We start from the raw sequence: 57,671 nt of genomic DNA on the forward strand, positions 1-57,671 counted from the left end.
AAGTGTGAGCGACATTGCAGCCGGTTTCCACCAGTCACTGGTATCTGACCGGGCCGGTACCGAAACAGCGACAGCGATCGTCTGGGGAGCAACGTAGATATCTTTATCGCCGACTTTGAATGCGCGAGCTTCTTTAGAAACGTTCCAGAAAGTGGTATCTACCGCTGGAGCACGATAATCCCAGCTTAGTCTGACGTTAGACGTCACGGGTGGTGAGAAGTAATTATTGAATGAATTTAAGGTAACACCTACATCCCTGGTGCCGAAATCTGAACTTCCATCGGTAATACCCACACTGCCGGTCGTAATGGTACATTTTGATGCACCAGCAGCAATGGCGCATGAGGTTCCGGAGCCGACAGAAGCGACCATATCATAGTCACGCGGTTCGACGGTGATATCAATATTCGAGAGCGTTTCATTTTTAATGTATGAAGTCAGCGATAGACCGGTAGAGCCGTTGCTCATTGAACCTTTTATAGTTGAAATCACAGGCGCGACTGGGGCAACAGTCTTGAAGATGTACTCCCCTTCCCTGACGATGACTTTTTCTCTTTCTGTCCCCGAGTAGTAGGCGATTTGCCAGGGCAGTTTGATATCACCAGCTATCGCAGGAATACCTTTTAGAGAAAATCCATTGGCAACCGGCATACCTGAGTTATTAGGCAACCATTCAAACACACATTTAAGGCTACCAGTGGTACTTTTCACATTGGGATCAGAAGAAACGTCGCAACCATCCGAAACCGGAATGGCAGTCACCGTGCTTTGTTTTACGAATGCAGTATTTACAGCTGGGCTGGTCGAAAATTTGACATCAGGTAATGACGTTTCCAGTGTTCCAGAAACCATTATCGATTCTGCGTTTGAAAAAGCACTGAACACAGAACAGAACATCAGCAAAGAGATTTTGTTAATTTTAGTCATGGAACGCTCTGAACGTAGTTATGCCATAGTTGCACCTACTGTATCCTATGAACACAGTGTATTTTCCCAATTAAGAGAAGTGTTTTTTTTGAAATTTCGTGAAAACTGAAAGGGGGACCCGAAAAAGTTACTTTTGAAATTGCGCGTTGGCATTAAGACGCATACACGTTAAAAGCGTGTCAGAAGGAACACCAGGATTTCGTGCCAGTATGACGGACAGGAGGAAAAGACCTAACCGAAGGCATGCGGCCGGTGCAATGCTAATTTTATGTATAAAGTTTGCATCTCGTTCATCCCTGTTAATGGCTACGACTCCAGCCTCAAGCACTGCAGTGGGCTTGCCATCAAAAGTAACTTTTACGTTTTTGTACACCTGCTTGTTCAGGTGCTTTGTTTTCTTATCTTTAAGGACAGCGTCATGAGTAAGGCGAAGGAATGCCATGCACAAGGTGATCACTTCATCGTCACTCAACTTTGTTGAAAAGACCTTTTGACCCGTCCAGTCAAATGCACCCGGCTTGGATTGTAGTGGTCCAGCCAGGATTAGATTGACAGCATCATTGGACTCAGAAAAATTCAGCTCAAGCGCTGATTTACCAGAATTAAAAACCTTTTCATTTCTGAACTTTTTTTGCGGAGAGTCATAAGGAGTTAGAGTTTCCACCAGATATTTCCCTCACCTTCGTTAATTAAATCCTTAACCAGGCCAATGTAGGTGTTTCCCCCAGATTGCTTCATCGCGATGATATAAGCGCTGGTCTCAAGCATTAGATAATTTCCCGAAGGCGCTCCGGGAGGAACCTCATTAGCACTAAGGTTTTTATTGTACTTTTTTTTAACGACCGAAGGGATGTTGTTAATCATTATTGTTTTTTCGTCAACAACCTGAAAATTCAAACTGGTTTCAGCACCTGCCAGACTTACGGCATGAACCGAATCTTGCTTGAAACTCACCAGGTCCGGTTTATTCATAGTTACTAAATAAATACCTAGAAGAGTAATGCATGGAATTATGAATAAACTAACTATTTTAATACTCACCTTCTTCATCTTCATCATATCCCCCGTGGGTCTGGCAAGCAGTAATGTAAAGAATCCTAAGCTGATGTAGAAAATTCTCTGCTGTTGCTCCACCTACAAATGTTATCATTCTGTTGATTCTGGTACCGGCATCCTCAAGCTCAAACTCAGCGACTCCACAATCTGACATAATAGTCATAGTGTTTTCGTCTGGGTCATCATCAAGCGAAGGGGGGATAATAATAGATAGGATAACAGTATCTACTGGTGCTATTTCCCAGTCGTGACCTTCACGTGCCATAGGAATTATCTGAATAAAATACCCATCCAGAATCAATGAAAGTGGATTTCGCGTGCTATCAGCAAAACCAAATGTATTGGCAGCTTCTTCGAAGTTTAAGCCAGAACGCTCAATAATCTTGAGAAGTTCCTGCTTTCGTACCCCATGGTAAATCATGCCATCTGTCATCTGTAGTTACTCATGTGCTTTGATGGATAGTGTGTTGCTAAAAATCATATCAAAAACAGACTGCTCCTACCTTAACCAGAGCGAGTAAAAAAATTTAACCTTCGCACTGACTCTATAGGTTTATCTAATCTTAGCTTAACATGTAAGCAACCATCCCTCGAAGTTTTTAAACTCAAAAGCTCAACGTAAACGAGCTGAAACCAGCAAATGGCACGTATTATTCACTTGTTCAACAAAATCATCAATCCAAAGACACATTTTTAAATGCAACAAAAGTCACTTTTTTCAGAACTGGCCTAATTTAACCCGTATTAGAAACTGGGACTGGGATTGAATAGCGAGACCTTAAACTGAAGCATTCAGGAAATGCATCGCTTTGATTTTGATGTACCGCCTTGTAAAACAACACGTTAAACTTACATGACGATACAAAACGTTATGCTTTCTCTTCGGTTCTTTATCGTTTGATGTGCCAGTAAGAGAGCGATTAAACCCTGACGGAGAATGAAGGCAACGCACAAGGGGTCTGACCTCTGATAACTTTTTAGCCACGCCTGTTTTCACTCTACTTAGTAAGGATTCTCATAAATAGCTAAAAAAGTCACTTTTACAGAAATCTGACTATGTCATGAAAAAAAATAGTAAAAAAAGAGCATTTTGGCTCGCTGGCGACCTCATCTCCGCACGCATAAAGGTATGATCTAGCAGAGGTGATAAATGACTATTCTTTCAAATCTAAGTATTGACCTGAATGATTTCACTGGACGGATTCTAATCGTCAGTGACCTTTTTGGTCACTTTGAATTATTAATCAAAGGGCTTTCAAAACTGACACGGCCCGGCGATGAAGTGGTTATTATAACAACCGGTAATTTATTTGACTGGGGCCCGTCTGCCCCCCAACTGCTTGAAGCGGTTGTTTATAAAAAATTTGGTGACAGAAAAGTACACTTTTTCACGGTGGTAGGTTTTCATGAAATGCTTATGACTGATGCTATCACTCAAAAGAACCTGAAAAGCTTCCGGTACTTTCCAGATACGCATACTCGTAAACACTGGAGAAGTTTAGGTGGTAGCTGGCATGACTCATACGATCAAATTTTGCTTGAGCGTGATATTTACAAAATCGACTACCCACTGTTCATCAATCTCAAAACAAGGCTTGGTAATTACATAATCGGCTCCTCCGATATCCCTCAGGATGGCCGGGACTGGAGCGATATCATAGCTACCTTAAACAAAATGGATAATCAGAGTCTTCGAATTATGGCGAGCAACATCACCAGAAGCCGGTATTTCCTTGAATCAGGAAATTCAATAGAAGGCATATCACTTGTCGTTTTAGGTGCGCATCAACCCGATCACATAGGACAGATTTTCAAAGGTGAGGCTGCATTAGCTAAATCCACTGTTTGTCTTTTCCCTAACAACTGGGATGGGTTATCAGCTGCACCACTGGACTTCAAAATTCGATTTATTGACATTACCGAAACAGAATCCGGGAGTTGCTATGAATTTTAGAGCTTTAGCATGTCTTTTCTTGTTGCTACCCACCGCAGGTAATGTTATGGCCGATTCTCAGCTTCAGCTCAGTTCGGATGTTATTGTTGACCAGCACCAGGAAACCGTAAAAGGCAAAACGAGTTATTTTAAGAATAAAGTCGACGATGCGAAATACATCCGGATTAGCAATCAGGCGGCATCGTTCCCATTAATCCTTTCGCTACCAGAAGTTAATTATTCTGTCATTGTTAAGAATGGACACGCAACGTTGGCATCTGAAGGCAAAGATCTGATTTGGGTAGAACCAGGCAGCTACGTTATACTGCACATTAAAGAAGGCGCGAAATTCTATGATTTCATTCCCGTGGTCTACATCATTGGGAAAGACACCCCCAAAGCTCTTACCGTTATACCAGGTAAAGAAATAAGCGCTGCAAAATTGACAGAAATAATTGATTATAAAAATTCTCCAGTGCAAAAAACACTGACCAGCAAAGACAAAGTAACTGGCTTATCGGATTTTAAAAACATAAAGAAACTTAAAACAGGATTTTATAAAATACAAGTCAATCAATTTACATCCGTGAATTTTGATAAGGAAATCTACATAATTTCACGAAACAATATGCTGGCAGGTTCGCAATACTTCACTAGAAAACTGATTGCCTATCCACGCGAACAAATAATTATAAGCATTTCCGGAGAGACTCATGTTAAAAAATAGCCTGATGCTTCTGGCCGCGTTATTTCTTACCGCATGTCAACAGTCACCGGGCTGGCATAAAACGCTTCCTGCAATAAGCTATAGCCCTGTTAAAACTATTGATATGCCCGGAAAAGTCTCAGGCAATTATACTGTCCGCGTAGTTAATGCTGGAATAGAAGTCTATGTTCTAATTGAAAATGGTTATAATGAGTTTATGACTGTCAACAAACTGTCATTATACGGTAATCGATGCGGGTATGAGTCTCAAGAGGAGTTACTCATTCCTCCCGCCTCAGTCAGTACCTATATGGTTCCTAACATTGCATTATTAGGTCTGTGCTATACAGATGATATCAAGATGATTTTCGTAAACAATAAATTCAATGGGTTATCCAGGAATAAAAAGGATACACCTGTCCCTCTCGAAGTGTTGATGCAGTTTAAACTTACTTCTGCAAAAGAAAATGAGGAATATAATGACGTTATTTATAGCTCGTGGAATTAAGAAAATAAGCGTAGCTGCATTCGCTTTAGCAATGACAACTGTCCCAACCTGGGCCTTTACCTACACCATTGATTCCAATCCACAGGGTGCAGCGGTCATTAATGTGATTACAAAGGAAAGAGTCGGTGTGACTCCCGTTAAAGTGGAGATACCAGATACGCAGGAAGGAAAGACTTTCGGTATCCTGTATAAAGACTACCGAAATGTAGCCCTCATGATTTACAAACCAGCGCCAACAGCAGAGAGAGCCTTTACGAACAGTCCGCCGGTTGTGGTCACAAGCGCTCTTCCGGGAGAGTATCCGTTAGGTGTAAATATCGATGAAGCTCGGGATAAAGTAGTTGTTGATTTGCGGCCAGTAATGTCACAACCAGTAATCCTGCAATAAAAAAGGGGCCTTAGCGCCCCTTTTCTTTTTAAGCTACCTGCCGTGTTTTCACACCTAACTGAATCAGTTCTTCTTCGTAAACCCTGTCAATTGCTTCCGCATATGTATATCCGTCACTAATAAGGTCCCAGATTTTGCGACGGTCTGCCGGGTCAGTTGTAAAACAAAGTTCCATCTTACGGTCAACATAAAGACGTACGATTTGCTGTACATTCTCAAAACGGATCATAATCTCCGAAAAAACAAACTTTTCAGTCCTGATCAACTTCATTCTTTCGTACTCTGCTGAGGATGCTGAAATGTATTTGTTCTTCTCCATGGAATCAATCGCCTCTGGTGACTGCTTCATGATAAATTTCCATGGCGAGTTGTTGGCAATTGCGATACCAATTGGAGACTTGTAGAAATCTTCGAAGCTCTGTGTAATACAGATACCAGCACAGTTTGTTTTACGGAAACGACGCCATGCTGCTTCAAGGAATTTCGTAAAGAAATTCACAGCAGCGTCATCACCGTTACTTTCACCGATATATTCCCACGCTTCATCAAGAATGAATAACCGCCGACGTCCATCCTTCTTAATAAACATAGCATGTTGAGCAGCCTGAATAATCGACATCAGCACAACCCACTGTAAATGAGGGGTAGGTTTAAGCTCTTCCAGCTCAAGTACAATAAACCGGCTATCAAAATCAATTGGTGGCAATGATGTGGTGAACCTGCGCCCATAAATACCGTCCTCGCACCACGGCCCCAACTGCACACCAATATCTTTAATCTCTTGTTTCGAGTGGTTTTTACACTTTATGGCAAACCCGGTGACAGATGGTAAATAATTATCCTCAGGTGATTTAGCCTCTTCTATAATTAGGCGAAGCATTTCAGCTTCCTGGTAATCTGTAATATTACCACTACTGGATGCCATCAATTTAATCTGATTAAGAACCATAATAGTTTGTGAAATCAGATCCGATTCCTTGTTTGTGTCATCTTCCCCTTTCGCGATTCCATCCAGATTTTCATCACCAGTGTATTTCTTAACCATAAAAGCGAATGGGTTAAGAGAAAAAGTAGCATCAACGCCAAAATCGATAAACTGGGAATCTTCAAACTGTTCAGCAAGACCCTGATATGAGCGACCTATATCGACGACAAACACCTGAGCGCCATCTGGTGACGCATTAAATTTGCCATTCAGATCCAGCGGTGGAGCGAACTTGTCGGAAGTAAGTATTTGACGCACATCATCAAAATGGTAGAGCGGGTTTATATGCTCACCAGAACACAGATAGTTAAGAATAATGTTGTTTGCTGCAAATGATTTACCTGCCCCGGATGTTGCGCCTACGCATACGTTGTAACTAGCAGATGTTTCAAAAATATCAATCATGACCAGCTGCCCTTCGCGTGTTACAAAGGGTATAACCGGATTCGCAGAGTTTCCTTTCCACGGCCCGAAAATAGGAGCTAAGTGAGCAGCGCCCGTGTTCGTCATGACATCTCCACGATCCATATCTCTGAATGTAGATGGGTCATTACATAACGGTAAAGCTGACATTACGCCTGAGAAGCAAATATAACTGTCATCTGCTACAATTATTTTTTTCTCACTGTAGTAGCTCATCAGACTTTTTGCAGCCGTTTTCACTTTTTCCAGAGTGTTGTCCATGACAATAAATGTCATGTACGTCTGTAGTAATTTTGCTTTATCTTCCAGCTCTCTTGTCAAAGCCGAGTAATCTTTATCCATATCGGCGAGACGAGGTAGATATTTTAGGACAATTGGAATTTTTGACTGGTTATCTGTAATTGCCTTATAACGCAGATATTCTTTCTGTATTTTCTTTTGATATGGAAACTGGACGCAGTAATTGATAATGAATGGTGAAAAAATGGTTTTACTTCCAGTCATCCAGTCAACCACGAGCTCATAAATGGCCCCAAAATTGACATATTCAGGAAATTTAGTCATAGACAGGTGCTTGAAATAACGCTGAGCCGTTTCATCACCATCAGAGGTCAATGAGGAAAAATAATCTTCCCCTACCTCATACTTCCGGCCTGGAATGTTGACCTGTTTGTTAAGTGGCATTAATGAACTGGATTCAAGACCGCCATATTTCCATCTGGAGTCTTTGCCTGGGTTCAATATTTTATCAACGCTGTATAACCACATATCAGCGTCACCTATAATTGGAGAAAGGGTTAACCCTTTCAGTTTTGCCAGAAGGTCTTTAAACAGTGCATCGAGTCGCATTGCTTCGGATTCGCTTGGCGAGAAACCCTTAATAGGTATCCGCACGGTTACCCATAATTCGAAATTCCTGAGCTTTAACTCATCGGCCTGAGTGATTTTTATACCATCAGCAACCTTCAACGGATCATATTGGCTTTTCGTCAGATAGTCGAGTGAGTATACAGTCAGCAGGTCAGCTTTTTCGTTATCCCGCCCCCCCATTCTGTTACCGCGTCGGCGTAACCATCGGGACAATGAAGTATTGACATCAGGTAACGCTGTCAATGTCATTTGCATAATGGACTCAGCAGGGAAATCCATTTTAAACAGATCCGTCATCAGGTTTTGTTGGTTATCATATAATCCAGGTGACGGGTTGCAGACAAAAAAGAAGCCTACTGCATTATCTTCCAGCAAAAAATAAGGCGCATCCACCATTCTGTCGACCACCGGAATGAAGTGACCTAAGTTATATCTTTCCAGTTCTTTTGCGAGACGTGAGTTGTTCATACTTTTTCCTTACATTCCGTGGAACTCTATATACATTCATTGGATCGGCTAGAAAGAACTACCGGTGACTCCGTTCGCCGTTACGCCTTTAGTGCTGCGTTGCTGCTGCTGCATGTTGTTACGAGCGCTATCCTGAACTTCCAGCGGCACAATTCGGGCCGGGTTTTTCAATGCTGAATCACCAGCAACCCACGTTTGAGGTTTGACGTTGACATATACATAACCAGGGAGGTTAAGTGCGTCGTTATCGTCAGTGTAAGGTGCAATAAGAACACGCATGACCTTCCCTTGCCTTAACACGGCCAGAGGTTCCGGAGCGATAACAGCCTGTCGGGTCCCCTGTACCTGATACTGACGCTCCTGATATGAGCTCAGCGTTGGGTTTACAGGCTTACCGTCAAACTCTGAATACAGGCCTTTACCTGCTGGTACCTGCTGTTGCGACACATAACTTGCCGTTGTCAGTGGTTTCACCGGCTGGGGTGTTCCGGAGAACAACGGTTTAGGGCCAGTGCTAACCACTGGTTTTTGTGGGTACTGAACGCCTGGCGGTGGAGTTAAGGATGTTGGATACTTACTATCCGCAATATCCTGCTTTCCCCCATCACCTTCCTTTTTTAAATACTTTAGATCGTCGTGATTGTTAGTGGCTTCCATAATTGCCCGGGGGCCCATACACAGAACGCCTTTTTCAATACCCGGGCATGAGCTCTCAGATTGACCGATGCAACCAGATAAAGTAGTCACCGCAGCAACAGACATGAGTAATTTCGTGATGTTATTCATATGTACGCCTTATTTATCAAAAGGGTTTTTAAGCAACGGTTGTAAATTCAATTTCAACCATCCCTTATAATCAGTCGGTAAGCCATTGCCCAAAAGTCCGTCTTCACGGATCACAGAAGGCATCCCCTGAACGTTATAGACAGAGGCCAGATATAAACCAGTTACGATTGGTTCTACTGAACAATCTTTCAGGCTTTCATGAGGGATAAGACGGCTATTTATATCCTGTGATTTACCTAATAACGACTGAAGAATATCGTAATTAGATACCTTCCCCGCTTTTACAGAACACCACATTTGCTTAACACGTTTAGCCGCTTCGCCGGGACTCGGTAGGATGACAATATCAAAACGCACTGCTTGCCTGTCTTCATTCATCTTTTTCAGGAAATTAATACAATCAGCACAATCAAGAGTAATGAAGATAACCGCCTGACGTTTAAGGGCAGGATTACCGAACTGGATAGTAAAGGCATCCTCAGGCTTAAACGGTGCTTCGCTCAACGGCAGAAAGTAACTTTCCCGGATATCAGCTATCGACTGTACCTGTTTTTTTCGGAGCACATCGTAAGCCTTACCTTCTGAAAAAGAGTAACGGCCCGTAGTGGTAACTAGTGTGAGACCACTACGTTGATCCTCAAACAAGAAAATCCCACCAGTCGGTAAGTAGATTGCATCAGTTGGTTTGTAAGAACCAAGCTGGCTGACTAATCCGCGTTGTGACTGATTTAAAGCCAGTCCGTTGTCAGCAGCTGCACGGGTTAACGCGGCCGCGTCAGCATCATATTTATCAGAGGCAATAGAATGAGCTGAATTGAGCAGTGCAATAAACGCAAGTGATTTGAAAAGTAACTTTTTCATGATTACTGCTTACCCTCAAAATACTTAGGGTCTATGCCAAATTCAGTCAGCTCACTTTCAAGTTCGGACTCATTTATGTAAGCAACTTCACTTACTGTTGATGGCCGCGTAATGACGTAACTCATATCCAGAACAAGGAAATCACGCGCCCTGTACAGCGCCATAAGCTTGCGGATATAAGGAAGGTAGCCTTCATTATTTCCGTTATGTGCCTTTAAATACTGTTCGTTTAATGCCGAAGGGTTAAGAACAGCAATTTTCACACTGTCATTAAACAGGCTGGTCCCCTTATTAAGGTGCTTACCGATAAACAGCCCAATGCATGTCAGGACAGCGGCAACTATGATGACTTTGACTGTCTTTTCGATGAATGAATATGAGACAGAAAATGTCATCTTTTTCTGTTCACTTTCAACTTCACTTTTTTCAAAATCAGCGTCATTTGTGTCATCATCTTTTCTTGGTTCAGTCATGTTTATTTCGCCGCTAAATTGGTTGGAATGGATGCACCGTTAAGGACGACAAAAGTCGCATTAATACCCGGAGAAAGCTCTACAACCGGCCACTGCTGATCAATTATGTGGGTATACCAGTCTGTCAGCTTGTTTAATCCTCCCGAGACCATACCACTTGCGCTCACAGCGCCAAGAGCACCAATGTTAGGTCCCTGGAATTGTGCTTGTGAGTTAGGATCGATATTCAGCTGACTAACTTTGCTTGGGCTCAGTCCCTGCGCCAGCGCGCTAAGGCCACCGGCTAAGGCACTACCCATAATAGCGTTACCGTTTCGGGAGATAAGCGTACCTTTGATACCGGCTTTTCCGTCGATTTCACTAACTGCGTATGCCTCCAGTTTGATATCAAAGCTTTTCCCTTTGGAATTTACACAGCTCAGACTTGTTGTGCGGATATAGACTCGTTCAGAGGCCATATCTCCACGAGCGGTACCCAGGAGGTTACAATCACGAAGATCCATTCTGTAGTTATTGGGTAAGAAAACATCGCGTTTAACCCTGAACGTTACTCCCAACGGTTCCTCCTGAGACGATAATGATGTCGGCGCTTCCACACCTGTCACCAGAACTGCATAAAGTTGGGAAGTAGCAGGCAAATACTGGTCTTCAGAGCGTTTTGAGTGACGTGCATTGCTATCTATTGGCTTAGTGCCATCACCTGCCACGGCAGGCGCTCCGGCTTTAACAACTCGCTTTTGGTTAGCGTTCGTAATGTTCTTTTCAACAATTGGTGTCACTTCAAGGACACCGTTATTGGCAGTGGTAATGCTGTTACTGGTAATTGTGCGCACCAGCTGGGTACGTTGAGGTGAGATACCGCCTGCGACTGGTATTTCCTGATTGCGATTTGCCACCGCATCACCATTAAGCTGATAGGCTGGATTTTGCTGCTGATTGTCATTGGCCTGCTGGCCTACGCGGTTATCGAGGCTACGATTACTTGCCGGGCCCTTACCATTCTGCATATCTGAAATTTGTTGGTTCAGCTGCTTAAGTTGCGCTTTTAGCTCACTTATCTCACTGGAATTTTCAGACTTATATTTCTCCATCTGCTTAACCTGATCCAACATGGATTGTTGGTCTTTACGGTTTTCCTGTTGAACAGTTTGCAGAAAACGCTTCTGTCCCTCTTCATCCATATTGTGGATAGAAGAAGTATCCAGAAGGTTAGTAACTGGCTTAATTTTTTTTGATTTCTGGTTTGAATCATCTCCCCCCATAAGCGTGAGAGTCGCCATCACAAGAGCCCCAAATGCTACGATGAGTAGAAAAGCCATTCGAATGGCTTTATTTTCTGCCCACAATTCCTTCAGCTTCAAAGTTTTCATTATGTTGACCTTTATTACCTGGAGGTAAATATCTCTTTACCCTCAATGACCTGATCTTTTCATCTATTTGCGGTACAGAGTAAGGAGGCTCAGCCCGTAAATTTTTGAACACGTTATTTTCAAGATGCTCATAGAACTGACTCTCACTCTCCAGTTCAATTTGAGGGTTCTCTCTTGCTTGTTCATGAGTCCTGGACCCATCCGGCTCAGTTAGAGTGATGATTTTTTCATCGGATTTTTTACCCTTGCTTAAGTCAATATTTTTCTCACGAGCTATAACTTCGTCAGAAAGCAATATGTCCGAGTCATAAACCTTAAAATCATCAAATTCAGGGAGTTCGGTTTCTTGCACTGTATATTCCGTGGGCAAAATCTGAACCAGCTCAGATCGTTCCTTTTGGACATTTCCGATAAAAAAACCAACGCCTAAACCAACACTGAACAAAATGACCCAAGCGAATACTGAAAAGTTACTTTTCTTTCTCATTCATTAATCAGACTTGGCCGTTTAGTTACACGTGACTCTCGCTCCTGGTAGAGTTTGTCACGAAGAATATACAGCTCTGTTTTTTCACCAGGTTGCAAGAATGCTTTATCAAAAATCGCAGTGGCAATAACACCTGGCGTAATGCATTTTTGGTCATCAACAACCGCTGGATAAGTCAGGTTATTTTGAACAAGAACGACATCTACAAGTTCACGAGCACCGATAAGGCGTTGACCAAGCTTCGCATAAAAGTTAAATCGGCAAGGTGATTTTTCGTTATTAGGGATAACCGAGAGTTTATCCAACTGAAGTGCAAAACCGGTTGGTACTTCACCATTAGCAACCGGATAAAGGATATCGATGATCCTCTGCTTACGATCATCCTGAGCAATCGCTTTTTCGTCAAGCTCACCAGATTGTGCTTGCTCCAGCAGCACTTTATTCGTGTTGGAAGCTATATGGCGATCACGTTCAATAGCCATGTTTTGCGTTAACTGAGTTTGAACACGAATCATGGCTCCGGGCACATCTATAGGAATCAGCGTCAGGTTATAAGTTGATTCTGGCACCCCTTCTTCGGCCAGCATAATGCCTACAGGGGCATCTTTTACTGTCGTAATGAAGACACTGCCACCTTCAACATAGATAGTTGTATCTTCTGAAGGTGCGGTTGTTGAAACACTTACGTTCTTAAATGAAGTCTGGATGCGGTTTTGTAAACCTAATGAAACAGGAAGAACAATATTTCCCCCTGGAGGTACAGTAACGTTTTGCATTGGTTGATAACGCTTCTTAGCCTCATTGACTGCCTTTTGACCAGGTCCTTCCGAGGGTGCATTGTTCATTAACGAATCGGTCATTGAACGAACAGCAGCAGAAGAAGCGCTAGTCTGGGATAGCCCTGGAGCAGCAGGAATAGCAGTAGTCGGGCGATTTGGATTAATCGGTGGCTGGTTACTGTTTATAGGAGGTTGGGTAACTGCCAAGGCTCCTGGCACTTGTTTAACGGCATTGGTCACAATATCCATTGCTTTGGCCGAGTCAGGCGGCTCATCAAAGGCTTGGGTATTTACTGCTGACGCAGGAATACTGAACGGTTCATCAGCATGAACAACTGGAGCCAGCACGTTTAATGTGATTAGTAGTCCTAAAAGTTTTCTTTTCATATTATTGGGCTTCTGCTTCGTTCTGTTGCTGGATCATGTCGGTATTTTCAGTAAACTCTTTTTCCAATACCTTCCCGTTAACTGTTACTTTTTTGATATTTGGGGTACCTGAATACTGGTTCAGGTAAAGGATTCGAGGCCGTCCGCTTTTGACGCTCAAAACCATCTCAAAGGTCCAACGCTCAGATTGTTCTTTATCAGAAACGTTAAGGAATTTCGTTTTACGGGTTCCCCAGACATAAAGAACGTTATCACCCGGAAGAAAGCTCACATCCTCTGCAACAAAGGTCTGATCAACTTTCCTCGCCAGCATTAAATCAGAGGCTTTTTTGAGCTCAGCTTCTAAAGCTGACTGCTTAGATGCTGGAAACATTTTTAAAATATAACCAGTAACGAAATTCACGTTCTTGGGGTTTATGTTGCCCAATGTGGTTGCTATAAATAGGCCCCATTGCGTCTTATATGACTCACTAGCTTTACTGCCAGCAACGGATACTTCCTCAGTCATATCTGGAGGTATAGCAATGATCTCTGTGGTTGAAAAAAAAACAACTTTGATAACCAAGAGACCAGCAATCACGGTCAAAAGTCCGTTGTTAAAAATTAACTTTTTGTCCCGTTGAATTAACTGGCTATAGGTCAGTTCAGCACCCGTTTTTTTCCCTATTTTGGGAGTTTCGAGCTCTTTTGATAAATTCAGGATCGACTTAGGACGCTGCATTTTGTCAGTGCTATAACTTTCTGCCTTTTCAACCTGGACATCATCAGCCTCATCATCCTTTGATTTATCAGCTACCTTCTTCTTAGGCACAAACCTGAAGAAGTTCATGACGTTTTCTAAAAGTGACTTTTTCTCGCTCATTACTTCTCCGGGATTAATTTAGCTGTACAGCACTCGCATAAAAGGGTCAGAAAAATATCGACTCTGGAAAACAGTTCTTCCCGGCAGAAAACCATTCCACCAAAGTTTGTGTTTCAGTCTTCCCCGCACCGCGCTTTCCTTTGCTTTGTTGTATGCAATCCAGTAAACAACTGCGGTAACTGATGCAATGGACATACATTCAAAAATATTCCCGAACGCAAGAAGGCCCATAACTACGCCGATCTGCTTGGCATCAAAAAACAATATCAGCAAAGGTAGATTAATCCGGTATGGAAATCGGTATGTGTAATTGTTATCCATTTACTTAGCACCATTTCTGAACATGGTCTCTATTGTACAGGTAATAAAAAGGGGACTTTCGTCCCCTAATTGTTGTTTTGCGTTTTTAGCAAAATTTATTTTTACAGCGCAACACCTGCATCCAGGAAACCGGAGATGATTTTTTCGCCATTCGCAAGGATCATCATCATGAGGAAGGAAACCAGCGCCAGGCCTGGGTTCGGACGACCGATAGAGAAATAAAACGCAGAGAACAGCATACACGCGGCCAGTGCTTTACCTGGCGCACCGCTTAATGCTTCAGACAGCTGGGTCCAGATTTCACCCAGAGCGCCATCGTCACCGCCCGCTAGGGCAATAGAGGAAAACAACGCAGCGCACAGCAGAGCTACAAATACCTGGAACACTTTATTGCTGACCATATTACGCAGGTTGTCAGACAGGGTGAAGGCAGCAGTACCGTTCATAGCCATAGATTTCTGGATCATTGTGAAACTCCTGAATGCAAAAATTGGTTTAGGTTTTCTGGCGCTAACCAGCAATTTGAGAATACCCAGGGTTAATTTTTAATTTCGAATCTATAGAACATTTTTTTTATAAAAAAACGGGGAAATGGCAGGACCCATTAAAGTCACTTTTTCGCAAAGCTTAAAAAGTCATCCTATGGGTGAAATAAATCCTTTCTATATGGGCATAGGTAACCACACAACCAAAGATAACCACATGATTTTATTGTGATTAATTTTCAACACCGACATCTGTTCAATTTTGCATCCAAAATCACCTTTTCGGTATTATGTTTCAAAAGGCACTTTCTGAAATGGAAAAATGCATTTTTCGCGTTCAAAAAAGTCACTTTCGTGTTGTTACAACCCAATCGAATTGAGAAAAGTCACTTTTAACTCACCTTTGGTCGGGGGCTTAAACCCAACTTCTGTAATTGCCTCAGTCAGGACAGCAACAAAAGTCACTTTTGTGGCTAACAAACATAGACGTCAGATATCAGGTTTACTACCGGGATACTATAATTGGTAGTTTTCATGTATTTTGGTCCGGTTTTCTCTGAAAAATGCTCAAAAAATTAAGAAAATGGAGAAAATTTGAAGATTCTGTGTTCAATATAACTTATTGAATTTTGGTGTTTTCATATCACAATCAGAGTAATTATCTTAAAGCAAGCGGTTGCATCTACCTTATCGGGATATAATCTGCTATATATGCCAAAAAATGCAACCTTTCCCTCTTCACAACCTTCATTTCAAAATGTAAATTTAGGAATACTCTGAAGTGTGTCGTGAATGGAATATCATGAAAATCAAGCTTATTTCGGTTTTGGGTTTAGACCTTAAAATTTCCTTAAATAACAATATCTTAACCATGAGCTGTAATCTTGACGGTCTTAGTATTTTCGTAACCCGTCGTATTATTCGCAACTCAAAACTGACCGAATCAGAAATTTTCGCAAAAATCGATTCGGATTGGGTCAGTAAAATTTTTGCTATAAATATCAGGCAGATAAAGAACGTCCTAGAATCAAACGTTTCCGTAATACCGGTACAGAGTCAACCTAAACAGGTTAGCGTATTGGTTGACGAACACGTTCCAGCATTCAAAAATTTTTGATTAATAGTCTTCAAATCTACAGGGTTAATCGGAATTATTTCCAATTCCAGCCAGCAATGTCGTTTTCTAATGTCAAAAAAATACCCCCTTACCTGGCGATCTTTTCCTGATAGGATATGGAATATCTGAGGGGAGATATATATGTGGATAACGACCAACAACGAAATCATTTGTGACACTGAGCCGAATTCTGCCGGATTTATTGAAATCCAGCGGCCCTGTCCGGACTGTCTAGGTTCTGGTATTAATTGCAATCATTGCTCTGGCACCGGCGTACTCCCTGCTGTATTGGAAAAAGTTATTCCTGTGTATGAGTGGGCTGCCAAAAATTCGCTAAAATTTCCATTTATATCACCTGAGCAGACCCTAATTAGAAAGTGGCTGGAAATCAGATTATCGACTTCCAATCAGGGTAAAAATCATTTCCATTCTTCACTGGTCCAGGTTTTGGATAAAAGTAACTTTCCTACCAAATTGCAATATAGGTGTCTGCGGCCAACTCAACAAGAACATAAAACGGTTGCCAGCCTGACGGTCAGACCTTATAACGCAAAAATCGGGGCCTGTTTAAATCTCGATCTCACCGTTAGAAAAATTGAGGTGCTAACTCGTAAGTTTTCTATCGAGAGCTTTTCCTCATTACTGTTGGAAACCACTGACCACCGGCATTTTATTGCCTATGATTCGAATCCATCCCGACATAGTCCCGGGGATATTCTACGTTGCAACATTCAGGTAGTTAAACGACTCTGGATCAATAATATGAGTATATTGCAGGTTAAAATTGTCAATACTTCACCTGGAGATTTATAAGTGGCTGACAACAGAAATCCGGCTTTGTTGAATAAATCGAACTTTTGCTGAGTTGAAGGATCAGATCACGCATCTTCCCGACAACGCAGACCGTTCCGTGGCAAAGCAAAAGTTCAAAATAACCAACTGGCCCACCTACAATAAAGCCCTCATCAACCGTGGCTCCATAACTTTCTGGCTGGATGATGAAGCTATTCAGGCCTGGTATGAGTCGGCAACGCCTTCATCACGGGGAAGACCTCAGCGCTATTCTGATCTCGCCATCACCACCGTTCTGGTCATTAAACGCGTATTCAGGCTGACCCTGCGCGCTGCGCAGGGCTTTATTGATTCCATTTTTACACTGATGAATGTTCCGTTGCGCTGCCCGGATTACACCAGTGTCAGCAAGCGCGCAAAGTCGGTTAATGTCAGTTTCAAAACGTTCACCCGGGGTGAAATCGCGCATCTGGTGATTGATTCCACCGGGCTGAAGGTCTTCGGTGAAGGCGAGTGGAAAGTCAAAAAACATGGCCAGGAACGCCGTCGTATATGGCGAAAGTTGCATCTGGCAGTTGACAGTAAAACACATGAAATCATCTGTGCAGACCTGTCGCTGAACAATGTGACGGACTCAGAAGCCTTCCCGGGTCTTATCCGGCAGACTCACAGAAAAATCAGGGCAGCATCGGCAGACGGCGCTTACGACACCCGGCTCTGTCACGATGAACTGCGGCGTAAGAAAATCAGCGCGCTTATCCCTCCCCGAAAAGGTGCGGGTTACTGGCCCGGTGAATATGCAGACCGTAACCGTGCAGTGGCTAATCAGCGAATGACCGGGAGTAATGCGCGGTGGAAATGGACAACAGATTACAACCGTCGCTCGATAGCGGAAACGGCGATGTACCGGGTAAAACAGCTGTTCGGGGGTTCACTGACGCTGCGTGACTACGATGGTCAGGTTGCGGAGGCTATGGCCCTGGTACGAGCGCTGAACAAAATGACGAAAGCAGGTATGCCTGAAAGCGTGCGTATTGCCTGAAAACACAACCCGCTACGGGGGAGACTTACCCGAAATCTGATTTATTCAACAAAGCCCAGAAATCCCTCAAGCTTTACAGAGGTACTTGTTACTCTTTATGCTTCGAAATAATAAATTGCCAGAGATTCAGCTATTGCAGGATTTCTTTAGAAAAAACCACAAGTTATCCTTAACCTGTGACCAGACTAAAGTTGATTTCACTTCAAGTGAAATCACTCCCCTGCTCTCTAAAGATAAAAGTAACTTTTCTCAGGATAAGGTCTTTTTGACAGGGCCGATTATGCATGGCCGATATCAACCTTTGTGGTTTGCCATTTTGCTGGACTTGAACGCAAGACAACCAACCGAACAAGGCCTTCAATTCTGTTTTTCTCTTGGCGAACTGATAGAAAAAACAGACAGAGTTTCAGAGGCTATAGGTCTGCGTAAAATTTGTTATACCCCGGGTGAGGTTTTGTTCTTTTTGTTGATGATGATTGAGTTCAGGATAGAGATACAAACAGATAATATTCGTCAGACCTGCGCTGTATTTTCAGAAATCAGTCACAATGTTGATTGTGATGCGGTCAACCGGGTTAGTTTTACTGTTAATCCCAGGATTGTCACGACTCTGTTGGGACTGACTAATGCAGTATCAGTTTTTCTGACAACGCTTTTTTTTGCCAAACGGCCCGAGGTTTTTGACCTTCACCAAAAGTTACTTTCGGAAAAAGAAGTCAAATCCCTTTCCGAAATCGCTCCAGCAACATTTAAACACGTACAGTTACTAGGTCGATTTGGATTTATCACTTACACAAAGAAAAGAAAATTGTTTGATATTCATAGTATTAGCGTTTTTGTTGAGGGTGTTAGTCCATTGTGATTTTCAAAAAAAAGTAACTTTCGAAAAAAATCGCTCACTAGCAGTTTTAACCACCTAGCGAGAAGTTTTTACAGAAAATTACTGTAGAGTCTAATTTCTGGGTTGAATTGCTCAAAGGTCATAAAATGAAGATAAATAGAGAAGCTGATTTTTTTATCTCCACAGTACGGAGCGGTCGGACTGTCAAAAATTTGCGTGAATTTAGTGACGCAAACCCCGACATTTGCCATAAAGCAGTTAATGGTCAGCCATTTCTGATTGATCCCCGGGCATTAGGATTAGTGCCAAACTGGAACTGCCGTGAGATGGGCCTGGGAGAGGCTTACTACCAACTACCTAAACCTTCTCAACATATACAGAATCTGAAAGCCGCATTTTTAAGCGGGGCCGATATTGATCCTATTACAGTTGTGATTGTAGAAGGTCGGCCCTTAGTCCGTCAGGGGAACTGTCGTACACGAGCAGCCCTGCTAGCGCTAAAGGAATCTGGTCTGCCGATTCTAATTAGATTGAGGGAATTTCAGGGAGACGAGATCGAGCAGGAATGGCATTCATTGGATGGGGCGAAATCATTGCAGCTTTGTCCTGTTGGACGTGGAGTTGCCTATAGCAGACTAGTTAATGACGCCGGGATGTCGGTAGACATGGTAGCGCAGCGTGAGAATATTTCCGAAATGGCCGTGAGGCAACTTATTTCTCTTGCGACTATCGATGATGAGCTGAAAATTTTAATTACTCAGGAAGTTATTTCTTACACACTCTGTCTGGAATTAATTCGTGACCTGGGCGAAAAGGAAGCGCTGGAGAAAATCCGGGGAGAATTAAACGCAAAGCTCCAGGTCATAGCTAATTCAAAAGAGGGTGACTCACTTCCTCTGAATGTTTCTGAAGTAATGACTGCACCAAACTCTCGTAAATCTGTCAGGATCACTAAAAAATCATTGGGTTTTCAACCCATCCCTCGTAAATTAGCCCAGAATCTTGCGGCCAGTTCTAAAGAGGTTTCAAAAAGGTTACGGGCCTCGCTTCCGGCTGAGTTTGATCTTGAACAATTTGGTCCGAACGAAAAAATACCAATTGAGCTCGACAAGCATTTAATTGAGCTGATTTTACAGTCAGAAGCCTCAGTTCTAGATCACGAGGTGAAACTTCAAAGGAAAACGACTAAGGGCAAACTTTCACATTCGACTCAGGCAGCTGATGTTGAGAACAATACAATACCTGCTTCTGATGAAGCAACAAATGAACCCTTGAACGATCAACCTTCAAGCAATCAGAATAAAGAATTTTCATTGCTAAATTTGCATTCTGCTGTATGAAATGTGTTTACTGGGTATCACTAAATGCTGGAGGATCTAACTATGTCTGATTTTAAATGCGCTGAAATGGATGGCATTCCCCCGTTTCCTGAAAATGGCGAGCCTGTAGCTGTTACGGTCCCTCCTGTCATCATGAATAATTTTCCTCTTGCTGATCCAGAAGAGGATTGAGGTCTGCCGTAATTTTTTCCCTTCATAACTGCAGGGGTGATGCAATCACCCCAAAATTCAATACATATCAATAATCTAGCAATCCTTCATTTAATAAACACTGGATAAATATTATATTTTTAAATTTTCTGAATGTTTATGACTAATACTAAAAATATAACCCCACCCTTCTCTCTCATGTTTTAAAAATAGGGTCTATACAAGGCGTTTTTATTTGATTTAATGGTGTCATCTACAAACGCTAGGGGGGGGATTCAATGAAACATTCAAATGAGCAATGGTTTTCTGTTGACGGTCAGTTAATTGATGAAAAATTTGTTTTCAATATTCATGAGTTCAATGGCTCCGCCCGGTATGAAAAAAGTTATTCATGTTCATATTGTAAAGGGTCCGGCCGTCATCGTTTGAGCTATGCAAACTCTACTGGTGCATGTACTTCCTGTAAAGGTACTGGTAAACAAGGCACCTTAATTAAAGAATGTTATACCCTGAAAGAGCTTTTCAAAAAGAATTATTCAGCAGCTCAAAAAGTTGTAACTTCAACCACCTGGCGGCGGCAAAGGATGGATAATTTAACTCCACTGGAGCATAAAATCATATCAGCAACTGATAAAAATCCATTCCTTAAGATTCTTACACTTACCATTCAAAGCGGTCGTCAACTTTCTGCTAAACAAATTGCAGTCGCTGAGCGAATCCTTTCAGAAATCCACTAACCCTCAAATGCACAATGTCACTGTCAAAAGATGGTGACATTTTTTTATTTACTCCCCTTATCGGGAAAACCCAAAAATTTTGCATGATATTATTCTCATATAGACCTATGAGTGTCTTTGAAAAGTTACTTTCGCGGCCTCCCTCATAAAAAGGTTCATTATGAATTTACCACTATTCTTAAATCGTACTGCTATAGCTGTAGGCCTTACGTTGGCTTCCGGTGTGTTATCCGTTGCGCACTCACGTGTATACGAGTACACCTTTACCGATATTAACGGGGTCCATAAAAGTGTCTCAGAAAGCGCCCCATATCTTAACCCCCAGGGCAATTTTAACGCCCTTCTCATTGGAGGGTTAGATCAACAAATCCGTATCTCCGTTTCTCGCGATGAAGATAACAGCTCCATTTATAGCACTACAACCGGCATCATTACTGTTGATGACCGAATCTCGTCTTCAAGCGGCAATAGTTTCTACGGTAAATCTGTCACGATCCCCCCTCTTAGTGATGGCCGCTACACCATCAAATCCGAAATTTTAGACTCAAAATCAGCTGTGGTATCAACAACAACTCACCCTGTTTTTATTGATACCGTGGGGCCTACGTCTGATAACTTTTCGGTTCCATGGGTACCAGGTTATGACATGGTGGTATCAGGTTCTCGATGGGAACTTGGACGTGGTCAGGAATCTATAATTTACCTCGCTGTCAAAAACATCAATGATTTGTCAGGTTTTGATAAAGCGGTAGTTCAGATCATTAAACCCGGTGGCTCCGTATACTCAAGTTATACAATGTCTTACGATGAAGGCTCTAAAGGTGCAACAGCCCCTATTACTAAAAGTGGCATGAATAAAGCTGACTGGATGCCTGTTTCAGACGCTGATACTGACTTTAAATTTCGCGGCTTACTCTATGATAAAGCTGGCAACGTCTCTCAGGTTCCAGACCAGACCTTTGTATTCGACTCATCGCCGGGAGAAAGTGAATTATTTGCAGTAGAAGATCCAACTGCTACAACAAGCGTCATACCTGGTTTCGAAAAAGGATATGTTAAATACACTGCTGGTATGACTGTAGATACAAACCCAGTTACTCTTATTTATAGATTACCAAGGACAAATTATCGTGCAAATAATAAAGCGGGATTATCTTTTGGTTCCCTATTAACTGAATCTAATGGTTACGTTTATATCAAGCAGACTATTCCTGTTGGAACATCATTTGTTATTCATAACGGATATCAATATGGCGGAGGAAATTCTTCATATAACGTTAAACTGGGAGAGAACGCTCCAAAATCACCAGTAATCAGATCAAGACTAATGACTTTCTCAACAGTAGGCAGTTTTGACTATGGTCAGAAGCTTTTTAAAAATGAAGAACTGCCTGGTGAATATCAAACTGCATCTATAACTGTTGACGCAAGGGATTATGTACAATCTTTTTACAATGCAACACAAGCAAGGGAAGTCTGCTCAATACCCGTTGGAGAAACAACATGCACTGGAACTTTTTCCTACAAAATTAATAAAGGAAATGGTTACATTGCGCATTATTTCTTAGTGCGCAGTCCTGATAAGAAATTAACTTCCGACCAATTTGAAATTAGAAGTATTTGGAATACAGATTTAATTCCAAAAATTACAGGATTTGATTATAGAGAAGCTAATAAATCTATTCTGGTCTATGTTACTCAACCTGGTAATGGTAACTGGAGAGAAGTATTGAGGTTAGCTAGTGTCGAACTTTTTGACACATTATCTGGAACGTCACTTTTAGCCGGTTCAAAAGTGGCAATGTCAGGTGATGATTATACCTATGCCCTTGATTTATCGAAGTTACCAGAAGGGAAGTATGATCTTGCATTCAGAGCAAAAGATACATTTAATAATACTTCCCAACTTCCTTTTAAGTCTATTGTTGTGGATAAAACGCCCCCTTCTCTCTCTATCTCTTATGATGGCGCACCTCTAATATCTGAAAGTACGGTGTACGGATTAGAAAACATATCAGTATCTGTAACTGATTCATTGAGCGAATCGAAGATTTACCAAATGGTTCTTCAAGGCGGACCTACATCTGATGATGTTGAATTAGGTTTTACTAAAAATACGGATGGAACCTATACCCCACTCTATCCAAGATTATTTCCGTCTCTCGATGAAACAACAGATAAATACACCCTTTTAGTTAAAGCTATAGATGATGCAGGTAACATGTCATCTAAATCTATCCGCTTTGCCTACTACCCTAAGAACCTTATTGTTCTTGATAAACTAAATACCCTGGCAGTCAATAAGGCGATAAAATTATCTTCTGGTGAGCCATTAGCCGTTCTTAAAGCAAGCCAGTTGCGTCGTAATGATGGTTCGCTTGCAAAAGGCGTCCAAACAGCACTAATTACTGTAAGGGGTGATTCAGCATTCCCAATTAGTGTTATTGGCAATGTTGTAGCCCCTGGAGAAACAAAGGAAATTCAAATAGATTTAGGTGCTGTTGGAAACGATGTAGTGATCCCAATATTCCCTGGTATTAATGGTGTTGTTGGTTCATCTGGATTTATAGTTGAATTTCCGCAACTCAAATAAACTTATATTCACTCATAAAAACCAGTTCATGTGACTGGTTTTTTTTATTTTTATTAACAGTTTTATTTCAATCCCTACCCTTTAATCGCTTTATGATAACCGCTCAGGCCCTCCCCCTGTTCGCAGTCCTGCTTCGGGAGGCCGGGCGGCTTTCTGATACCCCGGCAGGACAAAACAACCCCCTTGTTCGCAGTTCTGCTCCGGGTGGCCCAGCGGCTTTCTGATACCCCGGCAGGACAAAACAACCCCCTTGTTCGCAGTTCTGCTTCGGGAGACCCTGCGGCTTTCTGATGCCCCGGCAGGACAAAACAACCCCCTTGTTCGCAGTTCTGCTTCGGGAGGCCCAGCGGCTTTCTGATACCCCGGCAGGACAAAACAACCCCCTTGTTCGCAGTTCTGCTTCGGGAGGCCCTGCGGCTTTCTGATGCCCAGTAGGTCAACCCGACATCTTTGTTAACTGCTTTGCTTCAAGTAGCCCTGTAGCTTTGTGATCGCCCGGTGTGACAAAACAACCCCCTTGTTCGCAGTCCTGCTCCGGGAGCCCCAGCAGCTTCCTGATAGCCAGTCACATTAAAACAACCCCCTTGTTCGCAGTCCGGCTCCGGGTGGCCCAGCGGCTTTCTGATACCCCGGCTGGACAAAACAACCCCCTTGTTCGCAGTTCTGCTCCGGGGGGCCCTGCGGCTTTCTGATCCCCCGGCAGGACAAAACAACCCCCTTGTTCGCAGTCCTGCTCCGGGAGGCCCTGCGGCTTTCTGATGCCCAGTAGGTCAACCCGACATCTTTGTTAACTGCTTTGCTTCAAGTAGCCCTGTAGCTTTGTGATCGCCCGGTGTGACAAAACAACCCCCTTGTTCGCAGTCCTGCTCCGGGAGCCCCAGCAGCTTCCTGATAGCCAGTCACATTAAAACAACCCCCTTGTTCGCAGTCCGGCTCCGGGTGGCCCAGCGGCTTTCTGATACCCCGGCAGGACAAAACAACCCCCTTGTTCGCAATGCTGCTTCGGGTGGCCCAGCGGCTTTCTGATACCCCGGCAGGACAAAACAACCCCCTTGTTCGCAGTTCTGCTTCGGGAGGCCCTGCGGCTTTCTGATGCCCAGTAGGTCAACCCGACATCTTTGTTAACTGCTTTGCTTCAAGTAGCCCTGTAGCTTTGTGATCGCCCGGTGTGACAAAACAACCCCCTTGTTCGCAGTCCTGCTCCGGGAGCCCCAGCAGCTTCCTGATAGCCAGTCACATTAAAACAACCCCCTTGTTCGCAGTCCGGCTCCGGGTGGCCCAGCGGCTTTCTGATACCCCGGCAGGACAAAACAACCCCCTTGTTCGCAATGCTGCTTCGGGTGGCCCAGCGGCTTTCTGATACCCCGGCAGGACAAAACACCCCCCTTGTTCGCAGTTCTGCTTCGGGAGGCCCTGCGGCTTTCTGATGCCCAGTAGGTCAACCCGACATCTTTGTTAACTGCTTTGCTTCAAGTAGCCCTGTAGCTTTGTGATCGCCCGGTGTGACAAAACAACCCCCTTGTTCGCAGTCCTGCTCCGGGAGCCCCAGCAGCTTCCTGATAGCCAGTCACATTAAAACAACCCCCTTGTTCGCAGTCCGGCTCCGGGTGGCCCAGCGGCTTTCTGATACCCCGGCAGGACAAAACAACCCCCTTGTTCGCAATGCTGCTTCGGGTGGCCCAGCTGCTTTCTGATACCCCGGCAGGACAAAACAACCCCCTTGTTCGCAGTTCTGCTCCGGGTGGCCCTGCGGCTTTCTGATGCCCAGTAGGTCAACCCGACATCTTTGTTAACTTCTTTGCTTCAAGTAGCCCTGTAGCTTTGTGATCGCCCGGTGTGACAAAACAACCCCCTTGTTCGCAGTCCGGCTCCGGGTGGCCCAGCGGCTTTCTGATACCCCGGCAGGACAAAACAACCCCCTTGTTCGCAATGCTGCTTCGGGTGGCCCAGCTGCTTTCTGATACCCCGGCAGGACAAAACAACCCCCTTGTTCGCAGTTCTGCTCCGGGTGGCCCTGCGGCTTCATGACAACCCCACAGGGTAAAACAACCCCCTTGTTCGCAGTCCTGCTCCGCGTGGCCCAGCGGCTTTCTGATACCCCGGCAGGATAAAACAACCCCCTTGTTCGCAGTCCGGCTCCGGGTGGACCAGCAGCTTTCTGATTGCCCGGCAGGACAAAACAACCCCCTTGTTCGCATTGCTGCTTCGGGTGGCCCAGCGGCTTTCTGATACCCCGGCAGGACAAAACAACCCCCCTGTTCGCAGTCATGCTCCGGGTGGCCCAGCGGCTTTCTGATACCCCGGCAGAGCAAAACAACCCCCTTGTTCGCAGTCCTGCTCCGGGTGGCACAGCGTATTCCTGACAGACTGGCATGACAAAACAACCCCCTTGTTCGCAGTCCGGCTCCGGGAGGCCAGGCGGATTTCTGATATCCCGACAGAGTAAAACAACCCCCTTGTTCGCAGATCTGCTCCGGGTGGCCGAGCGGCTTCATGACAGCCAGACAAGACAAAACAACCCCCTTGTTCGCAGTTCTGCTCCGGGTAGCCCAGCGGCTTCATGACAACCCGACAGGGTGAAACAACCCCCTTGTTCGCAGTCCGGCTTCGGGTGGCCCAGCGGCTTTCTGATACCCTGACAAGACAAAACAACCCCCTTGTTCGCAGTGCTGCTACGAGTGGCCCAGCGGATTCCTGATACCCCGGCATGACAAAACAACCCCCTTGTTCGCAGCCCGGCTTCGGGTGGACCAGCGGCTTTCTGATACCCCGGCAGGGTAAAACAACCCCCTTGTTCGCAGTCATGCTCCGGGTGGCCCAGCGGCTTTCTGATACCCCGGCAGGGTAAAACAACCCCCTTGTTCGCAGTCATGCTCCGGGTGGCCCAGCGGCTTTCTGATACCCCGGCAGAGCAAAACAACCCCCTTGTTCGCAGTCCTGCTCCGGGGAAACTCTGCGGCTTTCTGATGCCCAGTAGGTCGCCACCCTGTGTCTTGTACACAGTCAATATCAGGAATGGACGATGAGGGTTTGGGAGGGTAGGGGAGGGAGGGGGAGAAATCGTGATCATTGGACATGAAAAAAAGATGCGTAATTTTAAATGTTAGGTATAAGACCTAGCATGAAAGCTGTAGAATTTACCAAATCGGAATATTTTTACAGTTATTGATTATTTTCCTTTTATATCAATATTTTGAATTTAGGTTGTACACAAGACGAACAAATTGAATTGTGCGCGAAAAGTTATTTTGAGCGCTAAATGCGTTAAATGTGCATTACAATGCACTTTTAACTTGTAATGCGCTCAAGCCTCATTAATAATGTGAAAACTAACCTAAGGAGATACCATGAGCATACTAGATGATATTCGTACGATCGGCCTGAAAATGAAAAATGAACAAGCAAGCCTTAAGGAAATTATCCTTGAGTCAAGCCGGGTAGATGTTTCTGATGAACAGGTCGATGGATTAGACCGTCTTATCTATAACCACTGTTTAAATAAAAAAACTCTCTCTGATTTCTTTGGTAAATCAAGAAATACATTTAGTAGAATTCTTTCCGAACTACATGAGAAACAGGTAATTGGGGAACCCATTTTCCAGAACAAGAGTCACCTGTATACCCGGTGGGATGTGCAAAAAATAATTGATGCAATGGGCACAATTCAATATCGCGAAATGTATTTACCGCGAGTCATCGTGATTGAGAACCACAAAGGTGGAACCGGTAAAAGTACAACAACAGTAACACTCGCTACCGCAGCTGCTTTGGATCTTAATCTAAATGCAAGAATCCTTGTAATTGACCTGGACCCGCAAGGTTCATTGGGTAATAACCTTATTCATACCACTAGCGATGATAGTGTTTATCTGACTATTACCGACGTTTTGCTTAGTGAAATTGAAGATAATGATTTCACTCAGTATATAAATCAAGGTTACACGGAAGAACAAATAATTGGGGCGATGGCCTTTTCTACACATTTACCTAACATGGATGTAATAACAGCTTTCCCGACTGATGACAGATTTACTGACAAATACTGGAGTCTGGATAAGGAAGCAAGACTCAAGCTACTAACTCGGTTTCGCGATGTAGTTATCCCTGTATTGAAAGAAAAGTACGATCTCATTTTTATTGATACACCACCGCAAGATTCTCCAATCATTTGGTCAACAAATGAGGCGGCTGACGCAATTCTTGTTCCGATTACACCCCGTGAATATGATTTTGCTTCTACCACAAACTATATGATTACTATTTCAGACCGTCTGGCACAATTGCCCTCCAAAGGCGAAAACATTAAATGGCTAAATGTATTGGCTGTGAATGTAGATGACAGAAGCCAGCATGAGATTCGTACTTTAAATAAACTTGTAAGAACTGTACGTGACCGTTTCATGACAACAAATATTAAACATTCAGAAGCTTTCGTTGCAGCAGCTGAAAAAGGTCGCACTGTACTCGATATTAAAAAATCAGAAGAGCTCTGTTCTTCAAAGCAGTATGATATTGCGGAAATGTCTGTTCAGTCTGTATATCAACAACTTATCAATGAGATTAAAAGCTTTTCAGTTAGGGAGGACAGTGAATAATGAGTGATGTTGAACGCGGTACGAGCAAAGACAAGTACTTGACCGGAAACGCAAAGCGTACATTTGTTGATCAAAAAAGCGGGCTTCCGCCTCTAAAAGCTCCTTCTGTACAAAAACGCCTATTTACTCTGTCAAATGGTCGTAAAGTAGAAGCTCGCTACGTAGTCGTTCCTGGTTCAGAAGTGGCAGAGAAGACGCTAGTTCATGAGCTAAACCCTCGAAATCAAGAGGCAATTGACGACCTTTCAACAAGGGAAATACTCCCCCTTATAAAAGAAAATGGGGTTACTACTGAAGCTATTGCTGTATACCGCGACGGTAAATATTACCTGATTGAGGGTAGTCGGCGTCGTTATTGCTGCATCAAATGTTTGGCAGACCTGCCGTTATGGGCATTTGATGAAGAGGTAAGTCGTGAAGATGTCGATTGTATTGTAAATGCTGCACAAACAGCGAAAAGGTTCTCATATCGTGAAGTGGGTATTAAGTACCTTCAAATCATGAAAAATGAAGAGTTCAAAACCAATGAGGAACTTGCTTCTTATTTTAACATTAGCGTTGAGTCGGTAAGAAAGAGAATCCAGGCGGCTAAAGTTAACGAAGAACTAATTAGAATTTTCCCTGATAGTGAAGGGATACCTAATACTTACTATGGTAAATTGGCTAAAATTGAAAAAGTTGCTATTGCCCATAAAATCCCTTTGTCAGAGCTAACATCTGAAGTCGGGACAGAAGACAATAAGATCATTAACGTTAATGATATTGAGGAAGTCCAGAAATCCATTTTAGATGGTTTGCATTCAGTACTTACCATTCTCTGTAATGATGCAAATAAACCGCCTAAATGGACTGTGTCAGATATTATAGATTTCGAAGATAAGGATACTTACGCACGTGTCAGGAAGAGCCAAGACGGTCAAAAAGTAAGTTTTGAGTTCAAGCGTATAAGCCAGTCAACCATTAATGAAATAGAACGTTTAATTAAAGTTAGTATTGGCAAATCAAAATAATCATAAAATGGTATGGTCATGGCCCTTAGGGGTCATGACTTTATAATCCATTAAAAGCAAAGCAACCCCCTTGTTCGCAGTCCGGCTCCTTGAGATCCAACGGCTTCATGTTAACCCGACATGACAAAACAACCCCCTTGTTCGCAGTCCGGCCCCTTGACGCCCAGCGGCTTCATGGAAGCCCGGCAGGGCAAAACAACCCCCTTGTTCGCAGTCCAGCCCCTTGACGCCCAGCGGTTTCATGACAACCCGGCAGGGCAAAACAACCCCCTTGTTCGCAGTCCGGCCCCTTGACGCCCATCGGCTTCATGACAACCCAACAGGGCAAAACAACCCCCTTGTTCGCAGTCCGGCCACTTGGCGTCCATCGGCGTCCTGATACCCCGGCAGGGTAAAACAACCCCCTTGTTCGCAGTCCGGCCACTTGGCGTCCATCGGCGTCCTGATACCCCGGCAGGGTAAAACAACCCCCTTGTTCGCAGACCAGCCCCTTGACGCCCAGCGGTTTCATGACAACCCGGCAGGACAAAACAACCCCCTTGTTCGCAGTCCGGCCCCTTGACGCCCATCGGCTTCATGACAACCCGGCAGGGCAAAACAACCCCCTTGTTCGCAGTAACGCTATGACCGGTCTGTGACACCTGATGAATGGTTTTTGATTTACGCCCATATAAATTAGGTTGTTAGTAGAGAAAAAAATTTATTCATGCTGATAAGATTGGGAAAGGTGGCAGATCTGGATTGAGTAATTTTTTATTCGTAAATCAACTGAACAGGTAGGATATGGGAGAATTATATTTGCTGTTTGCTAAAGACAAAAATGGCATGTTATATGACACCTATCATGCCCGGCTAACATCTGACATTGATTACTATTGCACTCAATGCGGACGTCGCATTGATTATCAAAAAGAAGTTGAAATTGGAGACTTCAAACAACAGCATTTTTTTAAACACAGCGTGGCTGATGATAAAACTATAGAGATATGTGAAGAAAGCTATCTTAATGAAGCTATTAAAGATATCGCACATAGTATCCTAGCCACTGACGGCTTCATTCATGTGAGCCCAATGTTTAATAAAGGCCAGATTCAAGCACCGAGTAAAATTTTCGCACCTCATAACGTCATGATTTCACATGATGACCTCATAGGTTCCCAGCGAGTTGATTTCAAATGGACAAGTTCAAAAGGGAAATGCATGGGGTTAGTTTTCGTTGACCACAATGAAGTCATTGAAAACAAGGTGTATGACGTGACCGATTCAAAAGCCTTCATTGCCGAAATTAACCTTGCAATACTTAAAAGTCATCTACGTTCGATGATTAAATCAAAACATGGGATGGATACTGGATTAATCAACGCCATAAAGGGATTATTAACCAATAAAAATATATATAGCCGCTGGATCAGTTGGGACGGTAAAAAAACGAATTTTAGAATGTCTCCAGCTTACTTTCGTACCTTCAACAACTACGGATATGACAGTTACAAAAACATAGTTTCGCTGGATGGTTTTTTTCATCATGAAAATGATTACATTGACCAAAATACAAAGTCCGTTTTGAAGATGACAGGAAGGAAGTTTGATTTTCAAGTTAAAGAAATGACGTATAAGTTCAGCCTGGAACGAGGAAGTTACTCCGATACGTTCTATGTCGTCATCTATGAGAAAGAATGCGTTTTACTTGATTATGTACTCAATTCTGTTCCAGCTAATGACAATACATACAATCAGATTAAAGCTTTGTGTATAAAGCTCATTCGTATGTATGAATCTGCCATGCGTGGTTTAAGCCTTGCTGGTTAGGGCTGCGCCCGGCCTACTCACGAATAATCAGGGCCGTTTTCCGTCCAAAAAAAGCCTCCACCCCCTTTAAACTGGGGGAGGGGAGTAATAAACAGCAAAAACGGATCTGATCATGTCGAAAACGACGTTGATCATTTCTGGAAACCTCCCAGCAAAGCTGGTATCTATCGTCCTGAAGTGACGATTAACGAATCTAGAAAGTTACTTTCTTTGGTGGGGTAGGTCGGTGGTAGGAAAACGATGGTGACTCCAGGGCTAAGGCCCTAATCAGGTGTTAACCTAATCAGGGCTTACTTAGTGATAACTTAATTACTGAATTTGCGGAAATTCGATAATGAAGTTGCTTTCGCCGGTAGAGCCGTTTTCCGCTGTAAAAATTGGGACGGTTGAGTTTTCCCCGTTCCCAAGGTCTATCTGAATTTCTTTCGTCTCCCCAGGCTGGATCACGTTCCCCAGAATGTTAATCGCATAATCGGCATCCTTCCTGACCGTGATATTTGCTGTTTGTACGCCCTGCGCCAGTGAGCCATCGTTACGACGCAGCTGGCCCGTACGCATGACGGCCAGCGGTGTGTTATCGCTGGTTTTGAGCGCTTTCACCACGCCTAAAGTTTTCAGCTTCTCAAGGGTCACGAGATTTTTAGGGTAATAGGCAAACTGAATGCTTTTTTGTGTCGTGTTGCCTTTGGCATCGGTAGCAAAAGCGGTCAGTGTATATTTGTCCGTATCTGAATCCAGGCTGGGGAAGAGGCGAGGGTAGTCTGGGGTATAACTACCGTCCGAGTTCTGGTTAAAACCTAAGACAACGCTGTCAGACGCCGGTCCCCCTTTGAGCTCAAGCCGGACAAGGCTGGGGGCGGTTAACGCATCATTTAACGTTATGCTGATGTTCTCAAGCCCGTAAACGGTGGCTCCAGAGGACAGAGACGCATTTTCATAGTTGAAATTCACCACAGGAGGCGTCTTGTCGTTAATCAGGTTTATGAATGGTGACGATGTTTCATTGCTAAAGGTGTCCTTTGCCAGAAAGCTCAGGTTATATTTCCCTTCGGCCAGTTTGCTCAGGTCAAAACTGTATGTGTAATCCTCGCCAGAAAGGGCGGTCTGGGCACCAGATAACAACTGTCCACCAGTATCAGAATCTATCAGGGTAGCCGATTTTAGTTGCAGCAGATCGCGGAATTTACCGCGTCCAGGTTGCGTTACAAATAAAAGAACCTTTTTGTTTTCTTCCTGGTAACTGTATCCAGTAATTCTGGGTAGCAGGTCAGTATTCCAGTGGTGCCTTTTTTCAATAGATACTGATGAAAACGTTTTATCGAAATCAGTCAATCTGAAGGAGTAGGTCGTAATACCGTTCCCCGTTTTTGGGATGGACCAGGATACCGCACCGATACACTCAGTTTCGCCAGCTGGTACCTGACAAATCTCAGTATTACCACTCATCGCACGCTGAACGTAATTCCGTGGTGATGCCGTTATCCTTACAGAGCTGAATTTAACGGGCAGATCTTTGGTATTCCAAAGGTAGCTGCCTGCATTCGTTTCGCCTTTTTTGTCTGATGTTAACCAGGCCTCAGGTGCTGCCGGACTGACCGGAGCCTCACTCCCCAAATTGATATCATAGGAGAGTGAACCGCCGCCCCATTGATAGCCATTATGGATAGTGTAAGTGACTTTATAGGCGGTCTTCGCTGATACATAGCTGTACCCATTAGCCTCGGAAATTATCGTTCCAAACTTCAAACCAGCTTTATTGTATTCCCTGCGGTTATTCGATGGCACCCGATACACGAGTGTCAAAGGGTTCTGGTTTACAGTCATTCCCGGCTTATAAGCTATGTAACCTTCACTAAAGCCTGGAACCACGCTCGTTTTAGACGTGGGGTCATATACGGCAAACAGTGTGTATTCACCAAGATCCGAGTCAAATACAAACCTCTGGTCTGGCAATGCTTTACGGTTTCCCGCTTTATCATAGAGCGTTACACGAAAGCGGTATTCGACATCAGCGTTTGATACAGGCATCCAGGCGGAACGACTAAAATTACCTTTTGTCCACGGCACAGATAGCGATGCTGAACCACTGTCGTAAACCATATCAGTGATGGAATACACCGTATCGTCAGGCTTGATCACCTGGATAGTCGCTTTATCAAAACCGGTTGCAGCTTTGACATTATTCACATTCAGGTAGAGTTTTGCTTCAGCCCCCTGGCCCAGTTCCCAGCGATCACCAGTTAACACCATGTCGTATCCGGGTTTTTGGTCCACGCTCAGGTTATCGGATGAGGGGCCAGCAGTATCAATAATAAAATTGTGAGTCGTGCTGTCGATAACCGCGTTTTGTGTATTCAGGATATCCGAGGTTATGACATAACTCCCGTCACTCAAAGGCGGCAGTGTCACCGTTTTTCCGTAAAACTCTTCACCTGTAGAGGCCTTTATACGGTCATTGACCGTCACGCTATCTGTAGTAAAGCTATATACACCAACATTGTCTTTCTTTACCGTTACCTGAATTTTGCGATCGAGACCTGATATCAGCTTTACCTGAATTTTTTCGTTCGTATTCAGAACACCAGAATCCGCGCTGACTGATTTATCCGTTCCGTAGATATCCGTGATCGCATACTCATAGACACGAGCATATGAGGGGAGAGAAAGGGCGGTCAGTATTAGCGTAGTCAGTAATTTTATTTTCAATTTCATATCAAATTATTCCAGAAGAATATTGAAGGTTATGCCATGGCGATAATGATTTTCTTTTTCTGATTGCATGCATTTAACAGAGCCATGAGGCAAGAAAAGCCACCAGCCCCACGTAACAGAGGCGGTGGCCGTCGATAGTTAGTTAAGTTGCGGGAACTCGATGATGAAGTTACTTTGGCCTGTAGAGCCGTTAGCAGCCGGAAAAATCGGTACAGTGGAATTTGCGCCGGTTCCGAGGTCGAGCTGAATTTCTTTTGTTTCCCCAGGTTGGATCACCGTACCGAGAATGTTGATGGCGTACTCAGCATCACTTCGGACCGTGATATTGGCTGTCTGGATGCCTTGGGCAAGTGAACCATCATTACGTCGCAGCTGACCGGTTCGCATGACGGCCAGCGGTGTGTTGTCGCTTGTTTTCAGCGCCTTCACCACACCCAGCGTTTTGAGTTTTTCCAGGGTCACGAGATTTTTCGGATAGTAGGCAAACTGAATACTTTTCTGGGACGTGTTCCCTTTAGCATCTGTAGCATAGGCCGTGAGAGTGTATTTATCCGTCGACGCATCCAGAGTCGGGAACAGACGTGGGTAATCTGGTGTGTAGCTCCCGTCAGCATTCTGGTTAAAGCCGAGGACAACACTGTCAGATGCCGGTCCCCCTTTGAGCTCCAGACGGTCAAGAACTGGTTTGGTCAACGCATCGTTAAGGTTAACGGCGATATTCTCCAGTCCATAGACGGTCGTTCCGGAGGGGAGCGGGGCATTCTCGTAGTTAAAGCTGATTTCCGGAGGCGTCATGTCATGCACCAGCGTGATGAATGGCGACGTTGCCTCGTTTTCGAAAGTGTCTTTTGCCAGGAAGCCTAAATTGTATCGTCCTTCCGCCAGCTTACTCAGATCAAACGTATAGGTGTAATCTTCACCCGAAAGCGCAATTTTGGTTCCATTAAGTACCTGCACGCCGGTATCGGCATTAATCAGTTCAGCAGACTTGAGCTGGAGCTGGTCCCTGAAGTTGCCGTTACCGGGCTGCGTAACAAATAACAGCACTTTTTTCTTATCTTCCTGATAGTCATAGCCGGTGATTTTAGGAAGAAGATTGGTGTTCCAGTGGTTACGCCTTTCCGCATTTATTGAGGCTAGTGTTTTGTCCTCGTTATACATTCTAAAAGAATAGGTCACGCTACCATTACCACTTTGGGCAATAGTCCATGGTACCGGCCCGCTGCACTCAGTCTCGCCTGGCGGGATCTGACAAATTTCCAGGTTCCCTGTAAACGCTCTCTGGAGATAGTTTCTCGCAGAGGTACGAACTCTCGCTGAAATGAATTTCACCGGCAGATCGCTTGTCTTCCACAAGTAGTTAAAGGAATTGATTTCACCCTTTTTGTCCGTAGTGAGCCAGACGGTGGAAGGCGTTTCCGGACTTTCAGGGGTATCCGGCCCGAGTTTCAGATTGTAAGTCGCAGCAGCGCCACCCCACTGGTACCCGTTATGGATATCGTATCTGATGTTATACGGCGTTGTTGCGGCCACATAGACGTAGCCGTTGGCTTCGGAGATGATGGTGCCAAAACTTAAACCCGCTTTGTTGTATTTCCGGACGTTATTCGTCGGTAGCCGGTAGACGAGGGTAATCGGATTTTGATTAACCGTCATACCTGCTTTATACGCTACGTATCCCGAGGTGATCCCCGGCACCACGCTTGTCTGTGATTCGGGATCGCGTATTGCAAATAGGGTAAATTCACCAAGCTGGTTGTCGAAAACAAATTTCTGGTCAGGTAACACTTTACGTGAGCCTGCCTTGTCATAAAGCGTCACCCTGAAACGAAATTCAACGTCTGCATCCGATGTCGGCATCCAGGAAGCCTTTTTCCTTTCACCTAATGTCCAGGGAGCCGAAAGGGAAGAGGACCCACCATCATAATCCATGTCCGTGATTGAATAGACGCTGTTGTCCGGGTTGATGACCTGTAGCGTTGCTTTATCAAAACCGGTCGCGGCCTTAACGTTATTCACGTTCACATATAATTTTTGTTCAGCACCGAGGCCGAGCTCCCAGCGGTCTCCCTGTGTGACCATTTCATAGCCTGGTTTCTGAATAATGCTCAGATTGTCTGAGGTTGGCCCAACACTATCGATGGTGAAATCCTGAGTGGTTGAGTCGACCTGAATATCCTGTGTGTTAAGTATTTCAGAGATGACCTGATAGGGACCATCACTCAGGGGAGGAAGCGTGATGATTTTCCCGTAGAACTCTTCGCCCGTTGAGGCCTTAATTCGATCACTTACCTTAATGCTATCGGTGGTCGTGCCGTAGACCTCTGTACCGTCTTTCCTGACAGATACGTGTACTTTGCGATCGAGGCCGGAAATCAGGCTTAGCTGAATTTTTTCGTTAGTGTTAAGAATACCGGTTTCCGCACTGACTGATTTCTCAGCGCCATAGATATCCTTAATGGTGTACTCGTAGACCCGCGAATACGATGAAAAGGGGAGGGTCGCGAGGATTAACGTTGTCAGCAGTTTTATTTTGGTATTCATATCAAATCATTCCCAGCAGGCTTGAAATCAGAGTGAAGAAAGTTACTTTTCTCTCTCCCCGGCCGTCATATCCGCCGTGTCGTGTTTATCCAGAAATTACCGGCCACCAGCAGGGACCGGTAATCGTGAGCCGCTATTTAATTTGCGGAAACTCAATGATGAAATCGCTTTGCCCGGTAGCGCCGTTTGTCGCCGGGAAAATTGGGACCGTGGCGTTTACACCAGCGCCGAGGTCTATCTGGATTTCTTTGGTTTCGCCTGGCTGAATGACAGTACCCAGTATGTTGATCGCATAATCAGCGTCAGTCCTGAGCGTGATGTTGGCCGTTTGTACGCCCTGAACCAGGGAGCCATCGTTACGCCTCAGCTGCCCGGTACGCATGACGGCCAGCGGTGTGTTGTCGCTGGTTTTCAGCGCCTTCACCACACCCAGCGTTTTGAGTTTTTCCAGGGTCACGAGATTTTTCGGATAGTAGGCGAACTGAATGCTTTTCTGCGTGGCGTTCCCTTTGGTATCCGTTGCATAAGCCGTCAGCGTGTATTTATCGGTATTTTCGTCAAGGGTAGGGAACAGACGGGGATAATCTGGCGTATAGGAGCCATCGGCATTCTGGTTGAAGCCAAGGATCACACTATCAGATGCGGGGCCACCTTTGAGCTCAAGACGTTCCAGTACAGGCTTTGTCAGCGCATCATTCAGGCTGATCGCGATGTTCTCCAGCCCGTACACGGTAGAACCGGAAGCGAGCGGGGCATTTTCATAATTAAATATGACGTCCGGGGGAGTCATGTCGTTCACCAGCGTAATGAACGGGGATGACGATTCATTATCGAAGGTGTCTTTGGCAAGGAAAGAAAGGTTATATTTGCCTTCCGGGAGAGCTCCCAGATCAAACGTATAGGTGTAATCATCACCAGCAATCGCTGTATTGGTACCGGTTAACACCTGCACATTTGAATCTGCATTAATCAGAACAGCAGACTTAAGCTGCAATTTGTACCGTAAACTGCCGTTCCCCGGCAGATTCACAAATAGCAGAACCTTTTTCTTGTCTTCCTGGTAATCATAGCCAGTAATTCTGGGTAACTGGTCAGCATTCCAGTATTGCCGCCTTTCAGCATATTGTGAGAAAAGGGAGCCATCGGCATTGGTCATCTTGAAGAAAAACCCCATATGGCCGTTACCACTTTTTTGAATATTCCCTACAATTTTCCCTTCACACTCCAGTTCGCCGACAGGAATGTCACATAAGAAATCGCCGGTATTAGACATAGCCTTTTGGATGTAATTTCGTGCCGACGCTTTCACGCGGGCAGTAAGAAATGTCACCGGGAGATCGGATGTTTTCCAGAGGTAATCATATGAGCTTACCGCGCTTTTCTTGTCCGAGGTAATCCACACGTCAGGAGTAGTTGGGCTTACCGGCGCATCTGCACCCATTTTAATATTGTAGGTAACACTGGCTCCCCCCCACTGATAACCGTTATGGATAACAGAGAGCGTCTGGTAAGGGGTCGTGACCGACACATAGCTGTAGCCGTTCGCCTCAGAAATTATGTTCCCGAAGGCCAGCCCGCCTTTTCTGTACTCCCTGCGGTTCGTAGAAGGGACACGGTAGACAAATGTAATGGGGTTCAGATTGACCGTCATCCCCGATTTATATTCAACATAGCCTTTACTGAATCCAGGTATAACACTGGTTTCAGTTGTAGGGTCATACACCGCGACTAGCGTGTATTCGCCTAAATCCGAGTCAAAGATGAACTTCTGATCCGGCAGGACTTTTCGGGTACCGGCCTTGTCGTATAGCGTGACACGAAAGCGATATTCTGTATCCGCATTGGACACCGGCATCCAGTCGGCTTTAACCGCGCTCCCCTTAGTCCACGGAACAGAAAGCGATGCAGAACCGCTGTCGTAAACCATGTCCATTTTGGAATAGACGGTATTATCAGGATTTAGGATCTGGATAGTGGCTTTATCAAAACCGGCAGTCGCTTTCACATTTTTGACGGTGACATAGAGTTTTGCTTCTGCCCCCAACCCCAGCTCCCAGAGGTTTCCGGTAAGGACCATGTCATATCCCGGACGCTGATCAATACTCATGTTATCGGCAGTGGGGCCAGACGTATCAATCAGGAATGACTGGGTTGTCGAATCAATAAGGGCATCCTGGGTATTCAGTATTTCCGAGGTGATGGTATACAGCCCATCACTTAACGGGGGCAGGGTTATCACTTTCCCGTAAAACTCTTCATCTGATGATGATTTGATGCGGTCGGCAACTTTTACGCTTTCTGTCGTCGTGCTGTAGACATTCACGTCGCCTTTTTTCACCGTCACCCGGATTTTTCTGTCCAGTCCTGAAATCAGGCTAAGCTGGATTTTTTCCGTGGTGTTCAGCTTCGCTGAATCGGCGCTAACGGATTTCTCCACACCGTAGATATCTTTGATTGTGTACTCATAAACACGGGAATGGCCGGGCAATGAAAGGGTGCCGAGGATTAATGCCGCCAGAAGCTTGGATTTGAATTTCATATCAGTACCAGTCTAAAGCATGGTTAAAAGGTCGCATTGTGGGTCGCTCTTAACCACTGATGGAGCGATACATGCCTAAAAGTTACTTTCCTTCTCCGTTGAAAAAAAACGGATGTTTATGATTCTGCACTTCAGGCCAGCGGCTTATTTCACCTGCTGGAGAACAGCACGCCTGCTCTTCTGGACTGGCGAGTGTAATGAGCGATTCCACACCAGCGTGTTTTCGTAAATCGAGATGAAACCAAGACTAATCAGCTCCTGCTTAATCCGTTCGTTCAGCAATGAACAGGTCTTTTGCCCCGTCAAATTTGAAAGGTAATTTTGTAAGGCCTTTGGTGTGGCCGGGAGAGATTTAGGGGAGGATGCGCAGGAAAGCTTCAGTCTGTTAATCCAGTAGCCCATGTCATGCTCTTTGGCTTTCATCACTTTCATTGTTGAAGCCTTGTCTTTAACCGGTTGCGGAACGGGCAGGGCTGGAGAGATCCTTGTACAGCTGATCCCTGTTGCTTTCAGACGGGCAATAATACCGTCATAGCCCTTGTCACGGGAGATAACAGAGAAGTGTGACGTATCCCCGGCCAATGCGGTCAGTTGTCCGAGTTCCAGGACCAGATGGAAATCAACATTGTTTTTGGATACCTCAGTCGCCGGAATAATGCGTAAAGAAATTGCAGAGCTCAGGGACGTAACAGGAATTTTAATGTTTTCCTGTTTAGCGCCCGTGAAGAAAAGCACTTTGTCAAAGTCATGAAGGGAAACTCCCTCAAGGCTTCCGATATTTTCATAATCAATCAGGGCAATTCTGGTTTTGGGACTTCGCATTACTCTCTCCCGAAAAAAAAGGTTGAACCAAATATCAACCAAATCGACTACACCACATGCAGGCCAAAAGTAACTTTTATGCCTACGTACATTACCTGCACCCAGTAAAAGTGACTTTTTAAAGGGCAAATCCTGACTAAACGTCCAGCTCCTGATTCACCATGGCTACGGCCATTGGTCTGGAGCCACTGGTATCATCCACCTCGACGGCTATATCTATCCAACGGCTGGGATCTGAAACCCAGTCAATAAGCTCTTTTATGGACAGGCTGTGCCTGATCTCAATGTTTTTAATGCTGTCATTGCCAAACCAGTTAATCCGGTTCACATGCTGTTTTATGTAGTACACATCCCATGAGCCATGGCCCAGAAAGTCCTTACCCCACTGCCGTTTAAGCTCTCGCCAGTCACAGGGCAGAACGTCTGCACGAGAAAGACTGTCTGTTATCTGATAGATATCTGAAAACCCCACCTCGCTATCCGGGATCATTTCCAGGTACAGGTACCCGGCAACCGGATGCTTCGCGCTAATGACCACATTTTTGGAGCTCATCAAAGGTTCCGTTTTTCGTATGAACAGGCCTGACGCCAATAATCCAGTTATATCAAAATCGGCATCAGAAATTCCTGAATAACAGGACGAAAAAAAGCCTAAACGAAAAAAAATGCGATAGAAAAAATAGGGTCTTCCAGGAGCGATATATTTTGATATCGTCAAATAACTAATCCATCGGAGAAGTTCAAATGACGCCAGTATTCAGAGCGGGAAATGTGAAAACAGTACGCGCAGCAAGAAGAAAACGACACAGAAGGAGAGGGAGGCTCATTCACAGCCATGATGACAGTTTCATTACCAACAGACTCCTCGATCAGCTAACCGACGAGATGATGTATCAGGAAGCATTCAGAAAAAAGCTTATCGACGAACGATAAAAAAATACTCCACGGCCGAAAAGTACCTTTTAGCCGGAAAAAATCAAAATTCTCTATGTTAGATTATGACCAGTATTATTAGGTCAGAAGTAAACCAGTGCCCTGTCTGGTTAAAGGGAATGGCGGTAGCTTCTGAAAATTCAGCTTAACTTCCAGTTTATTCTAGCGGGATGTCTATGCATTCAACTCATCTGACGAAAAAGTTTAATATTCTGGCGGTCGTCTATTTCACAATCATTGCTTGTGGTCAGATTGTTCTTTTCCCTCATTCGCAGCCCATTTTTCTGGTCATCGTCACTATGGGTATTGCGGTTCGCTTATTTACCCTGCGGCCACAATATAAAAATTTACGGTTTCTGGTTTTGTCCATCATCTCACACCATCTTGTTTTTACCATTCTTACGCTCATCCAGCTCTATATCAATGCCAGGTATATCAGGGCCAGTTTCATTGAGTATCAGATGGTTTACGCGCCTTTGCTCATCGGGATGGGATATGTGTATTTCAACGTCTGGAGAGCGCGTACCTGACGTCCACCTGACCTCTTTGATTAAAGGAGCCTGAATGCTTCGTTCTACCCCCAAAATCACACCCCTGACCTTTTCTCCTGAAGAAATTAGTGGCCTACAGAACGGCCAAAAAACCCAGTTCCGCCGGGCACTGAAAGGTCGTGATGCTTTTTCAGAAAATATCACCTCCAGAGTAACTTCTGGACCTGCAATACCAGTCCTAAAATGCCCTTATGGTCAGCCCGGCGACCGGATTTGGATCAGAGAAACAGCAAGGACCGAGTGGCAGCAAGTACAGGAGTCCCCGCTAAGAGTTCAGACCGGTGTACGGTACCGCGTTGATAACGAGTACCAGGAACTGACCAGCGATTACCCGTGCCGGATGTTCCCTACAAAACGCCTGACATCACAAGGCGTGCCTGCGTGGGCAACGCCGGTAAGTATGCCTCGATGGGCTAGCCGGTATCTTCTCGAAGTCTGCGATACGCGCCTTGAGAAACTCTGCGATATCTCTGAAACCGATGCCTATGCGGAGGGGGTTCTCACTGAAGTGTGGGACCAGGTTGTCGTTGCCCGAAATTACGGTATACCCGATGCATTCTTTCAGTACTGGTCTGACGATATCGATCACTACGTCGAAATGAATGAACTGTACCGTAGCTCTTTCCAGAGCCTGTGGGATAAGATTTATGAAGCTGGAAGCTGGGCTTCTAACCCGCTCGTTTGGGTTGTCACGTTTAAATTACTGGATATCGACAGGGGGGAGAATGAATAACACGCCAGCTCTATACGAGGCTGTTGATTCAAAGATTCTGGAAAAGGTGGGTAAACATCCAAAAGCATTCGTGGATATATATTTTCCGGAAATATACACGCTTTGCGTGGAAATTCTTAATGACAATAAAAAAGAGCCTGCTCGTATACTCGACAGGCGACTACAGGCTCTACGAAAGAAAGGTTTGATCCATCACGTTACCGGGAAAGGTTGGGTTAAAATGATTCCCCAGGAAGGAAAGGAAGGAAATTCAGGGGGGTAGAGACTCCAGCTGATAAAATGAAATATCAGGGCTGTTCTTTTCATATGGAGTAAGCTGTTATGCTTTACCCATTTTTTGGAGCCCTGTGCTTCATTCTGACGTTATGCTTTTTAAGTATCAGCGGTATGATTATTCTCATCCATAAAACTGATTCTGTTCAATACAGCGTTCGGCGTTACCGATTTCTTTTACTCTGCAAGGCAGCTGGTGCAGTGAATTTTTTTATTACCATTTACTGCATCGCTGGAACCGAGGGACAGCTTTAGCGCTGTTCCACATCTGGTCAAATCTTGTGGCTCTGGACCGAAAAGTAACTTTTCAACCGGGCTATCAATCCAGACAATCAGAATATGACATTCTTCTTATTAAATGATGTCGCCGGGGGCGATTATGAATATCTATATGGACGGTAAAAATGTAGGCTGGCTTTTATACCTTGCTATGGGTTTTGTCGCTTTGGGCATTGCTTTTTTATTGTCCCATAAAATCACTTCAATGCTAAAAATAAAATCAACGGCTAATGGCGGGCTTATCATATCAGGAATTACATTAATCCTGGCTGGTTTTGTCATGTTCATTGTCGTTAACCGAAGTTCATTATCATTGGATGATATTAAGATGGGAGAGCGCTGGCTTAATGAGTGCCAGCTACTTGAAACTAACATTAACAATGGTCTTTTTGACGAACCGACAAACAAGGTTAATTGCAACGGAGTGATTGAAAACATTCCAAAATACAGTTACGACGATTACACCACCGAATGGTTATTGTACCACCAACGCAATGAAAATCTGAAACATGCAGGACTAACATCAAAACTCAGTTCATAGCTGATTTCATGAAAGTAACTTTCTTATCACCTATTTTAAACGACTCAAGAGGCTGTTTGTGAATAAATTATTAATATTCATGGCGTTATCACTTTCCCTGTGTCTGTCTGGCTGTGATTTGGGAACATCAAAGTCCTCATGGGCTACCGCTAAAGTGGTTAAAACAGAGATGGTGTATGGAAATGTACTATACAGGATTGTTTTCTATACCCTTCCGGATTTTGATGAAGGAAATAGGATTTTTCAGGCGAACCTTTCTCCTCTTGAGGCAGTGAAAGCAGAACATGGGCAAATGAATATCAGGCTGAGAACATATTCAGATGGCAAAATAATGGTGTATGAAAACATTAGAACTTTCAAAGAATAGTTATGACAGAGGCAGTTATATGAGAATGAAAATCATCAGCAACTCATCCAGTCATTCAGCGCATTATATATACACATCATTTATTATAATATTAAGTTTGCTTGTCGCATACTTTCTTGCAAAAGAACTTTCAAAAACAGATGAGCCCGCAACGAAACAAGAGTTAATTGATATCATTGAAGCTACCCCATGCGCTTTAGAACCTATCTCCAGAGCCATAGAGCAAAATCCGATAAGTATCGTCAGAGCAAATTCTATTGCCATCCAATGTCAGAGAAACATATTAAGAAGCGAAGTTATAAATGAGCAAAGAGAAGCATTAAATGAGCAAAAACAAGCATTAAAGTACGTTGAAAAAGATGAGTGGCAATAATATTTACAATCATTTCTTTGTTTTAAATTCACATATCAATAAATGCTTTATAAGCAGGCATAACATGGAAATTAAACAGAACTTCTTGGTAGTAATAGCTTTAATTATTGTTGTTTGTGGTATTTTTATAGTTTCCGGGAAGTATGATGTTAACACTTTCCAGTTTGCATATTCCATTGCCACAAAAGAGAGTCTGGCGAAAATTATAAACAATACGCCTTGTGCATATAACCCCATTAATAAAGCCCTCGAAAACGGGCCGATTGATATCGGGCAGGCCAATGAAATTGCAGATAAATGTAAGAGGGAGGAGCAGTCAGAAGCAGAAAGGAAAGTGCAGCAGGATGCGTTAAGGCAAATCAGCAAACCTAACGATATTGAAGATAAAGACCGAGCTGCGACCAAACAGGAGATTATTGACATCATCAGTTCTTCACCTTGTGCTAATGGACCAATCACTGCTGCCATCGCTGGTATGCCTATTAGCATCAGTTATGCCCGACATCTCGGCAGCACTTGTGAAGAAGTTTCAGCACAACGGCAACGTTTAAAACATGAAAGAGAAGAACAGGTACAGGCTCTTTCCTATTTTTACGAGTAATAACCCCCCTGGTTCTTATTCATTAAGAAAAAGGTGGTCGTTAACCTAAAGGTTTTTTAAAAATAAAAAGGACTGGCATCGTTTCTTTAAGTGTCAGTTATCAAATTTCGGAAAGTTACTTTCTGGGGGGACTATGTCTGAAAAGATTATCAAAAGGGGAGGAGAGCTCATAGAGTTGCACTCTCGCAATAATATTTCAAATAAAGCGGAGCTGCAGAGCAATACACAAAAACCCAAAACGAAAATCACCAAAGCTCAAAGAGCAGCACTCAGAATGAAATTTGCTGCCCGGTGTGCTTATTGCGGGTGTGAGCTGAAGGAAAAGGGCTGGCACGCCGACCATGTAGAGCCAGTACGGAGAGATTTCGATATAGTTCGCGCGCCCCAGGGGAGTCGGGTGACTCACGTTGCACGCAACAATGGACGAGTATTCCATCCCGAGCGGCATGATTTAGAAAATCTTTTCCCAGCATGTTCTCCATGCAACCTGTTTAAAGCGACATTTTCAATCGAGGGATTCAGGAAACAGATAGCCCACCAGCCTGAACGAGCTCAAGCCTACTCTGTCAACTTCCGCACCGCCCAACGATTCGGACTAGTGACGGTCATAGAGAGACCTGTCGTGTTCTGGTTTGAGGTCTATGATGCTTCGGAGCCTCTGGAGCCCCAACTATCCTACTTCATGGAGAACCGGCAGGTCGCTCCGGTCTCCAGATGATTTGATTGATAGTCAATCGCCCTTCCGAACGTTGGTGTTTATTTATCTTTCCAGGTTGCGAGAGAATAAGAGGTATTTTGCAGTTTTAGTATTAATGTTTAATTTCAGGAGGATATTACTACCTTCGGTAAGAATACGTTTCTAACGAATGAAGACATCCTGATAATATCAAAAATCCTGAGCTGCTCGTTGCATTTCATCGGTGATTAAATCATAAGTTACAGTAATATCCGCCCCGCAAGCCTGTTCCAGCTTCAATCTAATCAACTTACCGATATGTTCATCTGTCATCGAGGATTCGATCCTGACGATTCCTCTGCCAGCTCTTAGTTTAGCTCGGTTTTCTTCTACCTCATGAATATCGAAAGTTTCCATTGTCATCTCTCTGTTGTCAGATAAATTGTTTAGAACAATATATCAGTCGTCACCATGCATCTCAACATATCCTTAAAATAACCCGTGGCGCAGGCCAGTATAACCAGATAATATTCTGGCATCATTCCTGTTCATTGTTATATAAACTGTTCAGTTACAGGCATTGCCTGGTCATACTTCTATCTCGAATCGTTAACCATGTGATGTAATTAGTCATGCAAAATGGACTCTACTATGCCCAGTCAAATTCCACTCGCGCCAATACTTCCGACAGATTTATTCAATAAAGAGGGCTTTATTGAATAAATCGAATAGAGAGAACAAAGGGGAGTCCTGTTGACCCTGCACTACGGGTTCTACCAGCGCTTCTCAATAGTGTCTACTATGAGGCTTATGTAAGCAGATCTCGATTCCTCACTGTCGGACTGCCTTGCGTAAGCTTTTTTTATTGCACCTTCAGAGAGAGGATGTTTCATGTTTAGAAGTAACATGATCACCAGAACATCGATAATGCGGGCAGAGGAAAAGTACTCATAGATGTAGTCGAAAGACGTTTGTTTAAAGTCTACTCCAGTTGCTCCAATATCAATCAGGGCAGCGATTATCTCCCTTTCGTCACCATTTCTGACGGTAAGCTTTAACAGGTTTAGTTTACGTTTCTGTGCTTCCTCAATCTTTCGTTGTGACTGTAGATATTCGGCAAGGTTTTTAAACATTATAACGTATCCCGTGAGTACTAATCCCGCAGAGCATACGGAGATTCCCTGAAAGTTGGAAGTCGGCAAACACCTGATTTGACCATTCCCCATAATGGATATACAATAATCGTCAAATGGAGGTGGCTTATGTACAAAAACACCACAGCTGAAAAACTACCAGATACTCATGATAATCTGACGGACTTTCAGCGCAATCTACTGAAAAGAATAAACAATATCGCACTGTCTCTGATGCCTGAGTTTGAGGACAAATCCCAGGCCATGGAAGCGATCACACTGGATGATGGCTCATTGATGCAGTTACTTTACTCTGTGCAAATGCAACAAAAAACGCACGCATCTGAGTATGAAATGCGTAAGGTTCATCGCCGTCGTGAAAATCTGGAAGCTTTTTACAGAAGCCTTCAGGAAATAGGCGGTACCTTTAAAGTCAATGATGTGGCGGACATACTGGGGATTACCCGACAGGCAGTGAACATCCGGGTGAAGAAGAATCAGCTTCTGGCCTTTAAGCAAAACGGTGACTTTATGTTCCCGGTCTTCCAGTTTACTGATGAAGGTCTGAGACCGGGATTTAAAGACATCATGGACGCATTCGATGAGGATACCCATCCGGTGTTGCGGCTGGAGGTTTTCAAAGCTCCGATTGCGGTCAGCGATGAGCAAACCAAAACACCCATCCAGATCCTGACTGATGGCGCAGCTGAAGATGAACTGGCTCTGGCCGTTCGAGCCGCACGACTATTCGGTAGCCATGTTGCCAGCTGAGTTAAAGAAAAGAGGGGCATACCGCGCCCCTCTTTAGTTACTTCGGTTCGGACATAATTTTGAAGTTTAGTAATTCCTCAAACATCTCTTCGCCGGTCATGAACGTACCAGGCCAACCTGCAGGGAAAATTCCTGTATCTGTCTCCCTGTAAGATGCATAGGGCACCATCCCCCCGGGAGTATCAGTGAAAGCAGGCGGCTTACCTGGCATTTCCCAGAAAGCATAACAACGCTTGCAGCGATAGTGTCTTCCTGAATAAGAGATCCCATCAAAATCACTTCCAAAATGCGTATGCAAATACGACATCAGCCATTGTGTGAAGGTATAGTTTTCGTTTTCAACGCTGTCAGGTGGAATGTGAAGCAGCTGGCATAAACCAACAATATCGATCGCTTTCACCGTTCTGTTGACATCTATCGAGCACATATAATGCTGATGTAAGACTTTCTCTGGGTAATTAACAGGACCACCCAAATGAAGTAAACGTCCGTATGCTTCCGCCGCTGCCGTTAATGATGAGTCTGCAGCGTACCACACGGCAATCGAACCACCGGGTGGGTTGTAGCGTCCACACTCTTCAAATAACACTGGCGCACTGAACTGTACTGCACTTGCATAACACTTCTTCTGGTGACGCTTCAAAACAGCCGAAGCCGGATTGATTGTCACTGTCGGAATACGCCCTACCTTTTGTAACGCTACAATTCCCTGCGTCACTTTATCTTCTTCAAAAATCCATTTATCCATAAAACACCTCCTTACAACAGATTAGGCCATAGGCTTTCTCCATTCTCATTTATAAAATGTCCCTGAAGTATCGTCATTCAAGGACGAATAAGACCTGCGGTCTCGCTGATATTATATCCAAAAAAACCATATGTTTCATATAAATATGGTTTATCTTCCAGATGAATTTAGAGTATAAATAGTAGCTTGCATTGTACCTAATTTAAGGTACAATTGATGTTGAAAGGGAAGGCTACCGAGCCGCCCAATAACTGCCTCAGGAGGCGTTCATGTCAACTATCCCTCAATTAGCTGAACTGGGTTTTACCTCAGATGTTATACCTGTGATCAATACACCAGCGCCCAATATGACTCGCGGATTTGAGCGCTTTCATATCAGCTATAACTTTTCATCAGCAGCATACGGTTGCGACACAACAGCTCTGGTTCTGGATGAGCGTGTCTTTTTCGTTCTGGACGGGGACCACGCCAGGGATATGACCGAAGCTGCAAAATCACATGGTATTGATGGATGCGTGAACGTCTTCATAGACCGTATTGAGTCTGCTAATCGTCACAGCGAGCATAAAATGGCGATTGGCCTGACAAGTGATAAGTTCGGACTGATGCCGACCGCACTTGCCGTCATCGGAGAACAGAACATCCTCCGGCTTCTCTCTGCAGTGACAGGAACTGTTCAGGACTTTTCAGCGAACGGCATTAACAAGGATTAACCATTCTAAGTACCAACAGACCCATAACATCTGAGGCTTATATGAAACTTGACGATTTAACAGGTGACGACCGTACTCTGGTTGTAGTCGCTCTCCAGGCTCTTCACCGGGAGCGAGCTAACGCATATCATGCAGCCTGCACCGCCTGCCAGCTCTCAGGCAAGCAACCACCAGCTGAAGCCCTTTTTGGCGTTGATGAATGTATTTCGGCATTACGCAGGATTGGGGCTCTCCCGATGAGATGAAATCAGAGATGAAATCAACCAATGTGAAAGACGATAGTAGGGCATTACTCATCAGTGCTGGTCAGTTGTTGTTTGGTGAGCGCTGGCAAACGGAACTCGCCAGAGCCCTTGGCCTGTCAGACGGCAGGCGCATCCGTCAGTGGCTTTCTGGTGACAGACCAATTCCAGTTGGAATATGGGATGACCTGAGTGGTCTTCTGAATGACCGAAGTTCCGAAATAGCTCTGATTGCTAAACACATTCAAGACAGGACGAATGAGAACGTATAGGTTAATTGAGCTGACAGTAGGGAGGGGGGAAAGTGACGCAACAATTCTCGCCTCCGCGTGAAGTCGTGGAGATGTCCCGGCGGATTTTTGAAAATGTAATCTCCAGTAGCCTCAATACTGCTGATACCACAGGAACCTGTATGTATGGTTCGATTCTGGTTTCCATGCTCCTGGAGAAATATTCAGGTGTCAGGACACGTATCGCCGGTGGAGATGGTGTTGGTGATGGTGGAATTCTAACTGCAGCCGGTATGAAGGGGCATTATTGGGTTGTTGCCAACGTACATGGAATGCTCTTTGTTGTCGATATCACGGCAGATCAGTTTGGCATGGACAAAATCGTATACAAAGGGTTAAAGGATGCTCCAGAGTACATTGAGGGCCACCAAATCACCATTGATGACCATGTTCATGAGACCCTTCATCAGATTATAGAGAGTCAGCGTTCAGAATATAACCAGCCGTGAGCCCTGTAAGAAATGACAAAGAACAGGAGTCCTGGCTCGCCAGAGCTCTTTGTACTGGTTAAAAACCCAGATATCATTCCCCCTGGGTTATATGAGTGATAGACTATCACTCATATAACCTTTGGAGGTAAGAATGTCTGAATTTGAATCCCTTGCAGAAGAGCTGGTAGAAGAAGCACGAAATGAAGAGGCCAAGCAACAGCAACGGGACCTGACACTGATAGGTAAAGTCCTGGAAATTTATGATCAGAAGTTCGTTGCAGAGCTTCTCCGTAAGCTGGGTAATTCAGACTGGACCAGGGAGACCCTGAACCGCTGGATTAATGGTAAATGTGGACCTCGTTCGCTCACAGTAACCGAAGCGTCTCTGCTCGAAAAGATGCTCCCTCAGCCGCCTGCTAACCACCCCGATTATGCATTTCGCTTCATCGATCTCTTCGCCGGTATCGGCGGCATCCGTCATGGATTTGAGGCCATTGGCGGCAAGTGTGTTTTCACCAGTGAATGGAACAGCTATTCAGTCAAGACTTATAAGGCTAACTGGTACTGTGACCCCGACGCACATATCTTCAATTCAGACATCCGGGATGTCACGCTCAGTCATAAAGATGATGTCAGCGAAGAAGCCGCCTACGCCAATATCGACAAATCGATACCCGATCACGATGTCCTGTTAGCTGGGTTTCCATGCCAGCCTTTCAGCCTTGCCGGTGTCAGTAAGAAAAACTCACTTGGCCGTAAACACGGTTTTGAATGTGACACCCAAGGGACCCTATTCTTTGATGTGGCCCGCATCATCATGGCGAAAAAGCCAGCCATCTTTGTCCTGGAAAACGTCAAGAACCTCAAGAGCCACGACAAAGGCAAAACATTCCGCGTCATTATGGATACCCTGGATGAACTCGGTTACGACGTCGCCGACGCTGAAGCAACAGGTGCCGAAGATCCAAAAGTTATAGATGGTAAACATTTCATCCCGCAACACCGGGAGCGTATTGTTCTGGTGGGGTTCAGACGTGACCTGAATTTAAGCCAGGGATTTAGTCTTGGTGACATTTCTTCTCTGTACCCGGAAAAAAAGGTCCTGTTCAGAGAGCTTCTTGATAGTGAAGTAGAAGATAAATATACACTAACGCCAAAGCTGTGGGATTATCTCTATAAGTACGCCAAAAAACACCAAGAGAAAGGCAATGGTTTTGGTTTTGGACTGGTGAAGCCTGAAAATGATGATGCAATTTCTCGCACAATATCAGCGAGATATCACAAGGATGGTTCAGAATCGCTCGTTGATCGTGGTTGGGATAGCGAACTCGGTGAAAAGAACTTTAACGACCCAGAGAACATGACCCGACGTCCTCGTCGTCTAACACCGCGTGAGTGTGCCCGGCTAATGGGATTTGAGCAGCCAGGGAAAGTAACTTTTAGAATCCCCGTATCCGATACTCAGGCTTACCGCCAGTTCGGAAATTCCGTCATCGTGCCGGTATTCGATGCAGTAGCGAAATTGCTGGAGTCACGGATCATCGAGGCTGTGAAGGCGCGGAAATAGAAGGTATTGAAAGAGCCCCAAGGGGCTCTTCAAATATCTATGCTGGTATCATCCCATTGCGCATACGACTCTCGCCAGATGTGGGGGGATGTCACCAATAGAGTTTTTTAAGTTCATCTATAAACGCAGATAGTGACATTAGCTCACCCCTGATTTCCTCGGGAAAGGCCTTATGCAACCCTACCGGTACAACGAGCCGTATCCCCTCAGACTGCATTTCCCTGAACTGTGCCACAGATACGCCCTGCTGTAAGGTGAACAGGTGTACTGTATCAATTCTGTCAGCCTCATTCAGTACCTGCCGCCAGCGGTCCTTACAGGTGGTTTTAACCCCCAACATGCGTAACTGTTCAGCAGGGTAATAAGGATCGCGATAGGCAGCACCGGAAGGAAAGATGAAATCGGGTTTTTTCTTACCTTCCGTGATAGCCTGAGTTTCAAAGCTCATTACACCGTGTTCTTTGAAAAGAGATTCAAGATGGAGCTCAAGACTTTTCCCGGCACGAGACTTCCTCCGGTTACTCACTGAGTTAGCAAGCGTAATAAAATCATTCACCGTGGCAAAGCCTTCGGCTATCTGACCCAGCACGTGCAGTTCCTCAACGGCTAGAAAAATTTCAAACTCAATTTTCCGCCGCCACGTCAGTTGAGTGTCCGGATCGTCAGATTTTTTATCGTAATGACATGCGGCAAAACCAATAATTTCCCTTCCTGAAGGAAAGTGATGGGCCCATTCCGGCGGCAGCTCATACCTGGTCCTGGCTGGGGAGTGCTCGGTAACGAATCCCCCAATTATTTTGTCTCCAGGACCAAATATTGTTCCTCCCGGGATAACTTCTCCAATAATAGGTTCAAGAACCTCCTCCTCGGTCAGGTCTTTGCAGACCCAGACATCGCAATAACTGGAAGATGTGCCGGGGATATGGTCGAACGCGAGAAGGGCCAGAGCTCCTGTATTCTCCGGATTCTGGAGCGGATTTTGTCTACCAAAGCCCGTCAGCCGTTTTTCATCCCGGGTGCCACCGAAAAACTTATTGTTATAGTAAATGGCCCTTACATCATTAAGGTCAGGGCAATCAGGATGAGATGACATGTGCACTGAAAAAAGTGCTTCTGGATTTCTTAACTGAGTATCACGGAGTGAAGGGAACAGCTCATCAATGACTGCCCCTGGCATGTAAAGACCAGACTGGTGGGATCTTGTCGCGCCGGTATCGTTCGCGGATAGACGCTTCACGTATACCCAGACATTAGCAGAGCATTTTTCTTGCAACCACTCAGCCAGAATACTCATCCAAACTACTCCATCATAAACATTCACTGTTTATGAAAGATGTTACGGATCCTGAGGTTAGAAGCAAGGCTAAAAGAATCGGAGTGGGCTGGAGTGAGGGGATGATTAACAGTGAATTGCTTATACGTTCAAAAGGTTATGCTCATAAAAATACACTAATACTAAACCTTAATAATTTATAAAATCGTTAGTTACCCGGACTGTATATCAACACTACCTTCACATCATGTTCCTCAACGTACGCTACATCATTAAAAAAATCAGTCAGAAAAAAATGGCGATGTGTATTTCATATAATTTCTCACTGTTTATGAGATGAAGGACTCCTCCAGCATTTAAATATAGCATACGAACAAATCAGGGGATTGACGAAGCAACTTAAAATGTAAGAATAGAGATGCGCGATATTCATCATCAATGACAGACTCACATGAAATAGCATTAAAATCGTTCATGCACGTCTGAAACAGGCATGATCAATATTATTTTTCACAATCAAAACCGGGATTATATTGACTAAACATTTATATGTGGAAAAATAGACTAATCCCGTATCACTCTAAAAGGTAACATATGAAAATCCGAGATAAGATTGCTGCTGAATTGAATTACCAGGCATCTGTAGAAGGAGAGACGGGTAATATAAAAATGTGTCGTATTATTCTGGAGTCTGTGAACAATGCTGTTGTTTTCAATACAATGACAAAGGTAGAGAAGGCACCTGACTCTGACGCAAAAACCACCAATGAGCAGTATTTCCACTATGTTCAACCATGGGTTATCCCGTTCATTGAAAAAATGCATACAGCCAAAGACGAATGACGACAGCATCCCTGGAAAGGAAGAACCTATGGCATTACTGATTTCAGCAGATGATAGTATTCGAAAGCTATCCCCTCAGGACCTTGACGGTAGCCGTGATAATGAAGGTGTATTCTCGCTCGCCGATATGCAACAAATGGTAGGCGGTTACATTCAGGCAGTGAGACTTAATCCTGTTATCGTACATGAAGATACGCGTTACACCTGGTTAATTATCAATGAAGAAGGGAAGCTTCTATCTTTGCCAATTAACAACAATGCGACCCTTATGGCAGTCACTGCTATCAGGCATGATGATTACATCGTCGGTGATGCATTGATGCTTGAAGAACACGAATTTCAGTAACTTTTTGTGATACACTATTCTCGTTATTATTCAATGTTCGTTAGTTAAATTTGCCTGTCGATGACAGGCTTTTTTTTGAAATAAAAAGCCCGGAACCAGGCTTTAAGTGGAGTACCATCAGACAGAAGAAAGTTACTTTTTGGATTTTTCGCTACCAGGATGGAGTGCTAAGGCATCAGGCTTAACATCAACCATTGCCATTAAACATTCTTTATGCCCGTATGTGCTACCGCCTGATTTGTCGATATACACAACTCCATTTTCTCTCATTCTCTCCCTTCCATAGCGGGCCGCATACGACTCTGGCATATTTTTCGAGCAAATCTCACAGGGCCCCAGATAGTCACTACCCCTGGCCGTTGCCCTAATGACTTTTACCAGTCGACCCGTTGGTACGTTAGAAATCATTTGATTAAACCTCAAGCATTATCCAAAGGGCGATTAAACATTACCCTTAAGAAAATTGAAAAGAAAAAAAACTAACACACTAGCACCCAACATATAGATCGTGATGATAAATATTCTGGCTGAAATGGTTGGGGTCATTCTTGCGTTAAATGCACTGATGAATAGTGCGATTGCCGCAATGATTTTTATAATATACTCAGGGATAACATTGTTTTCACCTAAAATCTCGTATACCTGTGAGCTTAACAGGCAAAAAGAAAGAATAACAAGCGGACTCAACCATTTAAGGTTGCGAATTAAATACCAATCCTCTTTGCTGTTTTTCATACTCATTCATACCCTCTAAATTTAATTATCGACCAGATTCTAATTTCACATTACTTTTTTAGCTTTGACAGTAACTTTTTGAACGGGGTGTACTCATACACGATCAATGCAGTCAATAAAATCAAACTCACAGAAAGAATAAAAAGGTGAATGCAATTTATATAAAATTCGAGCTTTATGCTCAATTTTTTCAAGTTTTCAAGTTCCTTAAACTCATTTCCGACATCATACATGTCCTGATGACCTGCTAATTTTGCCGAACGAAAGAGAGCGTCTTTTTCAATGGCGGTTTGAGTTTCCAGGGCTTCATTTATCTCACTCTTTTTTAACATTAATTTATTGAGTTCCGCACCAGCGCTCGAAATATCCGTCTCTTTGTTTTTTCTTTCAAGAATTACAATTAAATTCTTAATGTTAGAATTAAGTTCTTCAATGTCACTTTGTTTAACTGTTTTCAATAACATCGTAGACGTTTTATTTGACAGTTCATCCAAATCTGGATGACCTGCGTACTCCTCTGAAATCTTCGCTGAGGCAGTGTCTCGCTCATTAATCAGCTCGCTAATGTGTTTCAACGGTCGAGAATCATTAGATGAAAATGTATCTATGGGTGGCTCATCAATACTGCGAGCAACGCTACCAGAACTCATGAATATCGTCAGCAGAAGGGCGGGCAGTAGGGCACGGGGAACATTTGAAAATTTTGAGGGTTTCATAATAGCTTCCTGAATTTTTGAGATGTGAGTAGTTTCACGATCGTAAAGGAAAATTCTGTCGATTTCCGGTCTTTGCTGACCATAAAAAGGATTTAGAACTTTTTATTTTCTTTAGTTAGCCTAAGCATCCCCCCCCTTTAACAGATAGGGGGGGGTAGAGGCTATCAGCATCCCATCATCCGTTCCATTTTTTCCATTTGAGCTAAGTCCGCCAACTCACGACGTTCGCGGCGTTCTACGACAAGAGCTCTTTTTTCCCCAAAAGTCAGAGCACTGATAATGGGGACCTTAATTTTCCCACTGCCTTTACAGGTGGTGCAGGCAACATCATATGTACCGTTTACTATCCTGTGCCGTTCCTCTGGCTCCATTTCGTAAAGCTCAGCGCTGGTAAAACCATCCGAAAACGCTGGGTTGTCAATGGTACCGTGGCCTTCACAGTGATGACAAATTGCCCAATAAAACTTACCCATGCATGGCTCCCTTTATCAGCTGTTACACCATTCATCGTAAGTTTTTAGTGGCTTTCCGGTAGTGACGTCAATACCTTTTCCATTATCTGCACAAGCAAGGTAAATTTGGTATTCACTGTCGTTATCACCACGAGAACGAGTCTGCCAGTTTTCATTTTGTTCAAGTTTCATGACACACCTCACTTTAATTTATTAGTGTTATCCTACTCTATTTGACTCGTCCATCAACCCCCTAATTACTAAACAAGAAATATTTTAATGCTATTGTTTAGCAACTTTAAATCGTGTTTAACAACAAGCGTGCGTTAAAGAACATTACCAGCGACAATAGAAATAAAATAATACTTAATGCCACTTCTTTTAAGGCTTCATTTACAACTATCTTTCTGAATCCTGAGGAGAAGGGGGCGGAAGGATTCAAACATCTCAATGCTGGGATTAAATTCATAATGGCGAAAATTAAGAGAGTAAGTCCAGCCGATACGAACAGTGTAATCACACTGTATGATACATGCTCATGCTTATAGAACATATTGTATGCTATCAAGGTTATACCTATGAGTACAAGGAATAAACCTGTGATGTTAACAATAATGAATATGGCGTCCTTTCTGTTATATAGGGAAGAAATCATCACTCTACCAATCATCAACAATACAATGATGTCAAGAATTACATTTAATGAAAATATAGCGATATAATAAAAATCACTCATATCCTTTCCTTTTCCCTACAAACAAAAAATGTTGCTTGTGATGTAATGTTAAATATATTAAAAATCATTGATTTGAAGTCATATCATAATACTGTCCATAGGTTAATTTTATAAAATCAGGGGGAATAGACACTTCATTTTTGAATCCATCAACTCTATTCGGAATGCAAAATACCAGAGCATCATTTCTTTCAAAGAGCATACCGCATTTCGTTGTCAGCATAGCCGTTGCATGCTTGCGGAAGGAGGATGGACCGCCTTGTGCTGTTCGCATCACGCCATAGTGGTTGATAATGTAAGATTCCCAACAAGGATACGAACCGAGCCTTTCATTTGCTGATTTAATAACCGAATCCAGTTTTTTATTGTAGTCGCGACCTTCCTTTGTGTTGCCTTTGCCGCGTACAACTATCACCGGTTTATTATTGAATATAGATCGCTCTTTAATCGTTATGGGGCACGGAAAGGTACACTCAGCATCCCAGGCAAAGGCACGCAATTTATCCCCTTTATCTCCCAATCCGTATGAATTAATGAATGCAATTGCCCCGACTGACCTGCAGGCTTCATCAATAACCATGGAACGTTGCTCTCCGACAGTTTCATAGGACTGAATTAACTCCTTAACCTTTGGTCCTTCAACAAGGTAATAATCATAATACTTAGCCTGGTCCGACATCGTGGTCCCTCTCGTGTTATGGATGGTTACTGCAATCAAAGAAAGTTACTTTTTTGCGGCAGTAAGCCCAAGAACTTCTTTCATCTGTTTCTGTGTCCATATCGTTTTGGTAATGGTCAGATCTACATCACCGCGATAGGCTGTACCATCTGGCAAAATCACCAGGCTAATTATTTTTTTCCTGGTTTAGAAACTTCAAACCGATCTCCACTTCTCTTTACGGTATAACCCTTTAACAGAGCCTCCTGAACGATTTTTTCTTTTCCTTTCTTAGCCATAACCCCCTCCCGGCTTTTATAGCATAGCAATCAGGGTAAATTATCAAATATCAAGGACAACATCGCCACAGGGACGACAGCAGCATGGCAGAATTTCATCCGCACCTACGTAAGCCAGGGGGAAGCAGTTGTAAGTGACTTTTCCTGATTTTTTCTTGAGCCTGCATGCACCACAAAAACCTGAACGGCATTGTGATTCAACAGGAACCCCCGCCGACTCTAGTTGCTCCAGGATAGAGTTTGCACTATTTTCAGAGGTTATAAGCATTTTGCTTTTCTCAGCAAAGATAGTCTGACAATTGATATAACCTGACATAAGCCGCCCCCTTTTATCTTTATCATATTATATCATTTTACCAGGCTACCATAACCCCCTAATTATGCGATGAGTGAAAATTAACCCGGAAAAGTTTTATCATCAGAAATATTCAGAAATTATCACATCAGAGCCAGCCACATTGGAAAACCACAATCATAAATGGCGGGTGTTTATGAAAAATAATTTTAAATTTTCACGCTCAAACTAAAAATGACCCCTTGATGCAGCGTTTTAATATGCAATCATGTATTCAACAAAGGAGAAAATATGATCCATTCATTTGAAGAAAAGAACCTTGAGAAGTTATTTAAGAGCGGGAAATCGCAGTCAGGTCTTCCAACGGATATTACCAAC

General features: G+C 44.0%; 61 protein-coding genes (2 of these 61 cut by a window edge). 31 read left to right on the plus strand and 30 right to left on the minus strand.

Annotated features, from left to right (window positions below; all coding sequences use genetic code 11):
* The 4 genes from Q1L34_RS26505 to Q1L34_RS26520 all read right to left on the minus strand — a co-directional run.
* A protein-coding gene (locus Q1L34_RS26505; RefSeq protein ID WP_014839945.1) for an Ig-like domain-containing protein crosses the window boundary here: on the minus strand, window positions 1-927 show its 5' end (the start). It extends 3,315 nt beyond the left edge of the window; the window shows 927 of its 4,242 coding nt (coding positions 1-927); the start codon lies at window positions 925-927; the stop codon falls past the left edge of the window.
* Between the two features lie 127 nt (window positions 928-1,054).
* Window positions 1,055-1,591, minus strand: coding sequence for a hypothetical protein (locus Q1L34_RS26510; protein ID WP_017901053.1), 537 nt, complete (start codon window positions 1,589-1,591; stop codon window positions 1,055-1,057).
* On the minus strand, window positions 1,579-1,977 hold the full coding sequence (locus Q1L34_RS26515; protein ID WP_125316040.1) for a hypothetical protein: 399 nt from the start codon (window positions 1,975-1,977) through the stop codon (window positions 1,579-1,581). The genes Q1L34_RS26510 and Q1L34_RS26515 overlap by 13 nt, the downstream gene beginning before the upstream one ends.
* Complete coding sequence (locus tag Q1L34_RS26520; protein ID WP_014839947.1) at window positions 1,958-2,416, minus strand: hypothetical protein; 459 nt, start codon at window positions 2,414-2,416, stop codon at window positions 1,958-1,960. The genes Q1L34_RS26515 and Q1L34_RS26520 overlap by 20 nt, the downstream gene beginning before the upstream one ends.
* 717 nt (window positions 2,417-3,133) lie before the next feature.
* Between Q1L34_RS26520 and Q1L34_RS26525 the strand changes: the two genes are divergently transcribed.
* From Q1L34_RS26525 to Q1L34_RS26540, 4 genes are read left to right on the plus strand one after another with little or no spacing between them, the layout of a single operon-like run.
* A complete protein-coding gene (locus Q1L34_RS26525; RefSeq protein WP_014839949.1) occupies window positions 3,134-3,937 on the plus strand; it encodes a metallophosphoesterase in 804 nt (267 codons plus the stop codon).
* Window positions 3,927-4,643, plus strand: a complete 717-nt coding sequence (locus Q1L34_RS26530) for a hypothetical protein (protein ID WP_025999326.1) — start codon at window positions 3,927-3,929, stop codon at window positions 4,641-4,643. Before Q1L34_RS26525 ends, Q1L34_RS26530 begins: the two co-directional genes overlap by 11 nt.
* On the plus strand, window positions 4,630-5,130 hold the full coding sequence (locus Q1L34_RS26535; protein ID WP_014839950.1) for a hypothetical protein: 501 nt from the start codon (window positions 4,630-4,632) through the stop codon (window positions 5,128-5,130). Before Q1L34_RS26530 ends, Q1L34_RS26535 begins: the two co-directional genes overlap by 14 nt.
* Complete coding sequence (locus Q1L34_RS26540; RefSeq protein ID WP_014839951.1) at window positions 5,102-5,518, plus strand: hypothetical protein; 417 nt, start codon at window positions 5,102-5,104, stop codon at window positions 5,516-5,518. The genes Q1L34_RS26535 and Q1L34_RS26540 overlap by 29 nt, the downstream gene beginning before the upstream one ends.
* A gap of 28 nt (window positions 5,519-5,546) precedes the next feature.
* Here the strand turns inward: Q1L34_RS26540 and Q1L34_RS26545 are convergent, their stop codons facing one another.
* The 10 genes from Q1L34_RS26545 to Q1L34_RS26590 all read right to left on the minus strand — a co-directional run bounded on the left by Q1L34_RS26545 (window position 5,547) and on the right by Q1L34_RS26590 (window position 15,057).
* A complete protein-coding gene (locus tag Q1L34_RS26545) occupies window positions 5,547-8,264 on the minus strand; it encodes a TraC family protein (protein WP_017901057.1) in 2,718 nt (905 codons plus the stop codon).
* A 48-nt stretch (window positions 8,265-8,312) separates the two neighbouring features.
* Complete coding sequence (locus Q1L34_RS26550; protein ID WP_014839952.1) at window positions 8,313-9,050, minus strand: TraV family lipoprotein; 738 nt, start codon at window positions 9,048-9,050, stop codon at window positions 8,313-8,315.
* 9 nt (window positions 9,051-9,059) lie between these two features.
* On the minus strand, window positions 9,060-9,911 hold the full coding sequence (locus tag Q1L34_RS26555; protein ID WP_024266363.1) for a thioredoxin domain-containing protein: 852 nt from the start codon (window positions 9,909-9,911) through the stop codon (window positions 9,060-9,062).
* 2 nt (window positions 9,912-9,913) lie between these two features.
* On the minus strand, window positions 9,914-10,384 hold the full coding sequence (locus Q1L34_RS26560; RefSeq protein ID WP_014839953.1) for a hypothetical protein: 471 nt from the start codon (window positions 10,382-10,384) through the stop codon (window positions 9,914-9,916).
* A gap of 2 nt (window positions 10,385-10,386) precedes the next feature.
* Window positions 10,387-11,754, minus strand: a complete 1,368-nt coding sequence (locus tag Q1L34_RS26565; protein ID WP_169516757.1) for a TraB/TrbI/VirB10 family type IV secretion system protein — start codon at window positions 11,752-11,754, stop codon at window positions 10,387-10,389.
* Window positions 11,714-12,241 carry a hypothetical protein gene (locus tag Q1L34_RS26570; protein ID WP_017901061.1) on the minus strand — a complete coding sequence of 176 codons (528 nt, stop codon included), beginning with the start codon at window positions 12,239-12,241 and terminating at the stop codon, window positions 11,714-11,716. Before Q1L34_RS26570 ends, Q1L34_RS26565 begins: the two co-directional genes overlap by 41 nt.
* Entirely contained in the window at window positions 12,238-13,407 is a 1,170-nt protein-coding gene (locus Q1L34_RS26575; RefSeq protein ID WP_014839954.1) for a TraK domain-containing protein, read from the minus strand. The genes Q1L34_RS26570 and Q1L34_RS26575 overlap by 4 nt, the downstream gene beginning before the upstream one ends.
* A gap of 1 nt (window position 13,408) precedes the next feature.
* Entirely contained in the window at window positions 13,409-14,269 is an 861-nt protein-coding gene (locus Q1L34_RS26580; protein WP_017901063.1) for a TraE/TraK family type IV conjugative transfer system protein, read from the minus strand.
* An 18-nt stretch (window positions 14,270-14,287) separates the two neighbouring features.
* Complete coding sequence (locus Q1L34_RS26585; protein ID WP_017901064.1) at window positions 14,288-14,590, minus strand: type IV conjugative transfer system protein TraL; 303 nt, start codon at window positions 14,588-14,590, stop codon at window positions 14,288-14,290.
* A gap of 101 nt (window positions 14,591-14,691) precedes the next feature.
* Window positions 14,692-15,057, minus strand: a complete 366-nt coding sequence (locus Q1L34_RS26590; protein ID WP_017901065.1) for a hypothetical protein — start codon at window positions 15,055-15,057, stop codon at window positions 14,692-14,694.
* An 820-nt stretch (window positions 15,058-15,877) separates the two neighbouring features.
* Here Q1L34_RS26590 and Q1L34_RS26595 point away from each other — a divergent pair.
* The 11 genes from Q1L34_RS26595 (at window position 15,878) to Q1L34_RS26645 (ending at window position 31,101) form a co-directional block, all read left to right on the plus strand.
* The gene (locus Q1L34_RS26595; RefSeq protein WP_017901066.1) at window positions 15,878-16,192 is read left to right on the plus strand and encodes a hypothetical protein; all 315 of its coding nucleotides are present in this window, start codon (window positions 15,878-15,880) and stop codon (window positions 16,190-16,192) included.
* A 141-nt stretch (window positions 16,193-16,333) separates the two neighbouring features.
* On the plus strand, window positions 16,334-17,005 hold the full coding sequence (locus tag Q1L34_RS26600; RefSeq protein WP_024266371.1) for a DnaJ-like cysteine-rich domain-containing protein: 672 nt from the start codon (window positions 16,334-16,336) through the stop codon (window positions 17,003-17,005).
* 52 nt (window positions 17,006-17,057) lie between these two features.
* Complete coding sequence (locus Q1L34_RS26605) at window positions 17,058-18,026, plus strand: IS5 family transposase (RefSeq protein WP_014839937.1); 969 nt, start codon at window positions 17,058-17,060, stop codon at window positions 18,024-18,026.
* Between the two features lie 97 nt (window positions 18,027-18,123).
* Complete coding sequence (locus Q1L34_RS26610) at window positions 18,124-18,888, plus strand: hypothetical protein (protein ID WP_024266372.1); 765 nt, start codon at window positions 18,124-18,126, stop codon at window positions 18,886-18,888.
* Window positions 18,889-19,019: 131 nt separating this feature from the next.
* Entirely contained in the window at window positions 19,020-20,207 is a 1,188-nt protein-coding gene (locus tag Q1L34_RS26615; protein WP_014839955.1) for a DNA-binding protein, read from the plus strand.
* 42 nt (window positions 20,208-20,249) lie between these two features.
* On the plus strand, window positions 20,250-20,378 hold the full coding sequence (locus Q1L34_RS26620) for a hypothetical protein (protein WP_254893490.1): 129 nt from the start codon (window positions 20,250-20,252) through the stop codon (window positions 20,376-20,378).
* Window positions 20,379-20,635: 257 nt separating this feature from the next.
* Window positions 20,636-21,094 (plus strand): YuiA family protein, encoded by a 459-nt coding sequence (locus Q1L34_RS26625; RefSeq protein WP_024266375.1) that lies wholly within the window; start codon window positions 20,636-20,638, stop codon window positions 21,092-21,094.
* Between the two features lie 160 nt (window positions 21,095-21,254).
* On the plus strand, window positions 21,255-23,687 hold the full coding sequence (locus Q1L34_RS26630) for an Ig-like domain-containing protein (protein ID WP_024266376.1): 2,433 nt from the start codon (window positions 21,255-21,257) through the stop codon (window positions 23,685-23,687).
* A 3,347-nt stretch (window positions 23,688-27,034) separates the two neighbouring features.
* Window positions 27,035-28,282: a ParA family protein gene (locus tag Q1L34_RS26635; RefSeq protein WP_014839956.1), complete on the plus strand. Its 1,248-nt coding sequence runs from the start codon at window positions 27,035-27,037 to the stop codon at window positions 28,280-28,282.
* Window positions 28,282-29,292 carry a ParB family protein gene (locus tag Q1L34_RS26640; protein WP_017900718.1) on the plus strand — a complete coding sequence of 337 codons (1,011 nt, stop codon included), beginning with the start codon at window positions 28,282-28,284 and terminating at the stop codon, window positions 29,290-29,292. Before Q1L34_RS26635 ends, Q1L34_RS26640 begins: the two co-directional genes overlap by 1 nt.
* 783 nt (window positions 29,293-30,075) lie before the next feature.
* Window positions 30,076-31,101, plus strand: a complete 1,026-nt coding sequence (locus tag Q1L34_RS26645; RefSeq protein ID WP_017901050.1) for a hypothetical protein — start codon at window positions 30,076-30,078, stop codon at window positions 31,099-31,101.
* A 309-nt stretch (window positions 31,102-31,410) separates the two neighbouring features.
* Here the strand turns inward: Q1L34_RS26645 and Q1L34_RS26650 are convergent, their stop codons facing one another.
* The 5 genes from Q1L34_RS26650 to Q1L34_RS26670 form a co-directional block, all read right to left on the minus strand.
* Window positions 31,411-33,813 carry an Ig-like domain-containing protein gene (locus Q1L34_RS26650; protein ID WP_024266204.1) on the minus strand — a complete coding sequence of 801 codons (2,403 nt, stop codon included), beginning with the start codon at window positions 33,811-33,813 and terminating at the stop codon, window positions 31,411-31,413.
* A gap of 138 nt (window positions 33,814-33,951) precedes the next feature.
* On the minus strand, window positions 33,952-36,357 hold the full coding sequence (locus Q1L34_RS26655; protein WP_017901049.1) for an Ig-like domain-containing protein: 2,406 nt from the start codon (window positions 36,355-36,357) through the stop codon (window positions 33,952-33,954).
* A 133-nt stretch (window positions 36,358-36,490) separates the two neighbouring features.
* A complete protein-coding gene (locus Q1L34_RS26660) occupies window positions 36,491-38,896 on the minus strand; it encodes an Ig-like domain-containing protein (protein ID WP_017901048.1) in 2,406 nt (801 codons plus the stop codon).
* A 144-nt stretch (window positions 38,897-39,040) separates the two neighbouring features.
* The gene (locus Q1L34_RS26665) at window positions 39,041-39,718 is read right to left on the minus strand and encodes a PIN domain-containing protein (protein ID WP_009652509.1); all 678 of its coding nucleotides are present in this window, start codon (window positions 39,716-39,718) and stop codon (window positions 39,041-39,043) included.
* 136 nt (window positions 39,719-39,854) lie between these two features.
* Window positions 39,855-40,436, minus strand: coding sequence for a hypothetical protein (locus Q1L34_RS26670; RefSeq protein ID WP_024266206.1), 582 nt, complete (start codon window positions 40,434-40,436; stop codon window positions 39,855-39,857).
* Window positions 40,437-40,827: 391 nt separating this feature from the next.
* On the opposite strand from Q1L34_RS26670, the gene Q1L34_RS26675 reads away from it, so the two are divergent.
* The 8 genes from Q1L34_RS26675 to Q1L34_RS26710 all read left to right on the plus strand — a co-directional run bounded on the left by Q1L34_RS26675 (window position 40,828) and on the right by Q1L34_RS26710 (window position 45,087).
* Window positions 40,828-41,181: a hypothetical protein gene (locus tag Q1L34_RS26675; protein WP_017901046.1), complete on the plus strand. Its 354-nt coding sequence runs from the start codon at window positions 40,828-40,830 to the stop codon at window positions 41,179-41,181.
* Window positions 41,182-41,215: 34 nt separating this feature from the next.
* Entirely contained in the window at window positions 41,216-41,935 is a 720-nt protein-coding gene (locus Q1L34_RS26680; RefSeq protein ID WP_017901045.1) for a hypothetical protein, read from the plus strand.
* Window positions 41,928-42,197, plus strand: coding sequence for a hypothetical protein (locus tag Q1L34_RS26685; protein ID WP_017901044.1), 270 nt, complete (start codon window positions 41,928-41,930; stop codon window positions 42,195-42,197). Before Q1L34_RS26680 ends, Q1L34_RS26685 begins: the two co-directional genes overlap by 8 nt.
* A gap of 390 nt (window positions 42,198-42,587) precedes the next feature.
* Window positions 42,588-43,028 carry a hypothetical protein gene (locus tag Q1L34_RS26690; protein ID WP_017901043.1) on the plus strand — a complete coding sequence of 147 codons (441 nt, stop codon included), beginning with the start codon at window positions 42,588-42,590 and terminating at the stop codon, window positions 43,026-43,028.
* Between the two features lie 58 nt (window positions 43,029-43,086).
* The gene (locus Q1L34_RS26695) at window positions 43,087-43,395 is read left to right on the plus strand and encodes a hypothetical protein (RefSeq protein WP_062878101.1); all 309 of its coding nucleotides are present in this window, start codon (window positions 43,087-43,089) and stop codon (window positions 43,393-43,395) included.
* A complete protein-coding gene (locus Q1L34_RS26700; protein ID WP_024266211.1) occupies window positions 43,367-43,768 on the plus strand; it encodes a hypothetical protein in 402 nt (133 codons plus the stop codon). Before Q1L34_RS26695 ends, Q1L34_RS26700 begins: the two co-directional genes overlap by 29 nt.
* A 64-nt stretch (window positions 43,769-43,832) precedes the next feature.
* Complete coding sequence (locus Q1L34_RS26705; RefSeq protein ID WP_017901041.1) at window positions 43,833-44,369, plus strand: hypothetical protein; 537 nt, start codon at window positions 43,833-43,835, stop codon at window positions 44,367-44,369.
* Window positions 44,370-44,502: 133 nt separating this feature from the next.
* Window positions 44,503-45,087, plus strand: coding sequence for an HNH endonuclease (locus Q1L34_RS26710; protein ID WP_017901040.1), 585 nt, complete (start codon window positions 44,503-44,505; stop codon window positions 45,085-45,087).
* 168 nt (window positions 45,088-45,255) lie between these two features.
* On the opposite strand, the gene Q1L34_RS26715 is transcribed toward Q1L34_RS26710, so the two are convergent.
* Together Q1L34_RS26715 and Q1L34_RS26720 are read right to left on the minus strand one after the other, a co-directional pair.
* Entirely contained in the window at window positions 45,256-45,462 is a 207-nt protein-coding gene (locus Q1L34_RS26715) for a hypothetical protein (RefSeq protein WP_017901039.1), read from the minus strand.
* 356 nt (window positions 45,463-45,818) lie between these two features.
* Window positions 45,819-46,178 (minus strand): hypothetical protein, encoded by a 360-nt coding sequence (locus Q1L34_RS26720; protein WP_017901038.1) that lies wholly within the window; start codon window positions 46,176-46,178, stop codon window positions 45,819-45,821.
* A 129-nt stretch (window positions 46,179-46,307) separates the two neighbouring features.
* Between Q1L34_RS26720 and Q1L34_RS26725 the strand changes: the two genes are divergently transcribed.
* Window positions 46,308-46,949, plus strand: a complete 642-nt coding sequence (locus Q1L34_RS26725; RefSeq protein WP_014839959.1) for a hypothetical protein — start codon at window positions 46,308-46,310, stop codon at window positions 46,947-46,949.
* Window positions 46,950-46,986: 37 nt separating this feature from the next.
* Here Q1L34_RS26725 and Q1L34_RS26730 read toward each other — a convergent pair whose 3' ends face one another.
* On the minus strand, window positions 46,987-47,697 hold the full coding sequence (locus Q1L34_RS26730) for an RES family NAD+ phosphorylase (RefSeq protein WP_017901037.1): 711 nt from the start codon (window positions 47,695-47,697) through the stop codon (window positions 46,987-46,989).
* 269 nt (window positions 47,698-47,966) lie between these two features.
* Between Q1L34_RS26730 and Q1L34_RS26735 the strand changes: the two genes are divergently transcribed.
* The 4 genes from Q1L34_RS26735 (at window position 47,967) to Q1L34_RS26750 (ending at window position 50,940) form a co-directional block, all read left to right on the plus strand.
* Window positions 47,967-48,410 (plus strand): hypothetical protein, encoded by a 444-nt coding sequence (locus tag Q1L34_RS26735; RefSeq protein WP_017901036.1) that lies wholly within the window; start codon window positions 47,967-47,969, stop codon window positions 48,408-48,410.
* 253 nt (window positions 48,411-48,663) lie between these two features.
* Complete coding sequence (locus Q1L34_RS26740) at window positions 48,664-48,924, plus strand: helix-turn-helix domain-containing protein (RefSeq protein ID WP_025999325.1); 261 nt, start codon at window positions 48,664-48,666, stop codon at window positions 48,922-48,924.
* 32 nt (window positions 48,925-48,956) lie between these two features.
* Window positions 48,957-49,391, plus strand: coding sequence for a hypothetical protein (locus Q1L34_RS26745; RefSeq protein ID WP_024266216.1), 435 nt, complete (start codon window positions 48,957-48,959; stop codon window positions 49,389-49,391).
* Between the two features lie 133 nt (window positions 49,392-49,524).
* Window positions 49,525-50,940, plus strand: a complete 1,416-nt coding sequence (locus Q1L34_RS26750; RefSeq protein ID WP_017901033.1) for a DNA cytosine methyltransferase — start codon at window positions 49,525-49,527, stop codon at window positions 50,938-50,940.
* A gap of 91 nt (window positions 50,941-51,031) precedes the next feature.
* Here Q1L34_RS26750 and Q1L34_RS26755 read toward each other — a convergent pair whose 3' ends face one another.
* Entirely contained in the window at window positions 51,032-52,234 is a 1,203-nt protein-coding gene (locus Q1L34_RS26755; RefSeq protein WP_017901032.1) for a type II restriction endonuclease, read from the minus strand.
* Between the two features lie 573 nt (window positions 52,235-52,807).
* Here Q1L34_RS26755 and Q1L34_RS26760 point away from each other — a divergent pair.
* Window positions 52,808-53,056, plus strand: a complete 249-nt coding sequence (locus Q1L34_RS26760; protein ID WP_017901031.1) for a hypothetical protein — start codon at window positions 52,808-52,810, stop codon at window positions 53,054-53,056.
* Window positions 53,057-53,084: 28 nt separating this feature from the next.
* Complete coding sequence (locus tag Q1L34_RS26765; protein WP_017901030.1) at window positions 53,085-53,402, plus strand: DUF3846 domain-containing protein; 318 nt, start codon at window positions 53,085-53,087, stop codon at window positions 53,400-53,402.
* Window positions 53,403-53,843: 441 nt separating this feature from the next.
* On the opposite strand, the gene Q1L34_RS26770 is transcribed toward Q1L34_RS26765, so the two are convergent.
* From Q1L34_RS26770 to yfaE, 7 genes are all read right to left on the minus strand, one after another.
* Window positions 53,844-54,137, minus strand: coding sequence for a hypothetical protein (locus Q1L34_RS26770; RefSeq protein WP_223226678.1), 294 nt, complete (start codon window positions 54,135-54,137; stop codon window positions 53,844-53,846).
* A 50-nt stretch (window positions 54,138-54,187) separates the two neighbouring features.
* On the minus strand, window positions 54,188-54,853 hold the full coding sequence (locus Q1L34_RS26775; protein WP_017901028.1) for a hypothetical protein: 666 nt from the start codon (window positions 54,851-54,853) through the stop codon (window positions 54,188-54,190).
* A gap of 164 nt (window positions 54,854-55,017) precedes the next feature.
* Entirely contained in the window at window positions 55,018-55,326 is a 309-nt protein-coding gene (locus Q1L34_RS26780) for a hypothetical protein (RefSeq protein WP_017901027.1), read from the minus strand.
* A 15-nt stretch (window positions 55,327-55,341) separates the two neighbouring features.
* On the minus strand, window positions 55,342-55,497 hold the full coding sequence (locus tag Q1L34_RS26785) for a hypothetical protein (protein ID WP_024266223.1): 156 nt from the start codon (window positions 55,495-55,497) through the stop codon (window positions 55,342-55,344).
* Window positions 55,498-55,603: 106 nt separating this feature from the next.
* On the minus strand, window positions 55,604-56,041 hold the full coding sequence (locus tag Q1L34_RS26790) for a hypothetical protein (protein WP_017901026.1): 438 nt from the start codon (window positions 56,039-56,041) through the stop codon (window positions 55,604-55,606).
* A gap of 64 nt (window positions 56,042-56,105) precedes the next feature.
* Window positions 56,106-56,720: a hypothetical protein gene (locus Q1L34_RS26795; protein WP_014839960.1), complete on the minus strand. Its 615-nt coding sequence runs from the start codon at window positions 56,718-56,720 to the stop codon at window positions 56,106-56,108.
* A 321-nt stretch (window positions 56,721-57,041) separates the two neighbouring features.
* The gene (gene yfaE, locus Q1L34_RS26800) at window positions 57,042-57,314 is read right to left on the minus strand and encodes a class I ribonucleotide reductase maintenance protein YfaE (RefSeq protein WP_017901024.1); all 273 of its coding nucleotides are present in this window, start codon (window positions 57,312-57,314) and stop codon (window positions 57,042-57,044) included.
* A gap of 270 nt (window positions 57,315-57,584) precedes the next feature.
* Here yfaE and Q1L34_RS26805 point away from each other — a divergent pair, with 270 nt between their 5' ends.
* Window positions 57,585-57,671: the 5' portion of a type II toxin-antitoxin system RelE/ParE family toxin gene (locus Q1L34_RS26805; protein ID WP_014839961.1), read on the plus strand. Its footprint extends 225 nt past the window's final position; only the first 87 of its 312 coding nucleotides appear in the window; its start codon is at window positions 57,585-57,587; its stop codon lies beyond the right edge, outside the window.

The organism is Klebsiella ornithinolytica (assembly GCF_030505655.1).
GTDB lineage: Bacteria > Pseudomonadota > Gammaproteobacteria > Enterobacterales > Enterobacteriaceae > Klebsiella > Klebsiella ornithinolytica.

Bases quoted from the DNA above. Each gene is read 5' to 3' on its own strand.
- Q1L34_RS26515 (WP_125316040.1), bottom strand. From the start codon at position 1,977: ATGAAGAAGGTGAGTATTAAAATAGTTAGTTTATTCATAATTCCATGC.
- Q1L34_RS26520 (WP_014839947.1), bottom strand. From the start codon at position 2,416: ATGACAGATGGCATGATTTACCATGGGGTACGAAAGCAGGAACTTCTC.
- Q1L34_RS26525 (WP_014839949.1), top strand. From the start codon at position 3,134: ATGACTATTCTTTCAAATCTAAGTATTGACCTGAATGATTTCACTGGA.
- Q1L34_RS26530 (WP_025999326.1), top strand. From the start codon at position 3,927: ATGAATTTTAGAGCTTTAGCATGTCTTTTCTTGTTGCTACCCACCGCA.
- Q1L34_RS26535 (WP_014839950.1), top strand. From the start codon at position 4,630: ATGTTAAAAAATAGCCTGATGCTTCTGGCCGCGTTATTTCTTACCGCA.
- Q1L34_RS26540 (WP_014839951.1), top strand. From the start codon at position 5,102: ATGACGTTATTTATAGCTCGTGGAATTAAGAAAATAAGCGTAGCTGCA.
- Q1L34_RS26545 (WP_017901057.1), bottom strand. From the start codon at position 8,264: ATGAACAACTCACGTCTCGCAAAAGAACTGGAAAGATATAACTTAGGT.
- Q1L34_RS26550 (WP_014839952.1), bottom strand. From the start codon at position 9,050: ATGAATAACATCACGAAATTACTCATGTCTGTTGCTGCGGTGACTACT.
- Q1L34_RS26555 (WP_024266363.1), bottom strand. From the start codon at position 9,911: ATGAAAAAGTTACTTTTCAAATCACTTGCGTTTATTGCACTGCTCAAT.
- Q1L34_RS26560 (WP_014839953.1), bottom strand. From the start codon at position 10,384: ATGACTGAACCAAGAAAAGATGATGACACAAATGACGCTGATTTTGAA.
- Q1L34_RS26565 (WP_169516757.1), bottom strand. From the start codon at position 11,754: ATGAAAACTTTGAAGCTGAAGGAATTGTGGGCAGAAAATAAAGCCATT.
- Q1L34_RS26570 (WP_017901061.1), bottom strand. From the start codon at position 12,241: ATGAGAAAGAAAAGTAACTTTTCAGTATTCGCTTGGGTCATTTTGTTC.
- Q1L34_RS26575 (WP_014839954.1), bottom strand. From the start codon at position 13,407: ATGAAAAGAAAACTTTTAGGACTACTAATCACATTAAACGTGCTGGCT.
- Q1L34_RS26580 (WP_017901063.1), bottom strand. From the start codon at position 14,269: ATGAGCGAGAAAAAGTCACTTTTAGAAAACGTCATGAACTTCTTCAGG.
- Q1L34_RS26585 (WP_017901064.1), bottom strand. From the start codon at position 14,590: ATGGATAACAATTACACATACCGATTTCCATACCGGATTAATCTACCT.
- Q1L34_RS26590 (WP_017901065.1), bottom strand. From the start codon at position 15,057: ATGATCCAGAAATCTATGGCTATGAACGGTACTGCTGCCTTCACCCTG.
- Q1L34_RS26595 (WP_017901066.1), top strand. From the start codon at position 15,878: ATGAAAATCAAGCTTATTTCGGTTTTGGGTTTAGACCTTAAAATTTCC.
- Q1L34_RS26600 (WP_024266371.1), top strand. From the start codon at position 16,334: ATGTGGATAACGACCAACAACGAAATCATTTGTGACACTGAGCCGAAT.
- Q1L34_RS26610 (WP_024266372.1), top strand. From the start codon at position 18,124: ATGCTTCGAAATAATAAATTGCCAGAGATTCAGCTATTGCAGGATTTC.
- Q1L34_RS26620 (WP_254893490.1), top strand. From the start codon at position 20,250: ATGTCTGATTTTAAATGCGCTGAAATGGATGGCATTCCCCCGTTTCCT.
- Q1L34_RS26625 (WP_024266375.1), top strand. From the start codon at position 20,636: ATGAAACATTCAAATGAGCAATGGTTTTCTGTTGACGGTCAGTTAATT.
- Q1L34_RS26630 (WP_024266376.1), top strand. From the start codon at position 21,255: ATGAATTTACCACTATTCTTAAATCGTACTGCTATAGCTGTAGGCCTT.
- Q1L34_RS26635 (WP_014839956.1), top strand. From the start codon at position 27,035: ATGAGCATACTAGATGATATTCGTACGATCGGCCTGAAAATGAAAAAT.
- Q1L34_RS26640 (WP_017900718.1), top strand. From the start codon at position 28,282: ATGAGTGATGTTGAACGCGGTACGAGCAAAGACAAGTACTTGACCGGA.
- Q1L34_RS26645 (WP_017901050.1), top strand. From the start codon at position 30,076: ATGGGAGAATTATATTTGCTGTTTGCTAAAGACAAAAATGGCATGTTA.
- Q1L34_RS26650 (WP_024266204.1), bottom strand. From the start codon at position 33,813: ATGAAATTGAAAATAAAATTACTGACTACGCTAATACTGACCGCCCTT.
- Q1L34_RS26655 (WP_017901049.1), bottom strand. From the start codon at position 36,357: ATGAATACCAAAATAAAACTGCTGACAACGTTAATCCTCGCGACCCTC.
- Q1L34_RS26660 (WP_017901048.1), bottom strand. From the start codon at position 38,896: ATGAAATTCAAATCCAAGCTTCTGGCGGCATTAATCCTCGGCACCCTT.
- Q1L34_RS26665 (WP_009652509.1), bottom strand. From the start codon at position 39,718: ATGCGAAGTCCCAAAACCAGAATTGCCCTGATTGATTATGAAAATATC.
- Q1L34_RS26675 (WP_017901046.1), top strand. From the start codon at position 40,828: ATGCATTCAACTCATCTGACGAAAAAGTTTAATATTCTGGCGGTCGTC.
- Q1L34_RS26680 (WP_017901045.1), top strand. From the start codon at position 41,216: ATGCTTCGTTCTACCCCCAAAATCACACCCCTGACCTTTTCTCCTGAA.
- Q1L34_RS26685 (WP_017901044.1), top strand. From the start codon at position 41,928: ATGAATAACACGCCAGCTCTATACGAGGCTGTTGATTCAAAGATTCTG.
- Q1L34_RS26690 (WP_017901043.1), top strand. From the start codon at position 42,588: ATGAATATCTATATGGACGGTAAAAATGTAGGCTGGCTTTTATACCTT.
- Q1L34_RS26700 (WP_024266211.1), top strand. From the start codon at position 43,367: ATGAAAACATTAGAACTTTCAAAGAATAGTTATGACAGAGGCAGTTAT.
- Q1L34_RS26705 (WP_017901041.1), top strand. From the start codon at position 43,833: ATGGAAATTAAACAGAACTTCTTGGTAGTAATAGCTTTAATTATTGTT.
- Q1L34_RS26710 (WP_017901040.1), top strand. From the start codon at position 44,503: ATGTCTGAAAAGATTATCAAAAGGGGAGGAGAGCTCATAGAGTTGCAC.
- Q1L34_RS26715 (WP_017901039.1), bottom strand. From the start codon at position 45,462: ATGGAAACTTTCGATATTCATGAGGTAGAAGAAAACCGAGCTAAACTA.
- Q1L34_RS26720 (WP_017901038.1), bottom strand. From the start codon at position 46,178: ATGTTTAAAAACCTTGCCGAATATCTACAGTCACAACGAAAGATTGAG.
- Q1L34_RS26725 (WP_014839959.1), top strand. From the start codon at position 46,308: ATGTACAAAAACACCACAGCTGAAAAACTACCAGATACTCATGATAAT.
- Q1L34_RS26730 (WP_017901037.1), bottom strand. From the start codon at position 47,697: ATGGATAAATGGATTTTTGAAGAAGATAAAGTGACGCAGGGAATTGTA.
- Q1L34_RS26735 (WP_017901036.1), top strand. From the start codon at position 47,967: ATGTCAACTATCCCTCAATTAGCTGAACTGGGTTTTACCTCAGATGTT.
- Q1L34_RS26740 (WP_025999325.1), top strand. From the start codon at position 48,664: ATGAAATCAACCAATGTGAAAGACGATAGTAGGGCATTACTCATCAGT.
- Q1L34_RS26750 (WP_017901033.1), top strand. From the start codon at position 49,525: ATGTCTGAATTTGAATCCCTTGCAGAAGAGCTGGTAGAAGAAGCACGA.
- Q1L34_RS26755 (WP_017901032.1), bottom strand. From the start codon at position 52,234: ATGAGTATTCTGGCTGAGTGGTTGCAAGAAAAATGCTCTGCTAATGTC.
- Q1L34_RS26760 (WP_017901031.1), top strand. From the start codon at position 52,808: ATGAAAATCCGAGATAAGATTGCTGCTGAATTGAATTACCAGGCATCT.
- Q1L34_RS26765 (WP_017901030.1), top strand. From the start codon at position 53,085: ATGGCATTACTGATTTCAGCAGATGATAGTATTCGAAAGCTATCCCCT.
- Q1L34_RS26770 (WP_223226678.1), bottom strand. From the start codon at position 54,137: ATGAAAAACAGCAAAGAGGATTGGTATTTAATTCGCAACCTTAAATGG.
- Q1L34_RS26775 (WP_017901028.1), bottom strand. From the start codon at position 54,853: ATGAAACCCTCAAAATTTTCAAATGTTCCCCGTGCCCTACTGCCCGCC.
- Q1L34_RS26780 (WP_017901027.1), bottom strand. From the start codon at position 55,326: ATGGGTAAGTTTTATTGGGCAATTTGTCATCACTGTGAAGGCCACGGT.
- Q1L34_RS26785 (WP_024266223.1), bottom strand. From the start codon at position 55,497: ATGAAACTTGAACAAAATGAAAACTGGCAGACTCGTTCTCGTGGTGAT.
- Q1L34_RS26790 (WP_017901026.1), bottom strand. From the start codon at position 56,041: ATGAGTGATTTTTATTATATCGCTATATTTTCATTAAATGTAATTCTT.
- Q1L34_RS26795 (WP_014839960.1), bottom strand. From the start codon at position 56,720: ATGTCGGACCAGGCTAAGTATTATGATTATTACCTTGTTGAAGGACCA.
- yfaE (WP_017901024.1), bottom strand. From the start codon at position 57,314: ATGTCAGGTTATATCAATTGTCAGACTATCTTTGCTGAGAAAAGCAAA.